Below are 57,671 nucleotides of genomic sequence, written 5' to 3'. Positions count from 1 at the left end.
ACCACGTCATCACTGCCACCACCGAGCACAAAGCCGTGCTCGATACCTGCAAGCACATCGAGAAACTGGGCGGCAAGGTAACCTACCTGCCCGTCGACGAAAAAGGCCTCATCAGCCTCGCCGAACTCGAAGCCGCCATGACGCCCGAGACGATTCTCGTGACCATCATGTACGGCAACAACGAAACGGGCACCATTCAGCCCATCCGCGAAATTGCCAAAATTGCCCACGCCCACGGCGCGCTGTTCATGACCGACGCCACCCAGGCCGTTGGTAAAATTCCGGTTGATGTGATTGCCGACGGCATCGACCTGATGGCTTTCTCGGGCCATAAAATCTACGGTCCCAAAGGTGTGGGTGCGCTCTATGTGCGCCGCAAGAACCCCCGGGTGAAAGTAACGGCCCAGATGGACGGTGGCGGCCACGAGCGCGGCATGCGCTCGGGCACCCTCAACGTGCCCGGCATCGTGGGCCTGGGCAAGGCCTGCGAAGTAGCGCGTCTCGACATGGAAGCCGACACCGCTCGCCTGAGCGCCATGCGTGACCGCCTCGAAAAGGAGCTCACCACGCTGGAAGAAAGCTACATCAACGGCTCGGTGGAGCACCGCCTGCCGCACGTGACGAATATCAGCTTCAAGTACGTGGAAGGCGAAGGCCTGATGATGGGCGTGAAAGACCTGGCCGTATCGTCAGGCTCGGCCTGCACCTCGGCCTCGCTGGAGCCCAGCTACGTGCTCAAGGCCCTGGGCCTGAGCGACGACCTGGCCCACAGCAGCCTGCGCTTCGGCCTGAGCCGCTTCACCACCGACGAGCAAATCGACTACGCCATCGGCCACGTAAAAGAGGCCGTGACCAAGCTCCGCGAAATGTCGCCCTTGTGGGAGATGTTCAAGGAAGGCGTCGATTTGAGCAAAATCGAGTGGGCGGAACATTAATTCAGTGAACAGTTATCAGTTAGCAATGAACAGTTTTGTTCTACTAGGCTCACCCGATAACTGCTCACTATTCACTGAAAACTGTTAACTGAAAATAAAATGGCTTACTCCGATAAGGTAATTGACCACTACAGCAACCCCCGCAACGTGGGCACGCTGGACAAAAGCAAGAAAAACGTAGGTACCGGCCTCGTGGGCGCACCCGAGTGCGGCGACGTAATGCGCCTGCAAATCGAGGTGGACGAAGCCACCAACACCATCACCGACGCCAAATTCAAGACGTTCGGCTGCGGCTCGGCTATTGCGTCGTCGTCGCTGGCCACGGAATGGTTGAAAGGCAAATCCATCGACGAGGCCCTGGCCATCGATAACATGGAGATTGTGGAAGAGCTGGCCCTGCCGCCCGTGAAAATTCACTGCTCGGTGCTGGCCGAGGATGCCATCAAGTCGGCCATCTCGGACTACCGCGTGAAAAACGGCCTGCCCGCGCTGGAGCTGTCGCACCACTAGTCTTTAATGAGGAATGAAGAATGAGGAATGAAGAATTGGCCTTGCGGCTGGTTCTTTCATTCCTCATTCTTCATTCCTCATTTTTCATTAACACATGGACGAATTTGACATTGCCCGGCTGGAGCGCGAGATTCGGCAGTACCTGGGCCTGGAGCCTGCGCAGCTGCGATTCGAGTTTCGGGAGCTGGAAGGCCAGACCCGGCTCGATTTGATAACGGTGAACCCGCGCCACGAGCAGAGCTTCCTGTTTCGCTACGAAACCGGCCGCGACAAGCTGGAGTGCCTAGAAAAGATGCTGGCCTATGTGAAGCGCTTCCGCGACACCGAAAGCTCCTACACGGTGCAGTGGCGCACCCGCGACGATAAAGAGTTGCACACCTCCTACTTCCGGGCGCATAACGTATATGAGGCGCTGGACAAGCTTTATTTCGGCCGCGATTTGAACACAATTACCGTGTTCAGCGTGGTGCTGAATCCGAGTTCGTAAGAGCCGGAATGAATTATTTGATGGGCGGGCGAACAAAGAAATTCGCCGGCTTGTTTATAATGTGTCTAAATTGCGGCTCCATTTGGTTTGCTTTTAAACCTAAACGGCCCCGCTCCTACTGCCATGATTACCGTATCGGATAAAGCCAAAGAAAAAGTATCGCGCCTGATGAGCGATGCGCACCTTGATGACACCTATCGCCTGCGTGCCTCGGTGGCGGGCGGCGGCTGCTCGGGCCTGAGCTACAAGCTGGATTTCGACAACGAAGTGCGGCCGATGGACCAGGAGTTTGAGGACAAGGGCGTGCGCGTGGTGGTCGACATGAAAAGCTTCCTCTACCTGGCCGGCACGGAGCTGGATTTCTCCGACGGCCTCAACGGCAAAGGCTTCCAGTTCAACAACCCCAACGCCTCGCGCGAGTGCGGCTGCGGTGAGAGCTTCTCGGTTTAAATAACTGCCGATGCGCAGCCATTGAGACGTAAGCATCTGGAATAAATCAACAAAAAGCCCCCGTGCATTATGCACGGGGGCTTTTTGTTGATTGCCTCGCGGCAGCTATTCTTTCTCGAACTTCTGCACGGTGCGGCCGGTGGCCGTTTGCAGCTCCAGGAAATAAAGGCCGGTGGGCAGGGCTTCGAGGTCGATGCTGGCGGTACCGGCTTTGGCGGTGCCGCGCAGCAGGGGCTGGCCCAACTGGTTGAGCACGCGGTAGGGCGTGGCCGCTACGGCGATGAAGCCGATGCGGCTGTGGGCCGGGTTGGGGTAAATTTCAACCTTAGCAACTTCGCCCGAACCGGCTACCGTGACTACCGGCGAGAAGGCGGTGGTACCGTCTAGGTCCACCTGAAGCAGGCGGTAGTAGAGCTTGGCAGCTGGGGCAGCTTTGTCGAGGGTGGCGTAGGCCGTGGGGCTCATGCTGTTGCCCTGAGCAGCTACAGTAGCTACCGTGGCGAACTCACGGCCGTCGAGGCTGCGCTGCACCTCGAAGCGGGCGCTGTTCTTTTCACTGGCCGTGGCCCATTTTACTGCAACCGTTTTATCGGCCTGGCGCTGGGCGTTGAAAGCCGTGAGCTCAACGGGCAGCGGGTTGGTGGCTTCCAGCACGTTGGTGTTGGACAGGTCATTTTGCGCACCGAGGACGAAGTCGGAGAAATCGGAGAAAGAAGCCGAGGTAAGAGTACCAACTACTGAGGGACCACCGGCCCCGGAATCGGTACCCGTGTTAGTAGAGCGGCCCAGATTGGTCCACTGGTTGGCAAATGGCCCGGCAGCGTCGCGCTTGGCAATCACGAAATCGGCGCTGCTGGGCACGTTCACGTAGTCCTCGGCCCCAAAGCTGAGGGTGATGGTGCCGGTGAAGTTGCCCGCCGTGGTGTTCGAGGATTTGACGGTGTAGAAGCGTTTCGACGAGACGCGGGCCAGTGGCGCGGTGCCGCCAGGGCCATTGCCGGCTGCCAACGTGCGGCTGGAGTTGCCCTCAAATTGCTCGGCCGTGTAGGTCGAAGCAGCGGCCTGGGCCGTGCTGGTGAGCGTGATGGGGCGATAGAATGCGCCTTTACCAACCGGGAACACCGTGGTAGCCGCACCCGCCCCCGTTACGCGGGCTAGCGGGCCGTTCACGAAGCTGCTGGCGCTGCCACCGGCCGCGTTGTTGGCCAGAGTGAGCACCTTAGCGCTGTTGTTGATAATGCCGTTGGTGAGCGTGAGGGTGCCGTCAACGGTGAGGGGCGTACCCAGCGTGAGGGTGCCACTGCTGGCACGGTTCAGAGTGAAGTTGTTTACCTCGGCCAGGCCCGCGGCGAAAATCAGGGTGCCCAGTGCCCCGGTGCCACCTACTACTAGGTTGGTAGTGGCCGAGCCCGCGATGTCGCCCGAGCCGGCATTAACCACGGTGCCATTGAGGGTGAGGGTGGCCGGCGTGACGCCATCGCCCACCACCAGGTCGCCGTTGGCCAGGGTGAGTACCCCGTTTACGGTGAGGTCAGACGGTACGGTGAGGTAGTCGTTAACTGCCTGCAGGCGCAGGTCTTTCACAGTGGTTGCGCCGGGAGTCAGGCGCAGGGTGCCAATGGAATAGTTGGTGCTAGCCGTTTCCAGACTGATGGTAGAGGTTGGCGAGGCAGTGATAGTACCCCGGCCGGTGCTGCCGGTGGTTCCGGTCGAGATTACAGCCTTCCCACCCGAGTAAAAGCGCAGGGTGTTTGAGTTCAGGACGAGCGTGGTACCCGTTTCCAGATAATAGCCGCCACTGGCGGAATTGCCTAGCTCAAGGGTGGTGGTGCCGCCTACATCAGAGAGAATGGCACCGCCACCGGGGGTGTAGGCAAACAACTCAAACAGGAGGATAGGGCTGCCGTTGCCGGTAATGGTCTGGGGCGTGGCAGCGAGCAGGTTTAGCGTGATGCGGGCACTTGATGCGCTATTGAAAGTCGCACCATTCACCAGCGTGAGGTTACCAGTGAGGTCGATGGACGAGAAGGGGGAGGAGGTATTGCTGCCCAGCACCGTATTATCGAGTGTGAGGTTACCGGGCACCACGGTGCTGGTAACTGGTGAGCTAATGTTGCCACCGTTTTTGGTCAGCGTCTTGGTGCCGTTCGTCAGCTTCAGGTTCTGATAGGCGAAAACGCTTGACGCAGGTACCGTGAAGGAACCGGTTTGGGCGAAGTCGATGGTGCTGCTGGCATCCTGCACACCTTGGGTAATAGACGTATAAGCGGCCGTGGCCGTGTTCTGAATGATGAGCGTGCTGCTGGCTAGTTGGTCGAGCTTACCGGTGAAGGTGAAGGTGGCCGGAATCACCAGCGAAGCATTGGCATTGAGTACCACTTTCGAGCCCGTGCCCGACACCGTCCAGTTGGCGCCGATGGTGCGGTTAGTGCCCGACACGTTGTAGGTGATGCCGGCCGCCGTGAAGTCGCCGGGCGAGCCACCCGAGCCGTCGCTGTTGGCGCCGAAGGTGCTGGCCAGGTTCAGGTCGCCGGTGGCTTTGGCGTAGAATACGCTGGGCGGGGCAGTGGTAGTGAAGCTGGCCGTACCGGGAGTAGTGGTCAGGTAGTTTTCCAGGCCGGGCGTGGCGTTATCGTTGTAGGCGTAGGTTTCGAGGGTGTAGCTGGTGGTGGCCGACAGGCCCGTAACCGTGAAGGTGTTGGGGCCGGTGCCAGTGGGGCCAGCATACACCACGTAGTTGCCGGTGCCGGTAGTGGCCCCGTTGCCGAAGGTGGTGCTGGCGGCATAGGTGTTGCCATCGAGCGGCGCCACGGCCGCAGTCGAAGTGGCGTGAATCACGACCAGCTGCTGGGTACCATTGCCGCCGTTCACCGTCACATCAGCCTGCGAGAATACGACGTTGGCCGTGCTCAGGGTGGGCTGCGTGGTGGGCTCGGTAGCCAGCGTGGGAGCCGAGCCACAGGTTACGGTCACGTCATCGAGGTAGAAGAGTGTCGTGGTATTTTCATTGCCCCGAGCGAAGCGCAGCAAAACGCTGGGCCGGGTCTGGTAGGCCGTCAGGTCGACAGTTTTCTTGGTCGCGGTAGAGAAGCTGGTGGTCATATCGGCCACACCAAAAGTGACTAGGGTCGTGTAATTCGTTCCGCCATCAATCGAAACCTGGACTTGCAGTGTGCGTGTTGTTGAACTGCTGCTGCGGGCCAGGTAGAAATCCACACTGGTCGGGTAGCTCAGCGCAGAGGCACTGGTCAGTGTTTGACTCGGTGCATTAAACTCAGCCGAACCGGCCGAACTGCCTCGGGTAATGCTAACGTTGCGGGCGATGCCGTTAGCAGCATAGGTCCACTTAGCAAAAGGAAAAGTATCGAAGTTGTCAGCCAGGCAGGGAGCCGTGGTTACGGCGAACGCGCCGGATGGCGTGCCGTTCACGGCCGGGTTGCTGGCATTCACCCGAATGACATAGGCCGAGCCAATGGCCGTGCCGCCCGGAATGGTTACCGTGAGCGAACCAGCAGCACTGGCTGTGGTAGTGAGCACTGTGCCGGGAAAAGTACCGGTGGCCGATGAGAGCTCGGCCGTAAAGACGTTGCCCGTGCCGAAGGTACCGGCGGTGGTGTAGGTCACCGTGACGCTACTGCCCTGCGTGACCGGGTTGGGCGTTACCGTGCCGGTGGTGATGGTGGGAAGGGCCGTTACCGAACCGCTTACTGTGACGGTGGTAGCGCTGGCCGTGCCGCCGCCCGTGATGCTCACGGTTTCGTTGGCGTAGCTGGCGGCTGCCAGGCCAGCCTTGAGGCGCACGTAGACCGGGGTGCTGGCTAGCGTGCCGCCGGCCGCGTTGGTAATGGCCGCCATCGCGCCGAAGGTGGAGTTATCGGTCGATACTTCGTAATCGGTGCCGGTGGCATCGATGCTGATGGCGCTGCCGGCCGTGAGGTTGCTGCCGGTCAGGCTGAAGGATTGCGAAGCCGACGGCCCGGCCCCTGCGTAATAATTGAAGCCGGTGAGCGCCGTGGGCGTGGCGGTGAGCAACGGCGTAGTGGGCGCGGCATCCGTGGTGAACGACTCGACGGCGCCATAGCCGGTGCCAGCTGAGTTGGACGCGTAGGCACGGTAGTAGTAGGTAGTGCTGGCCGTGAGGCTGGTCAGGCCGGTGCTGTAGGTGCCGGTGGCAGCTCCCGTGGTGCCCACCTGGGCAGGAGTTACGCCTGTGCCCAACAGTACCAGGGTAGCGGCAGTGCTGGCGGTGGTGCTGTACACAAAGCCATACGAGGTACTGGCCGTAGGCGTGCCCAGGCTGGTGATGTTGCCGGCAATGGTAGCAGCGGCCGAAGTGATGCCCGTGGCCGGAGCCGTAGTAGTGACTGTAGGCGCCACCGTGACCGTGCCCGTCACGGCAATGCTGCGCGTGGTGGCCCCGGTGCTGGCGTTGTCGATATTGCCGTTGTAGGTGCCGGCCGTGGTGGCCGCAGCCAGCCGCACCGAAACCGTGGTGCTCGCCACCGTGCCGCTGCTGGGCGTGAGGCTGAGCGAAGCCGCGCCTGCCGTTGCAAAGCCATCGGTTGAGAATTCGTAGCCAGCCAGCGGCCCCACGGTCAGGTTGGCCGTGAGGTTGCTGCCGCTTAGGGTGTAGGTTTTGATGGCCGAAGCCGTGCTCTGCACGGTGCTAAAGCTGCCGGCCGGCGTGAGGGTGCCGGTCGATATGGAGGCGGTGGCGGTGCAGGTGACCGCCGAGCTACCTGAATAGCGGGGAGTAGGCGTAGCAGCCGTTCCAAAGTCAGTACTGTTACTGCCAGTATCATTGCAGCCGCTACCACCCCGAATATTGGCAGTAGTGTTGGTATGTGCGACAGCAGCGGCACCTTCATAACAGTTGGCGTTACCAAAGCCCACAAAGTCGATGATATTAGCCGTTGGGCAAGAGGCCGTAAGCGCTGTTGTATTACTCACCAATGCAATTTTGCCTCCACCGACACCAATATTTATACTAGTGCTAGTGGCATCAAACCCCGGCAGTGCAGCCCCTACAGTGCCTGCCCCCCCACACTTAATAAGGAAGTACCCCCCAGCTGGTATTGATGTGTTAGGTAGTACAACAACCGTCCAGCTGGTACCTGTAGCAGAGGCTTGCTGAACCGATAATCCGTTTACCGATTGAGCTGAACTCGAAATATTGTGAAGTTCAATAAAATCGTTTTGGTAGGTAGCACTGCTATTGTTGCCACCACCATAAACTTGGCTGATGACAAGTGTGGTACTTATTGCTTGCCCCCACCCAAGCAGGGGTAACATTAACATCATCAGCAGCGCCAGGCTGCGGCTGATACCAGCGGAAAAATGGGGTAATGGTTTTTGCATAAAAAGCAAGTTGTTAGAGGGATTACCAAATTACCATGCGGTGGACACATTGAGTGTAAAGGTATTTGGGGAGACCTGAATTCAGGGCATGATGCCATTATCAAATCTTTATATCCCGCCCTTAACCTATCCAGCAGCGCCAAATCGGCTTTTTTTATTTTCACAACTCTTCTTTGGGCATCCATTCCGGATTGGGCGATGCCGCCAGCCCTGAGCAAGCAACTGACGGTAAGCCAGCTGTGCAAACCTTCTGAGGAGGCTATATTTTACGCTCTCCCACGCCGTCAAACACAAAAAAAGCCCATGCAAATGCAAAGGCTTTTTGAGGCATTGGGTACCGGCTGACTGGTTGCGAACAGGGCGGCGCAACGGTCGGCCGATTGGTAATGGTGCCTGCCATTCCGGGACGGGGGCATTTGCTGGGCGCTGCTGCCGGCGGAAGCAAATCCGCCGGGTGGGTGGCCACGCGCAGCCCGCCGGGCCGCTTAGGAATGACAGGACTTATGGGATAGCGCGGCACCGGCAGCCGCGGGCGCAGGCCGCGGGGCACGCAGCTCAGGTCGTGGGGAGCCGAAGGAAGGGCAGTCGTGCTGGCCCAGCACGGCGGCCGGCACGGCCAGCTTCAGCAGCAGCCCACTCAAAAAACGGAGTTTGACGACGGAGCTCATATTTCGGCGAAATAAGCCAACCCGGAATCCTGGGGGCTAGTTGAGTATTGATGCTGTGAAACTACTGGCCTGGGGCGGCTGGCCGGCACCGATATCGGCCAAATCCGGCACTGTATCGACCGAACGGGCTTTTGGAGGCCGCGCTATTGGGCCACGGCGTGGGCAAAGGCGGCATTCACGGACAGGCGGCGCACCCGGGCGGCTTGGGGAATAGCTACCGGCGCAGTCGCCACGGCCCGAATCACGTCTTCGGTGAGGGCGCACTGGCGGTGGTGCGAGTAGTGCCAGCGCGCCAGGCGGGCGCGCTCCACCCGCTCGCGGGTGGCAGCGGGCTCAGCAAAGGTGCGGCGGATGGCGCGGGCGCAGGCGGCCACGTCGCCGGACAAGTGGAGCAAGCCAGTCTGGCCGTGCTCCACCAGCTCGGCGGTGCCACCGGCGGCCGCGCCCACCACGGGCACGCCCGCGGCGAGGGCTTCCAGGGTCACCATGCCGTAGGTTTCGTTTTCCGAAGCCATCATAAATACATCAATGGCGTGGTAGAACACGGCCGGATTGGCGCGGAAGCCCCGGAAATGCACTTGGTTTTGCAGCCCCAGCCGGGCCACCTGCCGCTGCAGCTGCCGCAGGTAGTCGTCGCCCTCGTTGCGGGTGGGCTCGCCCATGATGACGAGGTGGGCGTCGTAGCCGTACTGCTGGCGCAGGTGGTGCAAGGCATTGATGACGAAATCCTGCCCCTTGCCGGCATCCAGCCGGCCCAGAATGCCCAGCAGGCGCACGTCCTGGGGCAGGCCCAGCTCCTGGCGGGCCTCGAAGGGCGTGTGGGTGGGCGGCGCAAACTGCTCCAGCGGCAGGCCCAGCGGCACGAGGTGCAGCTTGGCCATGTCGAAGCGGGTGAGGTGGGCCACTTCGCGGGCCAGGCCGGGCAGCGGCGTCAGCCAGGCATCGACCAGGCCGAAGCGCAGGGTGTGCACGGGGCTGCGCTTGGGGCGGCCCAGCTGCATGTGCTGCTGGTAAATAATGCGCAGACGGCCGCCCAGCAGGGTTTTCACGAGGGTGGCTACGGGCAAGTCTTTGTTCTGCGTCACCACCAGCACGTCGATGTTGAGGCGTTCGAGCTGCTCTTTCAGGGCCCAGGCCATGAGGGGCATGGCCAGGCCCCGGCGCACGGCCAGCGTTTCGAGGGGCACAAACCAGTCTTCGGCCCACATGGCCAGCGGCGTGGCGGGCGGCGCGAAAAACGTGACGCGCCACCCGCGCTCCTGCATCCAGCCCGCGAATTTGAGGCTGTTCAGCTCCAGCCCGCCCAGGCTACTTGAGAGGCAGAGCACCGCCAGCTGCGGGGCCGCCTCCCGCGCACGGGAGGCCGGGCCGGAAGCAGTGCTCCCGGAAAAGGTGAATGGGTACATAGCTCAGAAAGACAGGGAGTGTGTAGGGCATCGGGGGTGGTAGAAGGCGGACGAGAGTGAGGTCGTGGAATGAAACTGTCATCCTGAGCGCAGCGAAGGGCCTTGTTAGCGCTGAACAACTGGCAATGAACCTAGACGGTGCAACCGTGATAAGGCCCTTCGCTGCGCTCAGCATGACGCTCCATCTCAAGCAACTTTTCAGCTCCAGCGGCTGAGGAACTGCAGGAAGGTGTCTTTGTATTGGTCGCCCACGGGGATGGTGACGGCCCCAATCTGGACGGTGAGGCGGCGCACGGCCTCAATCTTATCGAGCGCCACGATGAACGAGCGGTGGATGCGCATGAAGCGCCGGGTGGGCAGCTTCTCCTCCATTGCCTTAAGGCTCATGAGGCTCAGCAGGGCGCGGGGGGTGCTTTTGAGGTGCACTTTTACGTAGTCTTTCAGCCCTTCCACATAGAGGATGTCGCTGAGGGCCACGCGCACCAGCTGGTATTCGGCCTTCAGGAAGAGGTATTCTTCTTCCTCAGGGCCGGTGGAAACCGGCGCGGTGGCGTGCTGCGAGGTGAGCTCGGCGTAGGCGCGGGCCTTGCCGGCGGCGCGCAGAAACTCCTCGTAGTTAAAGGGCTTCACTAGGTAATCCAGCGCATCGACGCGGTAGCCATCCAAGGCATACTGGCTGAAGGCGGTGGTGAAGATGACGCGCGGGCCGGTGGGGCCCAGCACCCGGGCCAGCTCCAGGCCATTCAGCTCCTGCATCTGGATATCCAGAAAGGCCAAATCGACGGTGCCGGGATGCTCGTGTAGGTACTTAAGGGCCTCCACGGCGCTGCCGAACTTGCCCACCAGTTCCAGAAACGGCGTTTTCTGCACGAAGGACGCCACCAGGCCCAGGGCCAGGGGCTCGTCGTCAACGGCAATGGTTTTGAGAGGCGGCAGGGCGGTAGTCATGGGAACGGGTAATGGAAAGCGGTAAGCGGCGGGACGGTGGCGGTTGTCATCCTGAGCTTGCGAAGGACCTTATCACGTCAGGAGTGGAATTGTAATTAATGCCAACCGTTCAGCGGGGATAAGGTCCTTCGCTTCGCTCAGGATGACAGACTTTTCTCATTTCCCACTTGCAAGGTCAAATGCACCCGGAATTCGTTGGCGGGCGTGTGGTCATCCACCAGCAGGCTGAACCGGCCGGGGTACAGGAGGTCGAGGCGGCGGCGGGTGTTGGCCAGGCCGATGCCGTTGCTGCCGGCCAGGTCGGTGCTGGGCAGCGCGAGCAGGGTGTTGCGCACTTCCAGCTCCAGCACGTTGGGCGAGGGCTGGCTCAGGCCGATGTAAATTTTGCTGCTTTGAGTGGCCGCCACACCGTGCTTGAAGGCGTTTTCGAGGAAGGGCAGCAGCAGCATGGGGGCCACGGGCACGTCGCGCACGGGCTCGGGGCGGTCGAAGGTAACGGTCACGCGCTCATCGAGGCGCAGCTGCATGAGGGTGATGTAGTCCTGCACGAAGGCGATTTCCTGGCTTAGTAAGGTGAGGCCGCCGGCGGTATCATACAGCACGTAGCGCATCATGCGCGAGAGCCGGTGAATGGCCACGCGGGCCTGCTCACCATCCAGCAGCGTGAGGGCGTAGATGTTATTAAGCGTATTGAAGAAGAAGTGCGGGTTAATTTGGGCCTTGAGCACCGACAGCTCGGAGCTGACGCGCTGCTGCTCCAGGGTCTGCCGAATCTGGGCATCCTTCTGCCACTTCTGCACCACCGTGATGCTGGTGCTGATGCCCAGCACAAACATGGTGGTGAGCAGGCCCATGGTGTCGATGCGGAAGCTGCCCCGGGGGGTGAGCCGGGGCCGGCCGGCCGCCGCCACAAAGGCCTTGTCCATGAGTTCGGGCAGGTTGAGCGAGAGCTCCAGAAACTTGCTGAAGCTGAGCACCACCGCCGTGGTGGCTATCAGGGCCAGAATAAACCATTCGGTGCGGCCGTGCAGCAGCAGGCGCGGCACCGTGACCTTGGACGTGAAGTAGAATGTGGCAATCCAGACGGCAAACATCAGCCCCTGCTTCAGCCAGAATTGCGGCGGCATGGTGAGCCGCCCGGTGAGCGGCTGAAACAACAAAAACGTGAGCCCGAACAGCCCCCACACCAGCACATGAATGAGCGGCGTGAGGTAGCGACGGGGCGTGAGGACGGCCATAGACGAGGGAGAAATCGAAACAAACATAGCCGGTCCCCTATCCCAAAGCCGAGCCAAACCGACCACACCCCGCAATTGTATCGACGGCGGGCGGCGTTTTACCGTTGGGGAAGGCGGGATTTGATGGGAAGAAGCCGACAGAACATGACTCCCCTCCTTACCAAGGAGGTGATGTTCGAGCCAACGGCTCGGACGGGGGTGGTTGTGGGCGTTGAACGGCTCCCGAGTGGTACGGTACCACCCGGGACCGATGCAACACCACCCTAGACCGGTTCCACACCGCCCCGGACCGATGCCGCACCACCCGGAACCGGTTCCACACCACTCAGGACCGGGACCGCACCACCCGGGACCGTCCAACGCCACAACCACCCCAGCTGACGCTTTGCGTCAGCGTCCCCTCCTTGGTAAGGAGGGGAGTTTTTCGTGCGACACTTCCGCCCTCAGTCCCGACCTTTGCCCACATGATTCGCCCGCTACTGCTGCTGCTTGTGCTGTTGTCCCCTGCCCCGGCGCCAGCCGCTCCGTCCCTACCCGACTACGCCACCTACCCCACCTACCTCGGCCCCGACCTCGGCCTGACCTGGCGCGGGGCCCAGGCCACCCTGCGCGTGTGGGCCCCCACTGCCGAGGCCCTGCACCTGAAACTATACAAAGACGGCAGCGGCGGCACCGCCACCGCCGACTACGCCATGACCAAGGCCGAAGGCGGCACCTGGACCTACACCCTGCCCGCCGGCACGACAGGATTCTACGCCGTGCAGGCCACCATTGCGGGCAAAAAGATGGCCGAAGTGGCCGACCCCTACGCCCACGCCGTGGGCGTGAACGGCCTGCGCGGGGCCGTGTTCAACCCCATCATCGCCGAGCCGCCGGGCTGGAAAGACGACCTCCGCCCCGCCCTCAAGCAGACCACCGACATCGTAATCGGCGAAGTCCACCTGCGTGACCTTACCATGCACCCGCAGTCGGGCGTGCGGCACAAGGGCAAGTTTCTGGGCGCGGCCCAAACCGGTACGCGCGGCCCGGATGGCGTGAGCACCGGCCTCGACCACCTGGTAGAATTTGGCCTGACCCACGTCCACTTGCTGCCCACCAACGACTTCGCCAGCATCGACGAAGCCGCCCCCGCCAGCGCCAACCGCTACAACTGGGGCTACGACCCGCAGAACTACACCGTGCCCGAAGGCACCTACTCCACCGACGCCACCAACCCCGCCGCCCGCATCCGCGAGTTCAAGCAGCTGGTGGAAAACCTGCATGGCGCTGGCCTGCGCGTTGTGTTGGATGTCGTGTACAACCACACCGCCAACGCCCGCCGTAGTAATTTCGAGCAGCTGGTGCCCGGCTACTACTACCGCCACAATCCCGACGGCACCCTGAGCAACGCCACCGCCTGCGGCAACGAAGTAGCTTCGGAGCGGACCATGGTCCGCAAGCTTATCGTGGAATCCGTGGCGTACTGGGCCCAGCACTACCACGCCGACGGCTTCCGCTTCGACCTCATGGGCGTGCTCGATATCGAAACCATGCGCGCCGTGCGCGTGGCGCTGGACCAGCAGGACCACAGCATTTTTATCTACGGCGAGGGCTGGACCGCCGGCCCCTCGCCACTGCCCGATGCCAAGCGCGCCCTCAAAGGCAACATCATGAAGCTGGACCGCATTGCCGCCTTTGGCGATGAGCTGCGCGACGGCGTGAAGGGCCACTACGCCCACCAGACCGAGCCCGGCTTCGCCAGCGGCCAGACCGGCCTGGAGGAGAGCGTGAAATTCGGCATCGTGGCCGCCACCCAGCACCCCCAGCTCGATTATACCAAGGTCAATTACTCGAAAGCGCCGTGGGCCGGCGCGCCGTCCCAAACCATCAACTACGTGGCCTGCCACGACGACCGGGTGCTCTGGGACAAGCTCCGCGCCTCGAACCCCAACACTTCTGAGGACACGTTGATTAAGATGGATTTGCTGAGCAACACCATCGTCTTCACCTCGCAGGGCGTGCCGTTTTTGCCGGTCGGCGATGAATTTCTACGTACCAAAGGTGGCTCCTCGAACTCCTACAACCAGCCCGACAGCGTGAACCAGATTGACTGGGGCCGCAAGGCCAAGTACGTGGGCGTGTACGAGTTCTACCGCAAGCTGCTGGCCCTGCGCCGCAACCATCCCGCCTTCCGTCTGCCCACCACCGAGCTTATCCAAAAGCACCTCGAATTCCTGCCGAACATGGCCCCCGGCATCATTGCCTACCAGCTGAAAGACCACGCCGGCGGCGATGCCTGGAACACCATTACCGTCATTTTCAACGGCAACCGCTCGGCCTGGAGTGTGCCCCTGCCCCGCGACACCTACAAAGTAGTCCTGCGCGGCAACCAAATCCAGGAAGAAGGCCTCGACGTGCTGGAAGTAACCAGCGGCGTGCAGGTCCCCGGCAATTCCGCGCTGATTTTGGTGCGGTAGAGACGCATAATTACGTCTCATCGTTGAACGGTAATCGTGCAGACGATGCGGACGACGAGACGCAATTATGCGTCTCTACCCTTGCTGATTTGGAAAAAATCTATTTCCATTCTGAAAAAATTTATCCCCGTTGAGCCTCGTGCCCGGCGGGGATTTTTTTTATTATCACACTTAAAATCAATAGTATACCAAATTATCCCGAAAGTATTTCCGAAACGGCATTGGTATTGGCATAAGGTGGAGGTAACCAACTAACGGCCGCAGCGGCCACTACCCCACACCCCCAATACCAACGCCATGAACGCACTTCCCTCTTTCGATTCCGCCCCCGGCCTCCCCAAGTGGCAGCAGCCGGAAAAAATCGCCGGCCGCGTGGTCCTGCTCGGACTGGTGGGCACGGCGATGTACTTCTGGGGCAGCATCCTTCCCTTCCTCGTCGACATGGTGTTCGACACCGTGAAGCTGGGCATCGGGCTCGGCACGCTGTTCGTGCTGTTTCTGCTGGCCACCAATAAGCGCATTCACGCCGGGCTGTGGTATGCCGGACAGCGCATTCTGCGCTCGATGGCGGGCATTTTCGTCAACACCGACCCCATCGGCATCATGGAGGACTACATCTCGAACACCGAGAAAGAAGCCCGCAAAATGGACGCCGAAGTTACTAATATTGAAGGCGCGCACGAGCTGGTGAAGCGCAAACTGGCCGCCAACTCCGCCCAAATTAAGGAGTACCTGGCGCTGGCCGACTCGGCCACCCGCCAAGGCGAAAAGGACGCCGCCGAATCGTACGCCATGCGCGCCGCCCAGGTGCAGGACTACAACCAGCGCCTGCAGCCCATGGCCACCACCACAGCCAACGTGACGGTGGTAATGCGCCAGATTCTGAAAGCTGCTCTGCGCCAGATTGATGGCAGCAAGTTCAAAGTCAACCTCTTGAAAGACGAATATGCCCTAGTGAAACGCACCAGCTCGGGCATGCGCGCGGCGATGAACATCCTGCGCGGCGACCCGGACAAGAAGTATTTCTTCGACCTGGCCACCGACCGCGTGGCCGAGGACATGGCCCAGCAGCTGGGCCAAATCAAGCAGGCCATGCGCTATTCGCAGGAGTTCGTCAAGGAAATGGACATCCAGAACGGCGTGATGAGCGAGAAAGGCCAGCGCCTGCTCGACCAGTACCAGAAAGGCGAATTCAACGCCGTGCTCAACGAAAAACCGCAAGCTCCCCAGTCCCTTACCGCCACTAAAAAAGCCTCCGATGATGCCTATTCTAGCCTGCTTGACTAGCTTTTTGCTGGCCTGCGGCCTGGTGGGCCTGCTGGGAGAATCTACTGTAGAAGACCGTCATGCTGAGCGCAGTCGAAGCATCTCTACCGCAGTAGTAATCCAACCGGCCCAACGAAGCGGTAGAGATGCTTCGACTACGCTAGGCTTCGCTCAGCATGACGGCCTGAAAGTAGCCGCCAGCATTCAGGTCAGCCGATAATCAGCCCCACCAAAACCGAAAAAATCCAGCGCCCAAAATGGGCGCATTACCCCTCTTTTGCCCATACTAAAATGACTACCCGCGGTAAATTCATCATTGGCCTCCTCCTCGTAGGCCTCCTGTACTTCGGTATTAACAAGCTGGTTTCCAGCGGTGCCGTATTTAAGAAAGCCGATACGCAGTCGGTGCTTTTGAACTCGATTGAGCTACCCACGGCCACCGGCGGCAGCCGGGCCAACATCGTGGTGCCGCTGGCCCCCATGCCCGGCACCGCCCCGGCCGACAAAGGCACGCCCCTCACCTGGGAGGTAATGGCCTGGAACAGCCAGATGGCCGGCATGCTGGCCAACGGCGGCCCCCGCTCCACCATGGGCTCGGCCGCTGCGGCCAATGGCCTGGATATGCAGATTGTGCGTCAGGATGACGTGAGCAAGATGCAGGCTGACCTCGTGAAAAACGCCATGGATTTGCAAAACAACCCCGCCACCCCGGGCCTGATTGTAAGCATCATGGGCGACGGCCTGCCCGGTTTCTCGGCCGTGCAAACGGAACTGAAAAAAGCCGGCACCCAACTGCAAATCATCCCCTACTCGGTGGGTAAATCCTTCGGCGAAGACAAGCTGATGGGCCCGAAAGAGTGGCTCGACAACCCCAAAACTGCCCTGGGCAAAACCGTGGCCTGCTACCTGCGCGACGGCGACCAGAACATTGCCCTGAAATGGTGCGCCGACAACGGCCTGAAAGTGAACCCCGACGAAACCACCTACGACCCCGAAGCTGTGAACTTCATGGCCGCCTCCGACTTCCTCGTTGCCGCCGAGAAATACATTCTCGGCAAGCCCGAAAGCCGCACCAAAGTGGTGAACGGCAAGAACACCGGCGTGAAAGTGGACGTGGTAGCCGACGCCGTAGCCACCTGGACGCCCGGCGACGTGAACATTGCCAAGCAGCGCGGCGGCCTTGTCAATATCGTGAGCACCAAAGATTACTCCAACCAGATGCCCAACATCATGGTAACCACCAAGCGCTGGTATGATGCCCACCCCAAAGAAGTGCTGGGCCTGATGACGGCCTTCGCCGTAGCCGGCGACCAGGTGAAATCGCACCCCGAAGCCCTGGCCCGCGCCGCCGACATCGAAGCCACCGTGTACGGCGACCAGGACAAGCCCGGTGCCTACTGGCTGAAGTACTACAAAGGCGTGAGCGAGGCCGACCGCAACGGCAACGTGGTGGAGCTGGGCGGCAGCAAAGCCTTCAATTTCAGCGATAACCTAAACCTGTTCGGCCTCGATGAAGGCGGCACCAACATCTACGCCGCCGTGTACAAAACCTTCGGCGACGTGCAGAGCAAGCTCTACCCCAAAGAATTGCCCAGCTACGTGCCATTGAATGAAATGCTGGACCTGACGCCCTTGAAAAACCTGCAAGCCCAGTACAAAGGCAAAGCCGTAGCCCCGGCCGAAACCCAGCAGTTTGCCGCCGGCGATGAAATCCGCCAAAGCGTGAGCAAGCGCGCCTGGAACATTGAATTCAACAGCGGCCAGAGCAGCTTCACCCCCGCCGCCGAGCGCGACCTCAGCCAGCTTTTCAACGACCTGGTAGTAGCCGGCCGCCTGAAAGTGGCCGTGCACGGCCACACCGACAACTCCGGCGACCCCGGCCGCAACCAGCAGCTGAGCGAAGACCGCGCCATGGCCGTGCAGCACTGGCTCGAAACCAAAAGCCACAGCGCCTTCCCCGACGGCCGCGTGCAAGTGTATGCCCACGGCGCCACCGAGCCGGTAGCCAGCAACGCCACGCCAGAGGGCAAAGCCAAAAACCGCCGCGTGGAAGTAGTGCTGGGCAATTAAAAATGTAGCGTGGACTCTGCGAGTCCGCGTCACGAGCGCAGCGAGTATCGTCGCCTGAATTCCACAACCCTTTCCCCAAGCACGGGCGCAGTCGACGATACTCGCTGCGCTCGTGACGCGGACTCGCAGAGTCCACGCTACATGCCATGAAATCCCTTTTCGCCCCCAACGCCCAGCCGCGCCGCCTTGTGTTCACCACCATGGTGGTGGCCCAAGTGGCCCTGTTGCTACTACTGTGGCTATTTTATCCCATGCAGCTCTTCCCCAGCCTGGGCGAAGTCGTCCGCTCCCTCGGCGACCTCATCACCACGCAGGGCCTCATCCAGGAGCTATGGGCCAGCATGACCACAGCCATCGAAGCCCTGGCCGTGGCCACGGTGCTGGCGCTACTCATCTCCTACCTCACGGCGCTGCCCTTCTTCCGCCCCATCGCCTACGCGGCCTCCAAAATGCGCTACCTCACGCTCACCGGCCTCACCTTCTTTATGGCCCTGATGATGAGCTCCGGCCACCAGGTGAAGCTCTCGGTGCTCATTTTCGGGGCCACGGTGTACTTGGTCACGGGCATGACGAGCGTGATTCTGACCACCACGCAGGAAGAAATGGACCACGCCCGCACCCTGGGCATGAGCGAGTGGCGCAGCTTCTACGAGGTGGTGGTACTGGGCAAATTGGATGAAATGCTCGAAGTCGTGCGCCAGAACTTCGCCATCATCTGGACCATGATTACGCTGGTGGAAACGCTTTATCAGTCCGAAGGCGGCATCGGCCTGCTACTCTATAAGCAGAATCGGTACCTGCACCTCGATGGGGTACTGGCTATTCAGCTGGTGATTCTGGCGACTGGCGCGGCGCAGGACTATGTGTTTGTGCTGTTGCGTCGGGTGTTTTTCCCTTACTCAGCGCTGCACGTAGCGCGGACTTTGTAGTCCGCGAGTCCAACGGTTCCCGTCGCGGACTACAAAGTCCGCGCTACGTGAGGCCGTCCATCACATAGGTAAAGGGCCATTTCTGCCAATCGGCCACTAGCCCTGCTTTCACCGGATTCTGCACGATGTAGCTGACAATTCTATCTAACTCTCCTTTCCGCACGATGTGGTCATAGCTTTCGGATTGCCAGAAACTCCCCGTGCGCCCCAGCAATTTATTGGCTTGCAGCGCGGAGAAGCCCTTTATCCGCTGCAAAGTCCGCAACAGGGGCGGCGATTCTTCTGACAGCCGCACCAAGAGGTGCACATGGTTCGGCATCAGGCAATAAGCCAGCAGCTGATAATGAGTGCCGTCGAAGTGGTGCAGCGACTGCCTGACAATGGCCGCAATTTCCGGCTGCCGCAACCAGGTAGGACCGTGGTCGGAGCTAGCCAACAAATCATCAAAGCGTCCGAAATACCTTTTCCGCTCGGCATAAAGTTGAGCCGGGTTCAAGTCCGAGCTGCGCTGCATCAGTTGGGCTTCGTCCTGCAAACGGCCCAGCAATTCCTGCGGCAACGAATCGGCAAGGCGGAAAGTGATGAAAATATCCTCTCCCGGCGGCAGCCAGTGCGGCAAGTGCCGCTCATAGAAAACCAAGTCCTCCACTCATGTAGCGCGGACTTTGTAGTCCGCGAGTCCAAGCTACTGCCCATTCTTTCAACATCCTTCACTCGCGGACTACAAAGTCCGCGCTACATCCCATGACTGCCCACACCTACGCCTACCGCGACCCCATCCTGACGCTCAACAACGTCTCCATCACCCTCAATGGCGAGCAAATCCTGCGCGACATCAACGCCCAGGTCCTCGACGTGACGCGCCCCAACATGCAGCAGGGCCAGGTCGTGGGCTTCTACGGCCGCTCGGGCATCGGCAAATCGGTGCTGTGCCGCATCATGGCGGGCCTCATCGCCCCCGGCACCGGCACCGTGGAAGTGGGTCTCGCCCAGCAGCCCGTCACGCCCGGCATGGTGGGCTTCGTGCAGCAGCGCTACCCCCTCTTCGACCACCGCACCCTGCACGACAACCTGCTGGTGGCCGCCCAGCGCAAGCATGCCCCCGCCGACGCCCGCCAGCACGTCGACGCCTACCTCGAACGCTTCGGCCTGGCCCCGCACCGGCGCAAGTACCCGGCCCTGCTCTCGGGCGGGCAGCGCCAGCGGGCGGCCATCGCCCAGCAGTTGCTCTGCTCCGACCACCTCATCCTGCTCGATGAGCCCTTCTCCGGCCTCGACGTGGCCATGATTGACGAAGTGAAGCGCATCATCGTCGAAGTCACCACCATGGACGAGCTGAACACCGTCATCATCGTCTCGCACGACATCGTGACCACCACCGCCCTGGCCGACCGCCTCTGGCTGCTCGGCTACGAGCACGACGCGGCCGGGGCCCTCGTGCCGGGCGCCACCATCAGCCCCCAGCACCAATACAACCTGGCCGAAATGGGCCTCGCCTGGCACGAAAACGTCGAAGCCGAACCCGAATTCGCCCAGTTCGTCGAGCACATCAAGAATGAGATTCGGGGGAGTTAGTAGGCGCTCCGGATGAATTTATAAAGTCCCTTCAAACAGTGCTTTCACAAAATGATTTTCATTTTGCTTCTTTTGCTCTAACCGCTTTCTTATTCACGATTTTCTTCTTCTTTGTAAGAGCCGTTATTTGCTTTTCGGAGAGCTTTTTATTCTCAACCTCATGCTTCAGAACCTCATAATATGAGTCGTCAGTCATTAGCTTTTTAAACAACCTGCCTGTTGCAGAATCGTCACCATCCTCACCCTTTTTGTCATTTTTTTCGGCTTTGGAAATTTTACCATATACAAATTCAATACAAAACCTGATAACATTTCTAACCATTTCGCTATCATCGTTTTCCAACTTCAACATTTCCGTCATTCTGAAGGAGGAAAAGCTTTTGTGCAGGTACTCGCACAGGTTAACTTCTGCTCCATACTTTGCCAACAATACTTTTTCAAGCAAAATCCTTGTAAGCGAAAACACTGGAGTGATAAAATCAGCTAATGGCCCAGAAACGTATTTTTCACCGTCCTCATCTTCTCGAGCAATTGTATCTAAAGTAAACTGCCATACGAAGTAGGCGCTGAGCATCTTCTTATAATTGGTATCTGAATTAAAAATAAACTCATACAAACCAGACGAAGATTCTGATTTTGTAATAAAAAACATATCTCTGTTCATTATACAATAAACAGGTTTTTGTAGCCAAAATGCAACATAGCAGAAAGCAAGGTTTTCATTCGACAATATAGAAACACCTGCATTTTCGACGACATCTTCATCAACCACGAATTCGTCTCGTCTTTTTTCGTACCAAAAATTTGTTTCAAATGATTGGTCTTGTATTCTTTGCTGCTCTTCGTGATTAGAAACAAAATCACGCTCATGCATTCGATTTTGCAGGTTGTTATACCTTGTAATTTCTAAGTTAAAATCTTCGTCACTTGACCTGATTAGTCTAAATGTGACTCGAGCGTCAGCATCCATAATCTTACGCTGTTGCTCTGTAGCAGTTTCGTAAGCTCTGTATATTGAATACACAGTCTGTGCGCCGTTTATAATTTGCAGTCCTTGCAACTGAATATTTGTGGCATGGTTACCAATAGCTGGAACTATTTTTGTAATAGCTGTCACGCCGTTATTAAAATACCAAAACGCACTTGGCCTGTCAAGAAGAGTTTTAACTATCCGTTCATTGTAGTTTGACTTATGCAAAGGGTTTCTGACATTTTTAAAGAACAAGCCAAATTTATACTTTGAAAACAGTGAATGAATTGCATAGGGACGCAAAACAAAAATAAAAGATTTATCCCTGCCTTCAAATTCTAAAAAATCCCTGTTATTTGCAGAACCAGAAGCACTGCGTTCAATCTGCAAATCAATCAAATTATCCTCTGGGTCATACTTATACTCAAGTGGGTTTGAGGTTTTAACCTCTTTGAATTTAAAGTCAATATAATCTTTCTTTATTCTCTCAATATCTATAATTTCCAAAGATACATTAGGCCCTTGACTTTTATTAAAACTATTAACATTACCAATAACATCTTGGTTATAGCCAGCCAAAGTAAAGAATATGAATTTAGCTTTGCCATTGCTTTCTAAATGGCGAATCAATTCATCGTATTTTTGATTAAATCTTTCATTGCCCCCTTTCGGTTTATCGGCACTTAAAATTGATGAAAAGTCAGATAAAACAGCATTAAATTCTTCTTTATCCAAAATTGGATAGTCTCTGGCATTTTCTTTACAGCTAACCCATTTAGATTGAACTATATAAAAAACAGTTTGGCCTTGAGAATCTTTGTTTGAAAAAATTATATCGCACGAACCGTCATCTGGCCCCTCAGTTATGTACTGTTTAAACGATGTAGTCTGTCCATAAAAATCAAGAAACCAAACTAAAAGGGCATATCCTTTATTCTGGTCAGCACTCTTGTGTTTATTTAATTCTTTATCATCCTGATTATTCGCTATAATCGAAACCAGTTCCTCATTGAGTATAGAGTAGAATTTTTGAGACTTCATGGTTTGCTATTTTTGAAATTTGTTTTTTTTCGGCTAGTGACAAGAGCAATTTGTTACCATTTCGGTACCCTTCGAACTGGCAAGAAAGATGGCGCAATATAAAAGAGATTCATTCAATGCTGTGAAGCGTAACATATAACAAACAACTCACTCTGCCAACCGCCCCACACCCCATGCCCACCGGTACCCTGCTCATCATCGACGACGAAGCGCGCTTGCGCCAGCTGCTGGCCCAGGTGCTGGAGCTGGAAGGCTACACCGTGCTGCAAGCCCCCGACGCCAACCGCGGCCTGGAGCTGCTCCAGCAACACGCCGCCGACATCCTGCTCGTGCTCTCCGACGTGAAGCTGCCCGATGCCAACGGCGTCGACCTGCTGCCCCGCTTCAAAGCCGCCGCCCCCGATGCCGAAGTGGTGCTGCTCACCGCCTTCGGCACCATCCCCGACGGCGTGAAGGCCATGAAGCTCGGCGCGTTCGACTACCTCACCAAGGGCGATTTTGAGCAGCAGCTGGTGGTCGTCGTCGACCGCGCCGCCGAAAAAGCCCGCCTCCGCCAGCGCGTCACGGAACTGGAGCGCCGCGTGGGCCAGCAGTACCGCTTCGAGTCCATGATTGGCGACTCGCCCGAGCTGCGGCGCGTGCAGCAGCTGGCCCGCCAGGTAGCGCCCACCGACAGCACCGTGCTGCTCGAAGGCCCCACCGGCAGCGGCAAGGAGCTTTTTGCCCAGGCCATCCACCAGGCCAGCGGGCGGCAGGGCAAGGCCTTCGTAGCCGTCAATTGCAGCGCCTTCCCCAAAGATTTGCTCGAATCCGAGCTGTTTGGCTACAAGAAAGGCGCCTTCACCGGCGCGCTGGCCGACAAAAAGGGCTTGCTGGAAGAAGCCAACGGCGGCACCCTGTTTCTGGACGAAATCGGCGAGCTGGAGCTCAACGTGCAGGCCAAGTTCCTGCGCGTGCTCGAAAGCCAAAGCTTCACCAAGCTCGGCGACACCAAGCCCACCAAGGTCAACATCCGCCTGGTGGCCGCCACCAACCGCAACCTCAAGCAGGAAGCCGCCGAAGGCCGCTTCCGCCCCGATTTATACTACCGCCTCTCGGTCTTCACCATCCTCGTCCCCAGCCTCAAAGACCGGCCCACCGACGTGCCGCCGCTAGCCAACTACTTCCTCCAGCACTTCGCCGCCCGCCTCAGCAAGCGCCTCCCCGGCCTCTCGCCAGAAGCGTTGGCTATGCTGCAACGCTACCCCTGGCCCGGCAATGTGCGTGAGCTGAAAAACGTACTCGAACGGGCGGCCATCCTTGCTCCGAATGGGGAGTTATTGTCGGCTGATTATTTACCCGATGAATTCCACGCGCTGGGCCGGCCCGTGAAACCCGGCGCTGACGCGGCCGACGAAAGCCTGCGGGCTTTGGAGGCACGGCACATTGGGAAGTTGATGGGCGAGCTGGATGGGAATAAGCCGGATGTGGCCAAACGGTTGGGCATCGGGCTGACGACGCTGTACCGCAAGCTGGAAGAGTACGGCCTGGCGTAGAGACGCAACATTTTGCGTCTCGTCGTTGAACGACCGGAACCGAGTCGTTCAAATCATTCGGACGTCATCGTTCAACGACAAGACGCAAAATGTTGCGTCTCTACATCGTTCGGGCTTTGTTCAACAACGAGACGCAAAATGTTGCGTCTCTACATCGTTCGGGCTTTGTTCAACAACGAGACGCAATTATGCGTCTCTACTTGTCAAATCCAATAGCAGCTGGCAGAGGGCGGTTTCCTCGTAGGGCTTGGTGAGGCAGGCATTCATGCCGGCGGCCAGGTAGGCGGCGCGGTCGGCGGCAAAGGCGTTGGCGGTGAGGGCGATGATGGGCAAATTCGCAAGGGCCGGGTCGGGGTGGCGGCGGATGGCCTGGGTGACTTCGACCCCGCTCAGGCCCGGCATGCGGATGTCGAGCAGGGCCACATCGAAGGGCTGGGTTTGCAGCTGGGCCAGGGCCTCAACGCCATTGGCCACGGCGTGCACCTGCACGCCCCAGTATTCGAGCACCACGATGGCAATGCGCTGGTTCACCAGGTTGTCTTCGGCCAGCAGCACGCGCAGGCCGCGCAGGGCTTCGTAGGAGGCATCGGGGGGCGCGGGGGCCAGCAGCACGGCCAGCTCCGGGGCGCGGGGCAGCGCCAATTGGAACGAGAACGTGGTGCCCGCGCCGGGCGCGCTGCTCAGGCGCAGGGTGCCGCCCATCTGCTCCACCAGCTGCTGGCTGATGGCCAGGCCCAGCCCCGTGCCGCCAAAGCGCAGGCTGGTTTCGGCACTGGCCTGGCTGAAGGCGTCGAAGATGTGACCCTGTTCGGCGGGGTCGATGCCGATGCCGGTATCCTCCACCCAGAAGCGCAGCACGAGCTCCTGCGGGGTGTCGCGCCGTACCTCGGCCCCCAGCCGGATGTGGCCCTGCTCGGTGAATTTGATGGCGTTCGAGAGCAGGTTGAGCAGCACCTGGTGCAGGCGGTAGGCATCGCCCACCACGCGGGGCAGGGCGGGCGGCTCAATCTGGAGCACCAACCCTTTTTGCGCGGCCAGGGTGGCCACCATCTGGCCGGCCCCCTGCATGGTCACGGCCACGTCGAAAGGGCCGTGGTTGAGCTCCAGGTGGCGGGTAGTGATTTTGGCCATGTCCAGCACATCGTTCACCAGGGCCAGCAGGTGCTGGCCGGCTTCCTGCATGGTGCCCAGGTAGTCGAGCTGCGGCGCAGTCAGGCTGGTTTTGCGCAGCAGGGCCGCCATGCCCAGAATGCCGTTGAGGGGCGTGCGGATTTCGTGGCTCATGCGGGCCAGGAAGGCTTCTTTGGCGCGGGCATTCTCCTCGGCTTCCTGCTTGGCCTGTTGCAGGGCGCGCTGGGCCAGCACGCCGGGCGTCACGTCGTAGCCGGAGGCCACCACGTAGGGCGGGTAGCCTTCCTGCGTCACCTTATAGGTGTAGTAGTTGAGGTAGCGCCGCTCGCCGGCCCGGGTTCGGATGCTTATCACGCGGGGCTGCGGCAGGCTGGCTTCGTCGCCATCCAGATAGGCCTGCAGGGTGGCGCGGTGCTCGGCCGGCAGCACCTCGCGCAGGTCGTGGCCCACCAGCTGCGCCGCCGGCACGCCCATCAGCCGCTCAATGGCCGGGTTCACGCTGAGAATTTTACCGTCGAGGTCGTGGGTACAAATCAGGGCCTGCGAGTAGTACACCAGGTCGTGGTACTGTTTTTCGCGGCGTTCCAGCTCGTGGCCCGCCTGCCGCACGGCCGTTACGTCGGTGCTGATGGTGAGAATATCGACCCGGCCATCGGCCCGGAGCATGGGCCGCTTGTGCACCTGGAAATACAGGATTTCGCCCGAAGTCTGGGTGAAGGGCAGGTCCACGGTCAGGGCCTGCTGCGTGGCCTGCACCCGCTGGTTGAGGCCGCGCACCTGGTCCCGCTCCTTCAGCACCACCGGGTCATCCACATCGGGCTGCTGATGCCGGGCCTGCAGCACCGCCTGGTTGTAGGCTTTGTTCGAAAACGAAACCCCGCCCTCGGCGTTCACCAGGTAAATCACGTTGGGCAGCGTATCCACAATCTGCCGGATGAAGTCCTGCTGTTCCTGCAGCATGGTTTGCACCTCTTGTTGCAGCTTTTCGGCCTGGTAGCGGGCCGTGATGTCGATGCCCGAGCCCACCACCAGGCGCAGGGCTCCATCGGCCCCGAACACGGGCCGCAGGTGGCGCAGCATCAGCTGGGGGCGCTGGGTGCGGCCGGTGCGCATCTCCTCCCAAATTACGTCTTTGCCGGTCCGCACGGCCAGGTCGAAATACTGGTTGCGCTGCTGCACCACGCCGGTGGGATGCTGCTGCTGGCGCAGCGCAAAATACTCGTCGTTGGTGAGGCCGATGATTTGCCGGCGCACTTCCGGGTCCGATATCGACGACGGGTTGACAAACAGAAAGCGGTGCTCGGCATCGAACACGGCCACATCCACGGGCAGCAGGTTCAGAATGGACTCGTAGAATTCCTGCTGCCGGGCTATTTCCTGCTCGGCCTGCTTGCTGGCCGTGATGTCGGTGCCCGAGGCGATGACCAGCGGCGTGCCGTCGTGCCCCTGCACGGGCCGGTAGCTCCGCAGTAAATGCTGCGGGCCGGGGTAGGTTTCCTCCCAGGTCACCTCGGCCCAGGTGTGCAGGGCTTTGGCAAACGCGGCCGTGCGCTGCTCGATGATGGCGGCCGGGCGGCCCCGCTGCGCGCTGGCGGCCTCGCTGGTCTGGCCCAGCATCCAGGCGCGGACGGCGGGGTCGGGTTCCACCACCGGGTTCACAAACAGGTAGCGGTGCAGGGTATCGAACACGGCCACGGCCGTGGGCACCTGGTCCAGAATGCTTTCGTAGAAGGTGCGCTGCTCGGCCAGCTGCTGCTCGGCCAGCTGCCGCGCCGTGATGTTGGTGAGGTACAGCGTGACGTAAGTTTCCCCGGGTACGGCCACGGCTGTGCACAGGTAGTGCTGGCCATCCACCGACAGTTCCTGCTGCTGGTGCTCAGGCACGCACAAGGCCGCCTGCACCAGCGCGTGCAGGCGTTGCGGCAAGTGGCCTTGCGCGTTGGCGGCCAGGGCTTGCAACAGGGGCTGGGCGGCCGGGTTGGCATAAATCACTTCGCCGGCGGCGGTCAGGCGCAGGATGGGGTTCGGATTTTGCTGCGGAATGAAGGAGAGCGTCCGAATCTCGGCGTCGCGCTGGTGGTGCTCGGTCACGTCGCGGTAGCAAATCAGGCGGCCGGCGCCCACGGTATCGAGCACCAGGTAGTCGAGCTCAACCACCCGTCCATCGGCCAGCAGGAATACCTCATGCAGAGCAGTTTGCCCCGCCGCGTTCAGGGCCCAGGCCCGTGCCGTAAAGGCGGCCGGGTCGGCAAATCGGTTATCGATGTAAACCGCCGAATGCGGAATTGGCGGCTCACCATCCAGCGGCCCGGCTACCGGCGGCAGGCCAAACAGGTCCCAAAACTGCTGATTAACAAACTGAATCTGGCCCGCGTGGTCAACCAGCACCAGGCCCGCCTGCAGGTGCTGCACCAGGGCCGTGAGTTGCGTGTGATAGCGCTGGGCACCAACCGCGGCAGCGGCCAATTGCCCTTCGAGGGTAGCGGCCTGGGCCTGGGCCACGGCGAGGGCCGCTTCGGCCTGCTCGCGGCGGGCACGCTCGGCGGCCACTAGCGCGGCACAGTCGGCATCGGATTGGGGTGCAGCAGGCATAGCCGGCGGGGAAAGGTAGCGGAAGGCCCGGGCTGGCAGCGGTAAGCGGCCCGGGGGTGGCAGCCCAAGATACGGCCGCCCGCTTGGCAAACAAGTGCACCCGCCCTATTCCGGCCCGGCCGGGGCCGCGTTAATTCGTTTTTTAGTCGTTTGCCAGCCTGAGCACAGCGAAGGACCTTATCACGCCAGCTTATTTTTGGCTGAATTTATAAGTTACCCGGCCGTGACAAGGTCTTTCGCTGCGCTCAGGATGACAGCCTCTTTGAATTACTAAACAGCTTCATTTGCGCTGCAATGTCCCTCAAACTCAAAATCCGCCTCAGCGTTTTCCTACTGCTGGTGCTCCTGCTGGGGCTGGGCGGCTACGCCTTCCTCACCATCCGCTACCTCGAAAACGGAGCGCACGGCATCGAGCAGGCCGATTTCAACACCGCGCGCTTTGCCGTGCTGACGTTTTTGGCGGCCGGCACGGCCGTGGGCGTCACCATGATGGTGCGGCTGCCGCGCATTGTGGTGCGCCCGCTGCACCGCCTCACCGCCGACATGGAGCGGGTGGCCGGCCCCGGCCCTGCCACCCGCGTGGCCGTGGGCAAGCGCGACGAAGTGGGCACCGTGGCCGCCGCCGTGAACCTCGTGCTGAGCCAGGCCCAGGACGAGCGCCGCGCCACCCTGGCCGAGCTGTTTACCGAGCGCAACCGCATGGAAAGCCTCGTGCGCAGCCTCGATGAGGGCCTGCTGCTGCTCGATGAGCACGGCACCATCGTGCTGGCCAACCCCGTGGCCTGCGACCTGCTGGGCCTGCCCCAACCCCAGCTGCTGGGCCAGCCCGCCGCCGCCGTGGCCGCCACCAACGAGCTGATGCGCGACCTGCTGGTGCCCCTGGCCGAAGCCAACCTGGCCGGCGACGCCGTGCCCGACCCTGTGTTCACCTTCCCGCACAAGGGCGATGCGCCGCACTACCAGCTCAGCATCAGCCCCATTGAGATGGCGGCCGGGCCGGGGGGCGAAACCGTGGCGGGCGGCCATATTTTCTGCCTGCGCAACGTGTCCGATTTCAAAAAGCTGGATGAGGTGAAGTCGACTTTCCTGGCCACCATCTCGCACGAGCTGAAGACGCCGCTCGCCAGTATTAAGCTCAGTCTGATGCTGTTGCAGAACGCCCGCACCACCGACGCCGAGCGCCAGACCCTGGCCACTGGCATCGGCGAGGAAACCCAGCGCCTGCTCAACATGGTGGGCCAGCTCATCGAAGTCTCGCGCCTCGACGCGGGCGCGGGCATCAAGCTCAACGTGCAGCCCATGCACCTGGCCGATGTTATCCGCTACGCCACCCAGACGGTGCACCCGCAGCTGCACGACAAGCAGATTCAGCTCGACTTGCAGCTACCCGAAGCCCTGCCTGAAGTGCACGGCGACGTGGAAAAAACCACCTGGGTGCTCATCAACCTGCTGTCCAATGCCATTCGGTATTCGCCCGCGGAAGCCCCGCTCATCATCCGGGCCATGCAGTGGGGCGAAATGGTGCGCGTGAGCGTGGAAGACCGCGGCCCTGGCATTCCGGCCGAGTTCCACAAACGTATTTTTCAGCGCTTTGCGGGCGTGCCGGGCCAGGGCGGTCACGGCAGCTCGGGACTGGGGCTCAGCATCTCACGCGAATTTATCGGAGCGCAGGGCGGGCAGCTGTGGGTGGAAAGCCAGCCGGCAGCGGGCAGCCGGTTTTTGTTTACGCTGCCAGTGGCGTAGGGGCACAAGGGCGGTGACTGTCATCCTGAGCGCAGCGAAGGACCTTATCACACTTGCTTCGATTCAGGGTTACGGCAACCCGTTCTGCGGTGATAAGGTCCTTCGCTGCGCTCAGGATGACAGACGAGGATAATTCCGGTTGTTTGCCGCCACCGTGCGTAAACCCAACCGTACCGGCGGCTTCATGCTGCCTTTTTTACTGAAATTCCATGTCAACCCCCGCCCCGAAATTCACCGTTGAGCGCCTCACCTTTGCCACCCTCACGGAACTGCCTAATACCTGGCAAAACGCTGACTACAAAGCCTTTCTGATAAAGATGAACTACGACAACCCGGACGCCATCAGCGAAGCCGAGCTGAAGGAAATGTGCCTGATGTCTTTCACCGATTTGGAGCCGCGCGAGGCGGCCGAAGTGGTGCTGGGCTACTTGTACCCCGAAGAGCTGACGGCCGGGCAGGTTGAAAACCTTGCCCACCAGATGCTTACCGAAAAGCTCTGGGAAGAAAACCCCGAGCTGCCGCTGCACAAGGGCTTCTACCAGGCCACCCAATTGCTGCACGATGCCTACAACGGCACCTTCCCGGCCACCAAAGCTGTGGAGTTTCAGGTGAAAGTGACCGCCGAAAACCCCGCCGATTTGGCCGTGTTCGCTGATGAGCCGGCCGCGCCACTGGTGCGCCTGCTCGCGCCCGGCCTGCCCGATAATGCACTGATTAACCGACTGTTCTCGTCGCAGGTGGAAGGCGACAAATTTGAGGAGGCCAAATCCATGCTCTGGCAGCTGACCACGAAGGAAAAAACCGAAAACGCCATCACCTTCGACGTGGTGAGCTCGGCCTACTGGCTGGAAGATTTCAAATACGCCGACACCTACGAGGCCCCCACCCACGCCGACGCCGCGGTGCCCGCCGAAGAATAAGCGTCGCACTTTTCGGGCCGGACCAGCATACGCGGAAGCAACTTTCGCGTATGCTGGCCTACTTTGGCACCTTAGCTCGCGGCGGCCCCGCCACGCACCCGGCATTCTATGAGATTCTTTACCCTGCGACGAGTATTGGCACTGGTGCTGCTGCTGGCCGTGCTGGGTGCGGGAGTAGCCGTTTGGATGCTGGGCAGTGAGTACGGCCGCCGCCTGGTGGCTCAAAAAGTGCGCAAGGGCCTGACGCAGAATTCGGAGCTGGTGCTGGCCCCATTTCGGGTCGAAATGTCGCCCTGGCGCGACTTTCCGCACCTCACGGCCTCCATCCAGCACCTGGCCCTCACCGATACTTCGTTTCAGAAATCGGTACCGGTGCTCAGCATTGGGCGGGTCGATTTGCGGGTGGAGCTGCTGAGTTTGCTGCGCGGCCGGGTTGAAGTGGCCCGGATTGAGATAGATGATGTGGATTTTCAGGAGCGGGTCGATTCGCTGGGCCGCGCCTGGGGCCTGCGCGGCAAACGCCGCAAGGGCACCGGCAACGTCCCCAAAATCAACCTGAAGCTGGACGAGCTGGTGGTGAACAACTTCCGGTTTAGCTCGCACAACGGCTACTCGCGCGGGGCTTTTGGGGTGCAGGTGCGGCAGGCGCGGCTGCAGGGGCGGCTGCGGGGCGGCGTGCTGCGCGTGGCCGGCACCCTGGATGGCGAATTGAGCTACCTGCGCACCCGCGCCGGCACCTTGTTCGAGCGCGAGCCGGTGACGGCTTGGGTGAACTACAAATACACCTTCGAAAACCGCCAGGGCCTGATTTACCGTACCCGCGCCACCCTCAACGGCGACACCATTCGGGTGAGTGGCACCCATACAGTGGCCGCCGACCAGCCCGCCGGCACCATGATGGCGCTGCGCTTCGTGGGCAATCAGCCCCTCGTGGACGTGCTGCACGCCGCCCTCCCGCCCCGCCTGGAGCCCTACCTGGCCGGCACCACCAGCCCCAGCAAAGCCCACATTCACTACACCATCACGGGCCTGAGCGGGCCGAAGGTGACGCCGCGCAACGTGCTCACCTTCGGGCTGCGCGGGGCCAGCCTGCAATGGCCCGAGCCCGCCCGCCACATCCGCCGGTGGGATTTGGTGGGCACGTATGACAATGGCCCCCAGCATAATATCCGCTCCACGGTGCTCACGCTGCGCCGCTGCCGGGTATATTCGGCCGCCGGCCAGCTCGACGTGGCCCTCACGCTGCGCAATTTCCGCCGCCCCTTCCTCAACGGCCATTTCCGGGGCCGCACCGAACTCACTGAACTCGGCGCGCTCATTGCCTCCAACCGCTGGCAGGCCCGGGGCGGCACCGCCGACCTCGACGTGCACCTGCGCGGCCTGCTTCCGCCCCGCGCCGACCGCCCCGCGCCCAAAATGACCCAGCGGCCGATGTCGTTGCGCGGTACAGTCACGCTGCACCAAGCCTCGCTGGTGCTGCCGGCCCGCGGGGCCGACATCTCGGGCCTGGACGTGCAGGTGGGCCTGCGCGACAGCCTCTGGCACCTGGCCAATGCCTCCGGCGTGCTTAATAAAATGCGATTTAAAGCCTCGGCTACTACGGTTGATTTGCTGGGCTACCTCAATGGGCAGCTGGCCACAGCCAGCATCAGCGGCCAGTTTGCGGTAGATGAGCTGCGGGTGCCCCAGCTGCGGACTCTCATGCAGCCCGTGCCCCGCACCGGCGGCGAGGGCTTCGCGCCCACCAGCCTGCCCAAACCCAACCGCACTCGCACGCCCCGCGACAAGGCCCAGCTGGCCGCCACCCTGGGCAGCGCCCTCATTCCGCCGGGCCTGCTGCTCGATGTGAGCCTGCGCTGCCAACGCCTGCTGCTGGCCACCGATACGCTCAGCAACCTGGCCGTGACTATTCGCCACGACGGGCAGCGGGTGCAGCTTGAGCACCTGGCCGGCCGCGTGTGGGGCGGCGACGTGCGCGGCGAAGTGCAGTGGCCCACCGACCCCGAAAACCGTGTGGCTCCCGTGCAATACCGTGTTGGCGTGCACTTTGCGGTTATCAACTACCAGCAGTTTCTGGCGCGTCTCAACCGCCCCGCCCCCGAGGCGGTGAAGGTCGTTCGCAGCCGGCGGCGCAAGGCCAGCGGCGCCAGCCCAGCGCTGCACGACCTGCTGCTGTCGGCCAATGGCCAGCTCACCCTCAACATCGACCGTGTAGACCTGCCCGAGGACGAAACCATGCGCCGCGTGAGCTTGCAGCTCGAAAAAAGCGGCCCCACCCTGCGCATGCCCTACCTGCGCTTTCTCACGCCGGAAGGCGGGCGCGGCGAAGCCTCGGGCACGGCCCAGGTAGAGGGCCTGCACCTCACCGCAGCCGATGCCGACCTGACCCTGCGCTACGGCAACCTCGACGTGCAGCGCCTGCTGGGCCTCATCGCCAGCCTCACCGCCCACCCCGATTCGGTGCCCACCGCCCGCACCCTGGCCCGCGCCGAACGCCGCGCCGAGCGCCGCGCCCAACGGCGGCTATTGCCCGGCAATCAGTCCCTGTTTTCCAACGGGGTACTGAGTGCCGTGCTGCGCGTGGAGGCTGATAATGTGCATTATGGCACGCTACGCGGCGGCCGGTTCCGGCTGGTGTCGCACCTGCTCGATGGCGAGGCCCGGCTCGATAACTGCTCGTTCGATGGCTTGCAGGGGCACCTCAGCCTGAGCGGCTACATGCGCAGCACCGCCAACCGCGCCCATCACCCTACGCAGCTGCAAGTGCGCCTCGAAGACATTGAGCTGCCGGCCCTGTTTGCCACCGCCACGGGCATGGGCCTGAGCGTGTTGGGTGGCGATAACATAAAGGGCAGCCTGCGCGGCGTGGCCGATATCCGCACCGACCTCGGCCCCACCTTCCTGCCCGGCCTGGCCCAAACCGCCGGCTACCTCAAAACCGATGTGCGCGACCTGGAGCTCATCAACGTGGAAGCCCTGATGGAGGCCTTGAAATTCATGAAATCTGAGCGCACCGGCCACCTATATTTCGAGCCCGTGCGGGCCGAATTTGTGCTGGCGCAGGGCCAGATTATCATTCCCGGCCTGCACCTGAACAGCAATTTGAGCAACCTCGAAGTGAGCGGGCATTACGGGCTGGATGGGGCCACCAATCTGTTCATCGGCCTCAAGCCCCTGCAAGCCTTGTTCGGCAACAACGACAAGCGCGTGGAGCGCATCCAGAACGGCGAAACGGTGAGCAAATCCACCTCCGGGAAGCTCACCTACGTAAACCTGCGCCGCACGGCCCCCGGTGAGAAATACAAGGTCCGTCTGTTTCAGCGCGACGAGCACCGCGATGCCATGACGCGCCTGCAGGAACAGTACCGCGGCTTCCTCCGCACCCAGCGCCTCGACACCACGGTGCGGATGCTGCGCTAACATCAGTTCGTTGTGCGCTGGTATGACGTTATTTGTCCTGCGCTCAACTCCCGTGCTTCTTCCCGCTATGCCTCGCCTGCTCCTCGCCGTTCTTTTGCTTGCTGCCTCGCCTGCCGCCCAGGCCCAAACCTCGCCCCGCGCCCAGGATTCGGCCTTTGTCAAGGCGAACTACACCAAGCTCGACCGCCAGGTTACCATGCGCGACGGCGTGAAGCTCTACACGACCATCTACGTGCCAAAAGATGCCTCCACGGCCTCGCCCTACCCGTTTCTGATGACGCGCACGCCCTACTCGGCCGGGCCGTATGGGGAAAGCAAATACCGGTTGCGCGGCCCCGGCCCCAGCCGGGAGCTGTCGCAGGAGAAGTACATTTTTGTGTATCAGGATGTGCGCGGGCGGTACATGAGCGAGGGCCAGTTTGAGGAAATGACGCCGGCCCTGCCGGCGGGCGCGAAGTCCGGCGGTACTAAATCCGCAGCCCACGATGAAAGCACCGACACCTACGACACCATTGAGTGGCTATTGAAAAACGTGCCCAACAACAACGGCCGCGTGGGCATGATGGGCATCAGCTACCCCGGTTTCTACGCCTCGGCGGCGCTGCCCAACGCCCACCCGGCCCTGAAAGCCGTGTCGCCCCAGGCGCCGGTTACGGACGAGTTTATCGGCGATGACGCCCGGCACAAGGGCGCATTTTTCCTGCTTGATAATTTTGAATTCACCAACTATTTCGACGTGCCGCGCCCCCAGCCAGTGGCGAATTATGAGCCGCTGTTCAAGTTTGAGACGAAGGATGCCTACAAATTTTTCCTCGACCTCGGCCCCATCAAAAACGCCAACGGGCCGAAGTATTTCAACAACCGCGCCCGCATCTGGAACGAATACCAGCAGCACGAAACCTACGATGCCTACTGGCAAAGCCGCAACATTCGCACCGCCCTCACGGGCGTGAAACCGGCCGTGCTGGTGGTAGGCGGCTGGTTTGATGCCGAAGACCTGTACGGCGCGCTGAACACCTACAAGGCCATCGAAAAGCAGAACCCCGGCGCCACCAACCGCCTCGTGATGGGCCCCTGGACCCACGGCGCCTGGGCGCGCCCGGAGTGGAGCAAATTCGGCCCGCTCAGCTTCGGCACGAACACCGCGCAAACCTACCGCGAGACGCTGGAAACACCGTTTTTCAACTTCTACCTGAAAGATAAAGGCACCTTCAACCCAGCCGAAGCCACCGTATTCAACACTGGCACCAATGAGTGGAAAACCTACCCGGCTTGGCCGCCTTCTACTACGGAGCGGACGCTATTCTTTAAGTCAGAAGGTGAATTATTTTTTATCCCGTCCGAAAAACAATTAGGAGCACCTCTCTCCGGCCATGCGGGTAGCCTTCTCGTTAATCAAAATAAAATAAAACCGCCTAAACTCTTCACGCAGTACCTCAGCGACCCGGCCAACCCGGTGCCCTACACCGACGGCATCCACGGCGAGCGCAACAACGAATACATGATTGAGGACCAGCGCTTCGCCGCCAAGCGCCCCGACGTGCTCACCTTCCACACCGAAGCCCTGCCCGACGACCTCACCCTGGCCGGCCCGCTCAATGCCGACCTGTGGGTGAGCACCTCTGGCACCGATGCCGACTTCATCGTGAAAGTCATCGACGAGCAGCCTGACGGCACCCAGCGCCTCGTGCGCGCCGAGGTGATGCGCGGCCGCTTCCGCAACAGCTTCTCCAAACCCGAAGCCTTTGTGCCCAACCAGCCCACCGAAGTAAAATATGAGCTACCCGACGTGCTCCACACCTTCGCCAAAGGCCATCGGCTGATGGTGCAAGTCCAAAGCACCTGGTTCCCGCTCGTGGACCGCAACCCGCAGACTTTCGTGCCCATTGCCACGGCCGCGGCGAAGGATTTTCAGAAGGCCACCATCCGGCTGTACCACGATGCCGGGCATCCGTCGGCGGTGCGGGTGGCAGTGCTGCCATAGCTGTAGCGTGGACGCTGCGAGTCCGCGTTTTGGTCGAATCAGTCCGGCGCGGACTCGCAGCGTCCACGCTACAGCTACGCCACCAGCCCGCGCATGAAGGCATCCGTGTAATCCGGGGCGAAGTGCAGCACGTTGGGCAGGTGCGCGAACTCGGCTTCGAGGTGGGTGGTGGTGAGCACCACAGCTTTCATGCCGGCATTTTGGGCGGCCTCGGCCCCTTTGGGCACGTCCTCGAACACGAGGCAATCGGTGGGCGGCACGCCCAGTAGTTCGGCGCAGCGCAGGAATACTTCGGGGTTGGGCTTGCTCACGGTCACGTCGTCGGCGCTCACGATGGCCTGGAAGTAGTGCCGGATGTGGAGGTTATCGAGCACGAAATCAATGTTGAACGGGATGGCGGCCGAGCCGATGGCCATGGGAATGCCCCGCTGGTGGGCCCGTTCCAGCAGCTCCATCAGGCCCGGCAGCAGGGCCAGGTGCGGCAGAAATTCGCGCTGGTAGCGCCGCTCCTTTTCGAGCGAAACGCGGTCCATTTCCTCGCCCGTGAAGCGGTCGGGGCCGAAGAGGCGCACCAGCACTTCGCGGTTTTTGCCGTACATCTGGGGCTTCACTTCGTCCCAGCTAAAGCTGCCGCCCAGGTCCTCGTTGAAGAGCTGCTGCCAGGCGCGGGTGTGGTACTCCATGTCGTGCACCATGGTGCCGTTGAGGTCGAAAATAAAGGCTTTCATGGGTGCAAAGATGCGGCATCAGCCGACCCAACGGCAGCGCATCCCTACAAATACACCCGAAACGACGTGCCCTCCCCCACTTCGCTCTCTACCTCAATGCGGCCGCCGTTGCCCTGCACGATGCGGTTGATGAGGTAAAGCCCCACGCCGGTGCCTTCGGTGTGGGTGTGGAAGCGGCGGAAGAGCTGAAACAGCTCGTCCTGGTGGCGGTGCGTGTTAAAGCCCAGGCCATTGTCCTCCACCAGCAGCACGGGGCGGCCGGCATCCTTCCACACCGAAACGTGGACGCGGCAGGGCCGGGTGGGGTCGGCGTACTTGAGCGAATTGCCGAGCAGGTTGACCAGAATGGTGCGCAGGTTGGCCCGCGAATACACCACCGTGGGGGCCGCCGCAAAATCGACGGTGACGCGGGCGCGGGCGGCCTGCACCTGGGGTTGCAGGGACTGCAGCACTTCCTGGGTCAGGTCGGGCAGCGAAACGGGCTCGGTGGGCAGGCCCGTGTTTTGCTGCGTCTGGCCCACCAGTGCCAGGTCGTCGACGGTGGTGCTGAGCTGGTGCAGGGCCTGGTGCAGCATGGGCAGCAGCAACTCGCCCTCGGCGGGGTCGGCGAAGGTGACGGACCGCTCCAGCTCCCCAAACAGGCCCACCAGGTTATTGATGGGTTGGCGCAGGTCGTGGCTGGCGGCGTACACAAACATATCAAGGTCGGCGTTGGTGCGGGTGAGCTGCCGGTTGGTGGTATCCAGCGCGGTGTTGGCGATGGTGAGGCCGTCGTTGGCCTCGGCCACCAGCTGGCGGCTGAGCACCTTGTCGGTGGAATCGACCACGAAGGCGAGGATGCCGTGCGGCTGGCCGGCTTCATTGGTAAGGGGCTGGTACACGAAATCGATGAACCGCTGGGCGGACTGGCCCGTGCGGGCATCGTAAATCATCACCGACGATTCGACCCCCACGTAGGGCCGCCCGGTGGCAAATACCTCGTTCAGCAATTCGATAAAGCCCTGCGGCACCATTTCGGGCAGGGCTTCGGCCACCGTGGCACCCAGGCGGGCCCGCCCCCCCACCAGGGCCTGGTAGTTGGTGTTGAAGAAGCTGAAGCGGTGCTCCGGCCCTTCCAGGGTGGCCACCGAGGCTGGCACTTCGCTCAGCACCTGCGTCAGGCGGTGCTGCTGCTGGCGCAGGTGCTCGCGCTGCCGCTCGGTTTCCACCAGCGCCTGGTTCAGGGCGTGGGTGCGGTCGGCCACGCGGGCTTCCAGCTCCTGGTTGAGCTCGCGCAGGGCCTGCTGGGTGCGGTGCAGCTCGTCGTTGTTGGCCAGGATTTCTTCGTTGGCGGCGTGTAGCTCCTCGTTGGTAGTGGCCAGCTCTTCGTTGAGCTGGTTGGCTTGCTGCTCTTTTTCCTCGATGAGGCGGCGGGCCCGCACCTGCTCCGTCACCTCCACGGCCACATCGAGCACGCCGCGCAAGGTGCCTTGCGCATCGAAGAGGGGTTGGTACACGAAGTTGTAGTAGGTGGTTTGCAGCTGGCCATCGCGCAGCATGGCGGCCGGCGCTTCGGTACCGCTCACGGGCACCAGGGTGCGGCTCACCTGCGCCATCAGCTCATCAAATCCCTGCCCGCGCAGCTCGGGCACGGCTTCGAGCAGGGGCTGCCCCAGCACCTCGGCCAGGGGCCGGCCCCAGAGGGCGGCAATGCGCTCGTTGGCCACGGTGATGCGCAGCTCCGGGCCCTCAAACAGGCCGATGGCCACGGGGGCCTGCGCCAGCAGCTCCTGGAGGCGGGTGCGCTCGAGCTCAGCCAGGGCCAGGGCGGCCTGCTCGCGGGCCTGGCTTTCGCGCAGGGCCTGCTCCACGGGGGTGCGCTCCTCGTCGGACGTGTCGGAGAAGCTCACCAGCAGGCCGGGGCCCACGCGGCGAACGGCCAGGCGATAGTAGGCATCGAAGCCGTCGAGCTGGTAGTTGAAGTTGCGATGGGCGGGCAGGCCCGAGGCCAGCGTATCCCGGAAAAACTCGAAAATGCCGCCGGGCCCCGCCGTGCCGGGCACCAGCTGCATGTGGGTGACGGTGGGCCGGGCGGGCAGGTGCAGCATGCGCTGCGCGGCCTCGCTGAGGAGCTCGAAGGTGAAATCGGTCACCGTGCCATCGGCCGCGAGCACCGGTTTCAGCAGCACCAGCGCCGTGATGGACGTAGCAAATATGCCCGCCAGCAGGTCATCGGCCGGAAACTGGGCAAGAACTTCGGCGGGCAGTGCCGGCGGAACAGCAACGGAATCAGGCATTAATTACATACGGGAAGGACATGGCACCATTGCAGCGCTTCTTCCACGATGCAAACATCGGGACTGGCTATCTATTTGGAAACCAAATCCGCCACTCCGGCACCACTATAAATGCTGCCGCGCCGCCTTTCCACCACCAAAACCTGTCTAAAATCCGTTTTGGTAAGTTGCTGCAGGGCGCGAAGCAGGCGAAGTTCAACCCGAGCGGCGCAACGGCCACTTCGGGCAGCAAAACCATCACCGGCACGTTCAGCGACGTTAACTCCTAGTCGGTCATAACCGTTATGAAAGAGCCCCCGCTGCAGAGTTGCAGCGGGGGCTCTTTCATAGAGTCAACCTTCCGGCTTACTTCAGCTCGTCGCCAATCACGGCCACTGCCTCGGCCAGGGCGGGGTCTTTGCGCAGGGGCTTAAGGAAGCGGGCCAGGCGCTTGGCGGCCGTGGAGTCGGAGGCCGGGCGGGCATCGGCGGGCAGGGCGGCCACGTCGAGCACGGCCAGGGCGTTCTGGGCGGCAGTTTGCTGCTTGTTGATGGCGCGGGCCTCTACCTGCTGGGTGCGGTAGGTGGCCAGGTTCAATGACAGCACGGTTTGCTTCTGGCGCTCGGTGGCGCGCTGGGCCGCCTCGGTGATGAGCTTGAAGCCCGGGCTGGCAGCCACGCGGGCGGCGCTGGCGGCCTTGAGCGGGGCCAGGGCGGGCAGCGTGTTGGCGGGCTGGAAGGTGGCGGGCGCAATCTCATCCCAGGGCAGCGGGTATTCCGATTCCTGCTCGCCTTTGGCGTAGGAGGCCAGGGCATCGGGCACCGTAATGTCGGGCGTTACGCCTTTGAACTGGGTCGAGCCCCCGCTCACGCGGTAGAATTTCTGGATGGTGAGCTTGAGCGAGCCCAGCGGCTTGAGGGCGTTGGCCTGCGCGTTCACGGCGTTGTCCAGGTCGAATACCTGCTGCACGGTGCCCTTGCCGTAGGTGGTGCTGCCCATGATGATGGCGCGGTGGTAGTCCTGCATGGCGGCGGCCAGAATCTCCGAGGCCGAGGCGCTGTACTTATTCACGAGCACCACCAGCGGGCCGCTGTATTGTACGGTGGGGTCGGTATCGGCCACGGGCTGGGCCGGGCCGCGGCTGGTTTTCACCTGCACCATGGGGCCGGTGGGCACAAACAGGCCGCCCATGTCCACGGCGTCACGCAACGAGCCGCCGCCGTTGTAGCGCAGGTCGAGCACCACGCCGGCCACGTTTTCCTTGCTCAGTTTGGCCAGCTCGGCCTTCACGTCGGCCGCGCTGCTGCGCCCGCCCTTGCCGCTGAAATCAGCGTAGAAACCGGGCAGGTTGAGGTAGCCATACGTGCGCCCGCCCTGCTTGATGAGGGCCGACTGCGCATACGTGTCCTCAATCACCACCACGTCGCGGATGATGGGAATCGTCTGCGTCGAGCCGTCGGGCTTGCGCACCGTGAGGCGCACTTCCGTGCCCTTGGGCCCGCGAATGAGCTTCACGGCCTTGTCCTGGCGCATGCCTTCCACGCTCACGGGCTCGGCCGCGCCCTGGCCCACGCGCAGGATGATGTCGCCCACTTTCAATTCGCCCTGCCGCGACGAGGCCGAGCCTGGCACGATGTCGACCACCTTCAGCTTGCCCTCGTCTTCCTGCAGTTGGGCACCCGTGCCCTCCAGCCGGCCCGACATCTGAATGTCGAAGTTTTCGCGGGCAATGGGGGCCAGGTAGTCCGTGTGCGGGTCGTAGCTGTTGGCAATGGCCTCGGCAAAGGCGGCCAGGCGGTCATTGGAATCAATCTGTAGCTGGTCGGTAAAAATCTCGTCGTAGTACTTCAGCACGCGCTTGCGGGCTTCGGCCTCCATCTCGGCGGGAGTGCGGGTTTTTTCAGTCGTATTGGCCGGCGAAGCCCCGACTTTGGTGGCGGCCAGGGGCTTGTCCTTTTTCTTGGCCTCGTCGTCCATCATTTCCGAGAGGCGGGCCAACGTCTGGTACTTCAGCATCTTGCGCCACTGCTCGCGCTGCTCGGCGGCGTTGGCGGCATAAGTGGCCTTAGCAGGGTCGGTTTCCCAGCTTTCCTGCACCGAGAAATCAAAGGGTTTCGCCAGAATCTGGCGGTAAAGGGACTGAATCTCGGGCATGCGCTTGGCCAGCAGCTGGCTCGTCACGTCCAGAAACTCGTGGGTACCGCCACGCATCTGGTCGTCAATCTGGGTTTTGAACTGGCTGAGCTGGGCCACTTCCGGGGCCAGCAGCAGCTGCTTGTTCACATCAATGCGCTTGAGGTACAGGTCGTACACGCGCTGCGAAAACTGGTCGTCAATCTTCTCAGGCTGGTAGTGGAGCTGATTCAGCCCCTGCATCATCACGCCAAGCACCACTTGGTCGCGCGGCGGCGTGCCCTGGTACACGGAGTAGGAAGCCAGCCCCAGCAGGGCCAGCACGGAGGTGGAATATAATCCCAGTTTAAAGCGGGGGAATTGCATGCGGAGAGGTCTAGTGAAGAAAGGAAATTGGCAGCGGCCGGGGCCGGCCCTTACGTCGTGACGGACTGAAAGGGTAAAGATGATGCTTCCTTAACCAGAATCGCACCACTAATTGCTCCCAAAGTCGAAAAAGAACCGCCAAAGGTTGCGGAGCGGCCGCCTCAGAAGCTCAGCGTGAGCTGCCGGCCGGCCGTGGCCTGCTCATTGTCCAGGTTGGAAAGCGTGACGCCCAGCAGCCGCACGCCCTTTTCCAGCGGAAACAGCCCCTCCACCAACTCCCGGCAAATACGGGCCAGCACCTCCGGCCCCGGCACCAGCCCCACGCCGCTGCGGCTGCGCGTAATCTGCTGGAAGTCGCCGAATTTCACCTTCAGCGTCACCGTGCGCCCCCGGATGCCGCTGCGCTGGCAGTACTCCCACACGTCTTCCAGCAGCGGCTGCAGGGCTTCGATGAGGTCCGAAAACTCCCGCAAATCCTGCGCGAAAGTGGTTTCCGAGCCCATGGACTTGCGCAGACGGTCGGCCACCACGGGCCGCTCGTCCTCGCCGCGCGCAATGGCGTAGTAATAGCGCCCCACCTTGCCAAAGTGCTGGTGCAGAAACTCCACCGACTGCGCCCGCAAATCGGCCCCGGTGAAGATGCCCAGCTCGTTCATGCGCGCCGCCGTCACCGGCCCCACGCCGTGAAATTGGCCCACGGCCAGCCCTTCCACAAAGGCCAGCCCCTGCGCGGGCCGCACCACAAACTGCCCGTTGGGCTTGCGGTAGTCCGAAGCCAGCTTGGCCAGAAACTTATTGTACGAAATGCCCGCCGAGGCCGTGAGCCCGGTTTCGGCCAGAATCCGGGCCCGGATTTCCCGCGCAATCTGGGTGGCCGAGTCCAGTTGCTTGAGGTTATGCGTCACGTCGAGGTAGGCCTCGTCGAGCGATACCGGCTCAATAAGCGGCGTGTATTTGGCGAAGATGGTCCGAATCTGGCGCGACACTTCCTTGTACACCGCAAAGCGCGGCGGCACAAACACCAGCTCCGGGCATTTGCGCAGCGCCGTGGCACTTGGCATGGCCGAGCGCACCCCAAATTGCCGGGCCTCGTAGCTGGCCGCCGCCACCACGCCGCGCTCGCGGGCGCCGCCCACCGCCACGGGCCGGCCACGCAGCTCGGGGTGGTCGCGCTGCTCCACCGAAGCATAAAATGCATCCATGTCCAAATGGATGATTTTGCGAATGGAGCTGCTGGTCACTATTATTATTTTTTATTAAGACAAAGATAAAAGGCAAGCGACGACGGGTTGAATCGGGTTTTTCAGCACTCAAAGCGGGTTTTAGACCCTGAAAATTCAATTCCTCAAACCGCCTTATATCAGTTTATTTAAAATAAAGAATAAAATAATCTAAAGAAATGAATTCCTATTGACAATTATTTTGCGTAACTTTGAATTATCAAACCTTGTGGGGTGGCGGAATTGGCAGACGCGCTAGCCTATCTCGCTAGTAAAATTAGAGGTTCGAGTCCTCTCTCTACAGCAACAGTCCCGGTCGCAGCAGCGGCCGGGATTTTTTGCGTTCGGGGGTTTCGGATGGAGCCGAGGAAAGGTGTGGGGGGCGTAGAAACGGGCCGCCCGATGGGACAAGCATAGCCCTTGATTACCGGATAAATTGTTGGCAGCGGCGCGGACCGAAAGGGATTTTACCAAAATTATTGTGGAGGCTAGTAAGGGTACTTGGCTGGTTCGGTGTAATACCCCAAACGTTTGCAGCGCGCGACTGCAATCGTTTGGTGGCGGCGCTGCCAACGGGCTAGCCAACCGCTCTTTTTACCTCCTGAACCTTATTCCCTAACGAGAATTCCCCTTATGCAAAAACTCGACTCTTTGCTATGCAGTCGGAAAAAGTCCGGCCGTCGTTTCAGCTTACTTTCAGCATTGTTGCTGAGTGCCGCTGGGGCCGGTGCCCAGACGCTCAGCGGCACTTACTACGTGGGCAGCAGCACCTCGCCCAACCCGGCCCGCACCTACCCCGACCTGCCCGCTGCCATGACGGCCCTGGGCATGGGCGGCGTGGCCGCCAACAGCAGCGTGACCTTTACCCTGCTCGATGCCGCTTACCCGCTGGGTACTACGTCGCTGGTGGTGCCCGCTGTCGCGCTCAGCACGGGCCAGGGCGTGAGCTTGGTGCCCGCCGCCGGGGTGAGCCCAGTGATTTCGGGCAGCAACACCACGGCGCTGATTGACCTGAACGGCACGGATTATTTCACCATCAGCGGGTACGACGGCAGCACCAGCGCCCGCACCCTCACGCTGCGCAACACGGCGGCCGGGCCGGCCGTGCTGCTGCGCAACGACGCCACCTACAACACGCTGCGCAACCTGGTCATCGAAAGCGCCAACACCAGCACCAGCAGCGGCACGGTGCTTTTCAGCACCTCCACCGGCACCACCGGCAACGACTTCAACACCCTGGCCAGCTGCGATGTGCGGCCGGCGAACAACAGCACCACCGTGCTGCCGGCCAACGGCATCTACTCGGTGGGCTCGACGGGAGCCACCAACAGCGACAACACTGTGCGGGGTTGCACCATCTACAACTTCACGGCCGCGGGCCTGAACGTGAACACCAACAGCGGCGACAACTGGACGGTAGGCGGCGCAACGGCCGCCGAGGGCAACACCGTGTACGAAACCGTGAGCCGAAGTGTAGACCTGCGCTTTCTGCGCCTGGGCAGCGGCAGCACCCACACCGTGAGCAACAACCAGCTGTACTACGCCAGCGGCACGCTAAGCGCGGCGTTCTATGGCGTGGTGCTGGTGGGCGGCACCGGCCACACGGTGAGCAACAACGCCATCGGTGGCTCGCAGGCGGGCGCCGGGGGCACGGCCTTCACCATCGGGGCCGTGGCGGGCTTCGTGTATCCGATTTACCTGGATTTGAGTGCCACGGCCGGGGCCGCCGCCACCAGCGTGCAGGGTAACGTGATACGCAACTTCGCCTCGGCTTCGACGGGCACCATGTACGGGGTGCACGCCCGCAACGGCACGGCCAACATTGTGACGCTGCAGGCCAATACCATTGGGGGCACCGGCGCGGGCCAGGGCATCACACACGCTGGCACGTTCTACGGCTTCGACCTGGGCAATGCGGTGGGAGCCACGGTGCAGAACAACACCGTAGCTGGCATCACCACAACCGTTACCAACGCGACCGGCCTGAGCGGCACGCTGGCGGGCGTGAACATGAGCAGCAGCTCGGCCAGCACCATCAGCGGCAACACGTTCAGCAATTTCAACGGGACGACGACCAATACTGTGACCAGCAACACAGTGAACACTGCCAACGCCACGCCCGTGGCAGGCGTGTACGTGAGCGGCAGCGGCGCGGCCACCATCAGCGGCAACACGATGAGCACCCTTGCCAGTGGCTCGACGTATGCCACCGGCGGCACGGGCGTCAACATTGCGCTGGCGGGCGTGTGGCTGAACGGCGGCGGCGCGGTAGCGGTGGCCAACAACACCATCAGCGGCCTGACGGCGGCCACCGGCGGCGCGGCGGTGTTCGGCATATATTCCAGCGGCAGCGGGAGCGGTGCCATCAGCGGCAACCAGATTAGCGGCTTGAGCAGCAGCCTGACGGCGGCCGCGCAGCTGGCGGGTATCAACTCGACGGGCAGCGGCGTAGTGGTTATCAGCACCAACACGCTGAGTAGCCTGAGCCAGAGCGGCGCATCGGGCAACCTCTACGGCATTCAGAACACGGCCGCAACTGGCTCGGACGTGACCGGCAACACCATCACCAACGTCACCTACGCGGGCACTTCCACGGGCCAGACGGTGTACGGCATTTCGGCCAACGGCTCGAACAGCATTAGCAACAACACGATAACCACGGTACAGGCCACGGGCCCGGCCAATGCCAACGTGCGGGGCATGTACGTGGGCGGCACCGGCGCGGTGGCCATCGTAAGCGGCAACGCCGTGAGCACCGTGCTGAACGGTACCAGCGGCGCCAGCACCAACACGGCCGGCATTTATGTGGGCGCAACTTCGGGTGTGATGGGCGCAGTGACCATCAGCGGCAACCGCATCAGCAACGTGGGCACCACGGCCACGGCCGCGCCCACGGGCGGGGCGGTTTACACCATTACGGGCCTGCAGTGCGGGGCGTCGGCGGCGGGCTCGGTGGTGGAGCGTAATCGGGTGTGGAACGTGTACGGCAGCAGCGCCGGCACCAGCGCAAATGCCGACCAGGTGCGCGGGCTGGCCGTGATTGGCACCTATTCCGGCACGTTTGCCAACAACCAGATTAGCCTGGCGGCGGGCGCGGCCACGCAGCTTTCCTTCGGGATTCAGGATTTGTCGACCACCGGTAGCAACGGCTACTATTACAACTCGGTGTACCTGGCTCCGGCCGGCACGGCAGCCGCCAGCAGCTACGGTTTCTGGCGCAGCGCCACCACTACGCCGGCCACTGTGCAGCTGCGCAACAACCTGCTGCATAACGGCCGCACGGCCGCCAGCGGTGCCACGGCCTACGCCATCGGCACGGCCAGCACCACGGGCTGGAGCGCCACAACGTCGGATTATAACCTGCTGATTTCGCCCAGCGCCACTGCCGTGGGCAACTGGGGCGGCACGGCTTTGAGCTTTGCCAACTGGAAGGCGGCCCAACCCGCCGGCTCGGGCGGCGACGCCAGCAGCCTGAGTGCCACCAGCGCCGATGTGGCCGCCGCCAGCCTGTTCACGGACCTCGCCACCGGAAACCTCGACATCAACCCCGCCAACCCCGAAGCTTGGTACGCCAACGGCACCGGCGTGCAGGTGGCCGGCCAGACGGCCGATTTTGGCAGCGGCACCGCCGCCCGGGCTACCACTGTGGCGGCAGGCGGCACCGACATTGGCTCCGATGATTTCACGCCGACCGCCACCCCGCCGGCCCTTACGGCTTCGGCGGCCCCGGCGCTGGGCGGCACGCAGGTGTTTTCGCTGGGCGGCCGCGTGCTGGCCAGTCTCACGTATGGCAGCACCGGCACGGTGCCCACCAGCGTGGTGGCCCGCTACTACTCGGGCACCAACCCGCCCGCACCCTACGTGGCCAGCGCCCGGTTTGCCAATGCCTACTTCACCTTCACCGACGTGAATGCCGACGGCAATGGCTACACCTACCAGCCCACGCTCAGCTACGACCCCGCCCTGCTGGGCACCATTGCCAGCGAGGCGGCGCAGCGCATCAGCCAGCGCACGGCCAGCAACAGCGGCTACGCCACCTTCGCCACCGCCACGGTCGACCAGGCGGCCCGTACCGTCACCACCGCCGCCCAGCTCACCCGCCTCGGCCTGCTGACCACCAGCGACCAGGCCGCCCCGCTGCCCGTGACACTGACCAGCTTTACCGCCTTCCGCCGCGACGCCAACGCCGAGCTGGACTGGGTGACGGCCACCGAGAAAAACAGCGCCGGGTACGAAGTGCAGGTTTCGGGCGATGGCCGGGAATTCCGCAAGCTGGCTTTCGTAAAATCAGGCTTGTCCAACAGCTCGGCTCCGCAGTTTTACCAGTACCTCGACACCGAAGCTGGCAAAGCCGGCCTGCGTTACTACCGCCTGCGCCAACTCGACCTCGACGGCACGGAATCTTTCTCGCCGGTGCAGGTGGTGAGCTTTGGCGAAGCTGCCCCCACGGCCACCCTGGCCGCCTACCCCAGCCCCTTCGCTACGGCCCTGACGGTGACCGTGAACGGGCCCGCCCTGAAAGGCTTCGCACACCTCACCATCACCGATGCGATGGGCCGCGTGGTATACTCGGAGGCAGTGAAGCTGGCCGCCGGCACCACCCGCCTCGAACTGACTCAGCTGGGCGTGCTGCCCGCTGGCGTGTACCTGCTGCACGTTGCGCTGCCCGGCCAGGCGCAGCATTTGAAAATCGTGAAACAATAGCGGAAAGAGCCGTCTGGCCTGGTCTGACCACGTCGGGCAGCTCCCAACGTTTAGCAACTGATAACTAAAAACCCACCCTTTCGCATGAAAAAACCACTAATCCTTCTGGCCCTGAGCGCGCTGGCCCTGGGCTCGGCGCAGGCCCAGACCACGGTGCCGGTGCGCTCGCTGTACGCCGACTTCGGCCCCAACGACGTCACCAACGGCAACATCACCCCCAGCCCCGATGCCAACGGCAACTACTGGAACAACATCCTGAACAACACCGGCGTGGCCGACACCTTCCGGCTGGTGGACAAGGCCAATACGGCCACTGGCATCAAGCTGAAGGTTGGGCCCAACTTCCTCACCAACGGCATCGCCACCGGCGGCTTGCTGGCCCCGAGCGCGGCCCTACTGGGCCAATACGCCATTGCCACGGCTACGCAGGACTACTTTTTCGTGCAGGGCACCGGCTCGACGGCCACGGGCACACTGCGCATCAGCGGCCTCGACCCCACCAAGCGCTATGTGTTTCACGTGTTCGGTAGCCGCAACGCCACGGCCGAAACGCGGGTGTCGCAGTACCGCTTCACCGGGGCCACCACCAGCACCATTACCCAAACCACCACCGGCCCCAACGTGGGCGCCAATGCTTACGCCGGCAACAACAACACCATCACCGACTCGGACACCCTCTCGGCCGATGGCAGCGGGGTTATCACGATGGAGTTGAGCAAAGCCACGGGCTCGTACGCCTACCTCAACCTGATGCGTATCGACATCGTGCCCGGCCGCGGCACCGCACCGGTGGTGAACTACGCCTTTCAAAACCCCGGTTTCGAGCTGGGCAACCTGAACTTCTGGACCACGGTGGCGCGCGGTACCGGCGCAGCCGCCAGCGTGAACACCGCCACCAAACATGCGGGCACCTACGCGGCCCAGCTCACCGGCGGCAGCCTGGGGCTGGAGCAGCAAATCAGCTACCGCGCCACCACGGGCGTGAATGCCTACAAGCTGAGCGGCTACTTCTACAATCCGTCGGCCGCTGCACTCAGTGGCAGCCAGTCGGCGCACCTGGAGCTGCTGTATTATAGCAGCACCCAGGCCCTACTGGGCCGATTCAAATCCGATTCGCTGCTGGCCGCCTCGCCCACCAACACCTGGACTAAGCTGGAAGCTGTGGGCACCATTCCCACGGGCACGGCCTTTGTGAAAGCAGCCGCCGTGTGGCGCAACGCGGCCGGTACGGCCACCGGCACGGTATATTTCGATGACCTGCTGCTGCAAGCCTACTACCCGCAGAACCCGAACAAAATTGCCTTCATCGGCTCGTCGGTGATTACCGGCGTGGGCGCGACCAACAACCGCGGCTACTCCACGCTCTACTCCGAGCTGCTCACGCGCCGCGCCACCGCCGGCACCGGCGGCCCCTGGGTGACCACCAACCTGGGCGTGCCCGGCAACAACACCAACGATGTACTCGGCCGCTTCGAGAACGACGTGCTACCCACCGGCAGCAAGTACGTAATGGTGGGGCTGGTGCTTGGCAACGAAGGCATTATCACCGGCGGCCAGGCCATCTTCGACCAGTTCCGCACCAACATGCAGCGCATCATCAGCCTGGCCCGCGCCGATGGCCTGACGCCGGTGGTGAACCTGGGCTACGGCCGCAACGACTACTCGGCCACGCAATACACCTTCGTGCGCCAGATGAACCTGCTCATCCACGGCTGGAACGTGCCCAGCGTCAACCTGCTCGGCGGTGTAGACGACGGCAACGGCCGCTACGCCACCGGCTACTGGTGGGATGCCCTGCACCCCAACGACCTCGGCCACCCCGAAATGATGTACACGCTGGTGCCCTCGCTGTTTGATGCGCTCAACGCCAACAAGCCCCTGCCCCGCCGCAAGGTGAGCAACGGCATCACCCTCACCAAGACCAACGGCGTAGCCACCAACATCATTCGGATGGTGCCCGAAGAGCTGGTTCATCCCTTCACCCAGGCCATCCGCTTTAAGACTTCAGGCGCGGGGCGGCTCGTGGAAATCCGCGACAGCGCGGGCCTCGCGGCCGGCACGCTCAATGTGAGCAGCAATGGCGTGGTGACGTACCAGTCGGCCAAAGGCCGGAGCATTGTGGGCTCGGTGCCGGTGACCAATAACCGCTGGCACAAGCTGGTGCTCACGCACTACTACGCCCGCGGCGCCACCATGCTCTACGTCGACAGCGTGAGCGAAGGTACCGTGCAGGAACGCCTGCGCCCCACCCGCTTCGACCTCGGCGGAGCCGCCGCCCCCACCCGCGTGCAGTTCCGCGACTGGATGTTCTTCCGCGCCGGCATGAACCAGGACGAAATCCTGGCCCTGGCTGCCGACTCGCTCCTCAAAGGCAGCCTGGAAATCTACGCGCCCCTCGACGGCCGCCGCGTGGCCACTACCGACTCGCTCGCCAACCTGGCCCAGAGCACCAACACGCTGGCCCGCATCAGCGGTCCGCTGGCGGTGCGCGAAAGTGCCTTCGCCGCTCAGTTCAGCCTCTACCCTAACCCTACCGCCGGCCTCATTACCATCGCGGGCCCCGTGGCGCTGGAAGGCACCCCGGCCGTGGTGTACGATGCGCTGGGTAAGGCCGTGCTCACCACCCGCCTCACCAGTGGCCGCCTCAACCTGAGCGCACTTGCGCCGGGCGTGTACTCGCTGGTGCTCAATACCCGCGAGGGGCTGGTGCACAAGCGGGTGGTGCGAGAGCGGGAATAATTAGCCCGTTTTCTGACAAAAAAGAGCGGCTGCCTGACTGGCAGCCGCTCTTTTTTGTCTTCGTAATAGTCAGGTAATGGTTGAATTTTCTGATTCCGTGCGGAATCAGGTTCCGCCTGGCCGGCCTGATTGGCTGGAGAAGCCCGGGGGGTTGCATCTTGCAGAAGATTAGCGTACTGCCGGCTCCCGGCACCGCCGGCCAGTTCCTGCTGGCTCCTCCCGATTGTGTGGTAATCAAGCGTCAGCCGGCCAAAGGGCCCCAGAACTATCGCGCACATGTTTTGCTTTATTGCCTGATTGTTAATTTTAGCTGTGTTTTACCCTGAGCCTGCGTGGAAATAGCGCGCGAATTTTCGGAGCTGGACTGCCTGCGCCGCCTCAACCAAGGCGACGAACGGGCCTTTGATGCCCTGTTCCGGCACTATAGCGCGCTGGTTTACCGGTTTTCCTACGGCTACCTCAAGTCGCGCACCGACGCCGAGGAAATCGTGCAGGAGTGCTTTCTAAAAATCTGGGAAAAGCGCGAGCAACTGCGCGACGACGTGCCCCTGAAAGCCTACCTTTTCACCACGGCCCACAACGCCATCCTCAACCAGCTGCGGCGGCAGCAGCAGCGCAACCGCTTCCAGACCTACAGTGCCGGCTTGGCCCCCGGGCAGGTGGGCAACGAGGTAGAATTCTCGGAGCTTGAATCCCTCTACCAGGCCGCTTTGGAACAATTGCCGCCCAAGCGACGCGAGATTTTCATCCTGAGCCGCCAGCAGGGCCTCTCCTACCCCGAGATTGCCCAGCAGCTCAACCTGTCGGTAAAAACCGTGGAAGCCCAGATGACGCAAGCCCTGAAATTCCTGCGCGGCTACTTCCAGGCCCACGGCGAAAGCATCGTAGCCCTGATGCTGTGGCTAGCCATTGCCAGTTCTTAATTTTTTTTTCAGAAGCCAGTAAGGGTGATAGGCGCTAGCGGTGTATTACTGCAAACGATTGGGGAACTATGCCCCGATTGGTTGTAAGTCCACACTCACCCCGCGCTCTACCACTCAGAGATACTGGCTGTTACCTTCCAGCTATTTCGCACCCCGCCTTTTTCAATAGCCCATGGCTTTTTCCGTTACCGAAGACCTTTTCCAAAATTACCTCGCCGGCCGCACCACGGCAGCCGAAGCCGAGGCCGTAGCCGCCTGGCTGGCCGAACCCGCCAACCAACTCCTGGCCGAGCCTTGGATGCGCCGCCACTGGGACGCCCTGGCCGCCGCGCCCGCCAGCATTCCCGCGGCCGCCGAAGAGCCCAACTACGATACCCTGCTGAACTCCCTGCACCTGAAACTGGGCTTTGGCGAGCCGCTGCCGGAAATAGTGGCCGCGCCGCGCTGGCGGCGCTGGGCCGCGGCGGCTGCCCTGGCCGGTACCGTGGCCGGCGGCGGTTGGTTACTGTATTCACAACGCGTGCCCGCCCCGCAGGAAGTGGCCACGGCCTACGGCCAGGTCGACACCATTAAGTTGCCCGACGGCTCCGAAGCTACTCTGAACGGCCACTCCACGCTGCGCTATGCCAATTCGTGGGCGGCTAATAAGCCCCGCGAGGTATGGCTCGATGGCGAGGGCTACTTCTCGGTGAAGCATCAGCCCAACAACCAGCGCTTCGTAGTGCACACCCGCGCCGGCTTCGCGGTGGAGGTGCTGGGCACCAAGTTCACCGTGTACCGCCGCCGCGACCAGGCGCGGGTGGTGCTGCTCTCGGGCAAGGTGCGGGTTGATTTCGACGACCAGCAGCGGCCCGACGTGATTCTGAAGCCCGGTGAGCTGCTCGAAACCCGCGATGCCCAGCCCCTGGCCGCCGTGCACAAGGCCGTGCGCACCGCCCCCTACGCTGCCTGGAAAGATGCTAAGCTGGTGCTGGAAGAAACCAGCATTGCCGAGCTGGCAACCCGCCTGCAGGACACCTACGGCGTGGAAGTGGTGGTGAACAGCCCCGAGCTCAGCGAGCGCCGCATGACCGGCACTGTGCCCGTGGGCGACCTCGAAGTGCTGCTCCAGGCCCTGCAGGAAACCTTTCACCTGAAGGCCACCCGCGAGGCGGGCCGCATTGTGCTCTCCGATAATACTGCCGCCAAATAGCACTGGCTTACAGCCGATTCCTTCACCTGCTTTGTAATCCCACCTTTTTCACAAAATTCCCATAACCCCATGAATCGACCCATTACGCATCTGCGTCGGCAATACGCTTTGCCGGCTTGCCTGACGGCGGGAATGCTGGTGTTTCAAGCCTCCGCCATGCCGGCGGCCGCCCAGCTGCTGGCCTTTCATCAGGAGCAGCCCGCTACTGCCTCCCCCGCCCTGCCGGCCCCGGTGGTGGGCGAAAGCGTAGCCCTCAAAGCCCTGCTCCACCAGTGGGAAAAAGACCACCACGTCACCATTTTCTACGAAAGCTCACTGGTGGGCAGCAAGCGCGTGGTGCCCCAAGCCGGCGTGACCACCCTGGACAACAAGCTGGCAGCCGTGCTGCCCCAGGCCGACCTCCGCTTCAAGAAAATTCGCGACGATTACTACTTGATTATCAGCAAACCCGAGACGGTGGCTAACGCCGGCAACAGCACTGCAGCCGCCAGCGCTGCTGCCGCCGACGTGCCCGTATCGGGCCGCGTGACTTCGGCCACCGGCGAAGGCCTGCCCGGCGTGACGGTGCTGGTGAAAGGCACCACCATCGGCACCACTACCGGGGCCGATGGCTCGTTTTCGCTGAGCGCGCCGGAAGGCAGCACCCTGGTGTTCAGCTCAGTGGGCTTTGCACGGCAGGAAGTGGCCGTGACCGGCGCTACCAGCACCCTGGCCATTGCTCTGAAGGACGACAAGCAGGCCCTGAACGAGGTAGTGGTGGTGGGCTACGGCACCCAGAGCCGCCAGCAGCTGAGCACCTCGGTGGCCTCGGTGAACGCGGCGTCCATTGAGCGCCAGCCGGTGGCCGGCTTCGACCAGGCGCTGCAGGGCCAGGCCCCCGGCGTGCAGGTGACGGCCCCGAGCGGCGCGCCCGGCGCGGGCATCAACGTGCGTATTCGCGGCAACTCGACCCTGAACCTGAATGCCTCGCCGCTGTACGTGATTGACGGCATTCCGGTGCTGCCCACCTACGACCAGGAGCTGGCCGTGGGCAACCAGCGCCCCAACCCCCTGAACGCACTGAACCCGAACGACATCGAGAGCATCGACATTCTGAAGGACGGTGCGGCGGCAGCCATCTACGGCCTGCGCGCCTCCAACGGCGTGGTGGTGATTACGACCAAGCGCGGCAAGGTGGGCAAGGCCACGGTGGGCTTCAGCACCTATTTCGGCCGCCAGATAATTCGCAAGAAGCTGGACGTGCTGAACGGCAAGCAGTTTGCCGGATTCTACAATGATGTGCTGGCGGGTTCGGGTCAGGGGCCATATTTTAACCCCGACACGGTGCGCACCAACACCGACTGGCAAGGCGAAATCTACCGCCCGGCTAACATTCAGAACTACCAGCTGAACGTGAGCGGCGGCACCGAGAAAACCCGCTACTACCTGGCCGGCGGCTACTTTAAGCAGGATGGCATCAGCCTGAACTCGGGCTTCGACCGCTACACCTTCAAGCTCAACCTTGACCAGCAGCTGAGCAGCCGTTTCCGGGCCGGCACCAGCCTGAACCTGAGCCGCACCGGCAACAACAACAGCTCGCGCAGTGAGAAGGGCGCCACTAATTCGGGCACGGTGCTCGGGGCGCTGGCCCAGAGCCCGCTCATTCCGGTGCGCAACGCCGACGGCAGCTACGGCACCAGCGTCCTCACCACCAACGTGGACAACCCGGTGGGCAACCTGCTGGAAAGCAGCAACAAGGCCAACATCTACCAGGCCATCGGCAACGTGTATGCCGAGCTGGACGTGCTGAAGAACCTGACCCTGCGCTCCACGGCGGGCATCGACTTCCGCAGCCAGATTGAAAACCAATTCTGGACCCGCAACTACCCCGGCAACAAGGACTCGCCCGAAACCCAGAAGGGCCAGGGTGCCACCAGCACCAACCAGCAGGTTATCTGGCTGCAGGAAAATACCCTGACCTACAACCCCACCCTGGGCGGCAAGCACACTCTGACGCTGCTGGCCGGCGAGTCGATGCAGGAGTCGGACCGGTTTACGTCGAGCGCCCGCGCCACGGGCTACGCCTCCAACGCCGTGCCCTACCTCGATGCCGCTTCGGTATTCAGCGCGCCCCACAGCTACGAAGACCAGTGGGGCCTGCTCAGCTTCTTTGGCCGCGCCAACTATGCTTATGACAACCGCTACCTGCTGGGTCTGAGCATGCGCGCCGACGGCTCCAGCCGCTTCCGGGATGGCAAGAAGTTCGGCTACTTCCCGGCGGCTTCGGCGGCCTGGCGCGTGTCAAACGAAAGCTTTTTCCCGCAGAACAAGGTGGTGTCGGACCTCAAGCTGCGCGGCAGCTTCGGGGCCAACGGCAACCAGGAGTTCTACACCTACCAGCGCTTTTCGCGCTACAACATCAACTACAATTACCCCGGCCTGGGCACCGTGGTATCGGGCGGTATTGCCCAGAGCGACATCGGCAACAACGACGTGCGCTGGGAAACCACCTACCAGTACAACGCCGGCCTGGACCTGGGCATGTTCAATAACCGCCTGACCTTCACAGCCGACGTGTACCGCAAGCACACCAAGGACCTGCTGCTGCTGGTGGATATTCCGCTGAGCACCGGGGCCGACAACCTGAGCATTCTGCAGAACGTGGGCAGCATCCAGAACCAGGGCATCGAGCTGGGCCTGAACACGACCAACGTGCAGGCCGCCGACAATGGCTTTGGCTGGACCACCAACCTGAACCTGACCATGAACCGCAACAAGGTGCTCGACCTGGGCAAATCGGTGGACGAAAAAGGCAACGTGATTGACCGCCGCCTGCCCAGCGGCAACGGCTTCACGCTGGTGGGCCAGCCCCTGGGCGTGTTCTACGCCTACCAGGTGGACGGCATTTTCCAGACGCAGGACGAAATCAACAAGCTGAACGCCCGCGCCCAGCAGCTGAGCGGCAGCTCTAGCGCCAAGTACCAGGCCAATGCCGCCCCCGGCGATATCCGCTTCAAGGACAACAACGGCGATGGCGTGGTGAACGACAAGGACCGCGCGGTTATCGGCAACCCCAACCCCAAGGCCATTGCCGGCGTCACGAACACCTTCACCTTCAAAGGCCTGGAGCTGAGCGTATTCTTCCAGGGCAGCTTCGGTAACGACATCTACAACGAGAACCGGGAGACGCTGGAGTACATGGGCGCGGCCCGCAACCAGAGCACCCGCGTGCTGAACCACTGGACGCCGACCAACACCAACACCGACGTGCCCCGCGCCGTGCTGGCCGACCCCAACCTGAACGCCCGCTACTCGGACCGCTTCCTGGAAGACGGCTCCTACGTGCGCCTCAAGAACCTGACGCTGGCCTACAACCTGCCGGTGGGCCTCATCAAGCACGCCGCCCTGAGCAGCCTGCGCCTGTACGTGACCGGCCAGAACCTCATTACCTGGACCCACTACTCGGGCTACGACCCCGAGGTGAGCTCCGACCCCTACTCCACCACCGGCCTGGGCCGCGACCTGGGCGTGTACCCGCAGTCGCGCACCTACACCGTGGGCCTCAACGCCTCGTTCTAAGCCGCTTGCTCAGCCTTAAAATTCCCATGAAAAAAGTCCTGATACCCGTCTTTGCCCTGGCCGCGCTGGCCAGCTGCAACGTGCTTGACAAGGAGCCGCTGACCACCATCGCGCCCTCAAACTTCTTCAAAACCTCGGAAGATGCCGAGGCCGCCATCACCGCCACCTACGACGGCCTGCAGAAGAAGGGCTGCTACGCCGAAGTGCTGAACCTGATTGGCAACATGCCCTCGGACGACTGCACCAGCACCAACACCGACGTGCGCGCCCTCGATTTCATCACCTGGACCTCGACCACCGGGCAGATGTACGACGCCTACCGCGACCCCTACGCGGCCATCAACCGGGCCAATGCCGTGCTGAAGTACGTGCCCGCCATCAGCAGCATCAGCAGCACCCGCCGCGACCAGATTCTGGGCGAGGCCCGCTTCATTCGGGCGCTGTGCTACTTCAACCTGGTGCGCCTCTTCGGGCCCGTGCCCCTGCGCCTGGAACCCACCGAAACCGGCGACCCGGCCGTGCTGAACCTGCCCCGCACCCCGGTCGACCAGGTGTATGCCCGCATTGTGGAAGACCTGACCACGGCCGCCGGCCTCATGGCCGACTCCAACCCCACCCGCGCCACCAAAGGCTCGGCCAATGCCCTGCTGGCCCGCGTGCAGCTCACCCAGCGCAACTGGTCCGCCGCTAAAGAAGCCGCCAACAAGGTGCTGACCGGCGGCGGCAACTACTCCCTGCAGAATTTCAATTCGCTGTTTCCGGCCGATAATAAGTTATCGGAGTCGGTGTTTGAAGTGCAGTTTGCGGGCACGGCCGATGCCAACAGCTACTTCACCATGCCCGACATCGTGCTGCCCACGCCGCCGGCCACGTATTCGTTTCCGAAGTTCAACATCCCCACCTTGTTTGTGAATGGCAGCATGGCGCTGCCCACCGACCTGACCTCGGTGGTCGACACCGTGAACGACCTGCGCTGGAGCTATCAGGGCCGCGTGAACGCCGGCCGCAACCACGCCAGCTACGTGGACGGCCGCGGCGGCAACGCCAACGACCGGGGTCCTTTCGTGTATAAGTGGCGCAGCGACGGCAACAATTTCAACTCGTCGGACAACTACTACGTGTTGCGCTTTGGCGAAGTGTACCTCAATGCCGCTGAGGCCAGCAACGAGCTGGGCGACCCGGCCGCTACCGTGCTCGACTTCCTGAACCCCATCCGGCAGCGCGCCGGCCTGCCACTCCTCAACGCCAGTTCGCCCGAAGCCACCAACAAGGCCACCCTGCGCACCGAAATTGAGAAGCAGCGCCGCCTGGAGTTGGCCTTTGAAGGCGAGCGGTGGTTCGACCTCATTCGCTACGCCCGCCACGAGCAGGCCGATGCCAGCGTGCACCACACGGTGACGGCCCTCGACATCATCGCGCAGAAGCGCGGAGCCCGCGATGGCAACTACCTGGTATTCCCCCTGCCGCTCAATGAGCTGAACACCAACACGCAGCTGCAGCAAAACCCTGGTTACTAGTAGTGCCAGCGTCGTCGTTTCGGGGCAGGGAAAATGGTGGGAATAGTTAGTACCTGCCCTGGAACGACCTTTTTTTCGAATGGTGCAAGGCCGTCAAGCCGAGCTTGTCGCAGCATCTCTACCGCAGGAGTAATCCAATCGCTGCAACGAAGCAGTAGAGATGCTGCGACAAGCTCAGCATGACGTTCGGCTTTCCTAGCCTACCCCATTTTCCCAACCCTTCCCGACCTAATAAACTCCCCATTCAATGGCCGCCCCCGTTTTTGCGCCAGTTGCTGCATCTTCCCCCGCCGTGCCGGCTGGCACGGCCGCGCCGCGCTACGCGCCGGCCCTGTCGGCGCTCACGGTGCTGTTCTTTTCGTTCGGCTTCATCACCTGTCTCAACGACATTCTGATTCCCTACCTCAAGGCCATCTTCCAACTCAGCTACGCCCAGGCCAACCTGATTAACCTGTGCTTTTTCGGGGCCTATTTTGTGATGGGCATCCCGGCGGGCAAGGTAGTAAGCCGCCTCGGCTACAAGGGCGGCATGCTGATGGGATTTGTGGTGGCGGCCCTGGGCTGCTTCCTGTTTTACCCGGCCGCCGACAGTCACTCCTACGGCCTGTTCCTGGGGGCGCTGTTTGTGCTGGCCACGGGCGTGGTGCTGCTGCAAGTGGCCGGCAACCCCTATGTGGCCGTGCTCGGCCCGCCAGAGTCAGCCC

34 protein-coding genes and 1 tRNA gene (2 of these 35 only partly in view) are annotated in these 57,671 nt (G+C 61.9%); 23 read left to right on the top strand and 12 right to left on the bottom strand.

The genetic code is table 11. From position 1 onward, the window contains the following. From ACYVM5_RS15465 to ACYVM5_RS15450, 4 genes are all read left to right on the top strand, one after another. A protein-coding gene (locus ACYVM5_RS15465; protein ID WP_317191669.1) for an IscS subfamily cysteine desulfurase crosses the window boundary here: on the top strand, positions 1-935 show its 3' portion. Its footprint begins 280 nt before the window's first position; the window shows 935 of its 1,215 coding nt (coding positions 281-1,215); its start codon lies beyond the left edge, outside the window; its stop codon occupies positions 933-935. 99 nt (positions 936-1,034) lie between these two features. Continuing rightward, positions 1,035-1,445: a Fe-S cluster assembly scaffold IscU gene (gene iscU / locus ACYVM5_RS15460; protein ID WP_168673962.1), complete on the top strand. Its 411-nt coding sequence runs from the start codon at positions 1,035-1,037 to the stop codon at positions 1,443-1,445. A 94-nt stretch (positions 1,446-1,539) separates the two neighbouring features. Then, entirely contained in the window at positions 1,540-1,932 is a 393-nt protein-coding gene (locus ACYVM5_RS15455; RefSeq protein ID WP_460619012.1) for a hypothetical protein, read from the top strand. Between the two features lie 123 nt (positions 1,933-2,055). Next, positions 2,056-2,382: a HesB/IscA family protein gene (locus tag ACYVM5_RS15450; protein ID WP_305030347.1), complete on the top strand. Its 327-nt coding sequence runs from the start codon at positions 2,056-2,058 to the stop codon at positions 2,380-2,382. Positions 2,383-2,487: 105 nt separating this feature from the next. Here ACYVM5_RS15450 and ACYVM5_RS15445 read toward each other — a convergent pair whose 3' ends face one another. From ACYVM5_RS15445 to ACYVM5_RS15425, 5 genes are all read right to left on the bottom strand, one after another. Continuing rightward, a complete protein-coding gene (locus ACYVM5_RS15445; RefSeq protein ID WP_460620190.1) occupies positions 2,488-7,674 on the bottom strand; it encodes a T9SS type A sorting domain-containing protein in 5,187 nt (1,728 codons plus the stop codon). A gap of 551 nt (positions 7,675-8,225) precedes the next feature. Next, on the bottom strand, positions 8,226-8,408 hold the full coding sequence (locus ACYVM5_RS15440) for a hypothetical protein (RefSeq protein WP_460619011.1): 183 nt from the start codon (positions 8,406-8,408) through the stop codon (positions 8,226-8,228). A gap of 143 nt (positions 8,409-8,551) precedes the next feature. Further along, on the bottom strand, positions 8,552-9,814 hold the full coding sequence (locus ACYVM5_RS15435; RefSeq protein ID WP_460619010.1) for a glycosyltransferase family 4 protein: 1,263 nt from the start codon (positions 9,812-9,814) through the stop codon (positions 8,552-8,554). A 198-nt stretch (positions 9,815-10,012) separates the two neighbouring features. Continuing rightward, positions 10,013-10,762: a LytR/AlgR family response regulator transcription factor gene (locus ACYVM5_RS15430; protein ID WP_460619009.1), complete on the bottom strand. Its 750-nt coding sequence runs from the start codon at positions 10,760-10,762 to the stop codon at positions 10,013-10,015. Between the two features lie 137 nt (positions 10,763-10,899). After that, entirely contained in the window at positions 10,900-12,000 is a 1,101-nt protein-coding gene (locus ACYVM5_RS15425) for a sensor histidine kinase (RefSeq protein ID WP_460619008.1), read from the bottom strand. A gap of 464 nt (positions 12,001-12,464) precedes the next feature. Here ACYVM5_RS15425 and pulA point away from each other — a divergent pair, with 464 nt between their 5' ends. The 4 genes from pulA to ACYVM5_RS15405 all read left to right on the top strand — a co-directional run bounded on the left by pulA (position 12,465) and on the right by ACYVM5_RS15405 (position 18,721). Continuing rightward, positions 12,465-14,456 (top strand): type I pullulanase, encoded by a 1,992-nt coding sequence (pulA, locus tag ACYVM5_RS15420; RefSeq protein ID WP_460619007.1) that lies wholly within the window; start codon positions 12,465-12,467, stop codon positions 14,454-14,456. A gap of 297 nt (positions 14,457-14,753) precedes the next feature. Next, complete coding sequence (locus ACYVM5_RS15415; RefSeq protein WP_460619006.1) at positions 14,754-15,743, top strand: PspA/IM30 family protein; 990 nt, start codon at positions 14,754-14,756, stop codon at positions 15,741-15,743. Between the two features lie 270 nt (positions 15,744-16,013). Further along, positions 16,014-17,792 carry an OmpA family protein gene (locus ACYVM5_RS15410; RefSeq protein WP_460619005.1) on the top strand — a complete coding sequence of 593 codons (1,779 nt, stop codon included), beginning with the start codon at positions 16,014-16,016 and terminating at the stop codon, positions 17,790-17,792. 146 nt (positions 17,793-17,938) lie between these two features. Further along, positions 17,939-18,721 (top strand): ABC transporter permease, encoded by a 783-nt coding sequence (locus ACYVM5_RS15405; protein WP_460619004.1) that lies wholly within the window; start codon positions 17,939-17,941, stop codon positions 18,719-18,721. 43 nt (positions 18,722-18,764) lie between these two features. Here the strand turns inward: ACYVM5_RS15405 and ACYVM5_RS15400 are convergent, their stop codons facing one another. Next, the gene (locus ACYVM5_RS15400) at positions 18,765-19,340 is read right to left on the bottom strand and encodes an REP-associated tyrosine transposase (protein ID WP_460619003.1); all 576 of its coding nucleotides are present in this window, start codon (positions 19,338-19,340) and stop codon (positions 18,765-18,767) included. 125 nt (positions 19,341-19,465) lie between these two features. Here ACYVM5_RS15400 and ACYVM5_RS15395 point away from each other — a divergent pair, with 125 nt between their 5' ends. After that, on the top strand, positions 19,466-20,296 hold the full coding sequence (locus tag ACYVM5_RS15395; protein ID WP_460619002.1) for a P-loop NTPase family protein: 831 nt from the start codon (positions 19,466-19,468) through the stop codon (positions 20,294-20,296). A gap of 58 nt (positions 20,297-20,354) precedes the next feature. Here ACYVM5_RS15395 and ACYVM5_RS15390 read toward each other — a convergent pair whose 3' ends face one another. Continuing rightward, complete coding sequence (locus ACYVM5_RS15390; protein WP_460619001.1) at positions 20,355-22,307, bottom strand: AIPR family protein; 1,953 nt, start codon at positions 22,305-22,307, stop codon at positions 20,355-20,357. Between the two features lie 173 nt (positions 22,308-22,480). Here ACYVM5_RS15390 and ACYVM5_RS15385 point away from each other — a divergent pair, with 173 nt between their 5' ends. Then, positions 22,481-23,842, top strand: a complete 1,362-nt coding sequence (locus ACYVM5_RS15385) for a sigma-54-dependent transcriptional regulator (RefSeq protein ID WP_460619000.1) — start codon at positions 22,481-22,483, stop codon at positions 23,840-23,842. Between the two features lie 186 nt (positions 23,843-24,028). Here ACYVM5_RS15385 and ACYVM5_RS15380 read toward each other — a convergent pair whose 3' ends face one another. After that, positions 24,029-27,565: a PAS domain S-box protein gene (locus ACYVM5_RS15380; protein ID WP_460618999.1), complete on the bottom strand. Its 3,537-nt coding sequence runs from the start codon at positions 27,563-27,565 to the stop codon at positions 24,029-24,031. 294 nt (positions 27,566-27,859) lie between these two features. Between ACYVM5_RS15380 and ACYVM5_RS15375 the strand changes: the two genes are divergently transcribed. The 4 genes from ACYVM5_RS15375 to ACYVM5_RS15360 all read left to right on the top strand — a co-directional run bounded on the left by ACYVM5_RS15375 (position 27,860) and on the right by ACYVM5_RS15360 (position 35,632). Beyond that, positions 27,860-29,308, top strand: coding sequence for a HAMP domain-containing sensor histidine kinase (locus tag ACYVM5_RS15375; RefSeq protein WP_460618998.1), 1,449 nt, complete (start codon positions 27,860-27,862; stop codon positions 29,306-29,308). Between the two features lie 209 nt (positions 29,309-29,517). Then, complete coding sequence (locus ACYVM5_RS15370) at positions 29,518-30,228, top strand: hypothetical protein (protein WP_460618997.1); 711 nt, start codon at positions 29,518-29,520, stop codon at positions 30,226-30,228. 108 nt (positions 30,229-30,336) lie between these two features. Further along, a complete protein-coding gene (locus ACYVM5_RS15365; RefSeq protein WP_460618996.1) occupies positions 30,337-33,648 on the top strand; it encodes an AsmA family protein in 3,312 nt (1,103 codons plus the stop codon). Between the two features lie 67 nt (positions 33,649-33,715). After that, complete coding sequence (locus ACYVM5_RS15360; RefSeq protein ID WP_460618995.1) at positions 33,716-35,632, top strand: CocE/NonD family hydrolase; 1,917 nt, start codon at positions 33,716-33,718, stop codon at positions 35,630-35,632. Between the two features lie 74 nt (positions 35,633-35,706). On the opposite strand, the gene ACYVM5_RS15355 is transcribed toward ACYVM5_RS15360, so the two are convergent. Both ACYVM5_RS15355 and ACYVM5_RS15350 read right to left on the bottom strand, forming a co-directional pair. Next, on the bottom strand, positions 35,707-36,360 hold the full coding sequence (locus tag ACYVM5_RS15355; RefSeq protein ID WP_460618994.1) for an HAD family hydrolase: 654 nt from the start codon (positions 36,358-36,360) through the stop codon (positions 35,707-35,709). A gap of 44 nt (positions 36,361-36,404) precedes the next feature. Further along, positions 36,405-38,636, bottom strand: coding sequence for a PAS domain-containing protein (locus tag ACYVM5_RS15350; RefSeq protein ID WP_460618993.1), 2,232 nt, complete (start codon positions 38,634-38,636; stop codon positions 36,405-36,407). Positions 38,637-38,656: 20 nt separating this feature from the next. Between ACYVM5_RS15350 and ACYVM5_RS15345 the strand changes: the two genes are divergently transcribed. Then, complete coding sequence (locus ACYVM5_RS15345; protein ID WP_460618992.1) at positions 38,657-38,905, top strand: hypothetical protein; 249 nt, start codon at positions 38,657-38,659, stop codon at positions 38,903-38,905. 76 nt (positions 38,906-38,981) lie between these two features. On the opposite strand, the gene ACYVM5_RS15340 is transcribed toward ACYVM5_RS15345, so the two are convergent. Next, positions 38,982-41,114, bottom strand: a complete 2,133-nt coding sequence (locus tag ACYVM5_RS15340) for a carboxy terminal-processing peptidase (protein WP_460618991.1) — start codon at positions 41,112-41,114, stop codon at positions 38,982-38,984. A gap of 161 nt (positions 41,115-41,275) precedes the next feature. Next, complete coding sequence (gene dinB / locus ACYVM5_RS15335; protein ID WP_460618990.1) at positions 41,276-42,316, bottom strand: DNA polymerase IV; 1,041 nt, start codon at positions 42,314-42,316, stop codon at positions 41,276-41,278. A gap of 246 nt (positions 42,317-42,562) precedes the next feature. Between dinB and ACYVM5_RS15330 the strand changes: the two genes are divergently transcribed. From ACYVM5_RS15330 to ACYVM5_RS15295, 8 genes are all read left to right on the top strand, one after another. Continuing rightward, positions 42,563-42,638 (top strand) — tRNA-Asp (locus tag ACYVM5_RS15330). A gap of 398 nt (positions 42,639-43,036) precedes the next feature. Then, complete coding sequence (locus ACYVM5_RS15325; protein WP_460618989.1) at positions 43,037-47,038, top strand: T9SS type A sorting domain-containing protein; 4,002 nt, start codon at positions 43,037-43,039, stop codon at positions 47,036-47,038. Positions 47,039-47,122: 84 nt separating this feature from the next. Further along, positions 47,123-49,777, top strand: coding sequence for a GDSL-type esterase/lipase family protein (locus ACYVM5_RS15320; protein WP_460618988.1), 2,655 nt, complete (start codon positions 47,123-47,125; stop codon positions 49,775-49,777). 332 nt (positions 49,778-50,109) lie between these two features. Then, positions 50,110-50,700, top strand: coding sequence for an RNA polymerase sigma-70 factor (locus ACYVM5_RS15315; protein WP_460618987.1), 591 nt, complete (start codon positions 50,110-50,112; stop codon positions 50,698-50,700). Between the two features lie 172 nt (positions 50,701-50,872). Continuing rightward, a complete protein-coding gene (locus ACYVM5_RS15310) occupies positions 50,873-51,892 on the top strand; it encodes a FecR family protein (RefSeq protein WP_460618986.1) in 1,020 nt (339 codons plus the stop codon). Between the two features lie 69 nt (positions 51,893-51,961). After that, positions 51,962-55,450: a SusC/RagA family TonB-linked outer membrane protein gene (locus tag ACYVM5_RS15305; protein ID WP_460618985.1), complete on the top strand. Its 3,489-nt coding sequence runs from the start codon at positions 51,962-51,964 to the stop codon at positions 55,448-55,450. 26 nt (positions 55,451-55,476) lie between these two features. Further along, the gene (locus ACYVM5_RS15300; protein WP_460618984.1) at positions 55,477-56,967 is read left to right on the top strand and encodes a RagB/SusD family nutrient uptake outer membrane protein; all 1,491 of its coding nucleotides are present in this window, start codon (positions 55,477-55,479) and stop codon (positions 56,965-56,967) included. A gap of 247 nt (positions 56,968-57,214) precedes the next feature. Further along, positions 57,215-57,671: the 5' portion of a sugar MFS transporter gene (locus ACYVM5_RS15295; RefSeq protein ID WP_460618983.1), read on the top strand. It continues 815 nt past the right edge of the window; the window shows 457 of its 1,272 coding nt (coding positions 1-457); its start codon is at positions 57,215-57,217; its stop codon lies off the right edge, out of view.

The organism is Hymenobacter ruber (assembly GCF_054783255.1).
Note: the sequence above shows the minus strand (reverse complement) of the source record. Positions and strands in the feature narration are given on the sequence as shown.

Bases quoted from the DNA above. Each gene is read 5' to 3' on its own strand.
- iscU (WP_168673962.1), top strand. From the start codon at position 1,035: ATGGCTTACTCCGATAAGGTAATTGACCACTACAGCAACCCCCGCAAC.
- ACYVM5_RS15455 (WP_460619012.1), top strand. From the start codon at position 1,540: ATGGACGAATTTGACATTGCCCGGCTGGAGCGCGAGATTCGGCAGTAC.
- ACYVM5_RS15450 (WP_305030347.1), top strand. From the start codon at position 2,056: ATGATTACCGTATCGGATAAAGCCAAAGAAAAAGTATCGCGCCTGATG.
- ACYVM5_RS15445 (WP_460620190.1), bottom strand. From the start codon at position 7,674: ATGTTACCCCTGCTTGGGTGGGGGCAAGCAATAAGTACCACACTTGTC.
- ACYVM5_RS15440 (WP_460619011.1), bottom strand. From the start codon at position 8,408: ATGAGCTCCGTCGTCAAACTCCGTTTTTTGAGTGGGCTGCTGCTGAAG.
- ACYVM5_RS15435 (WP_460619010.1), bottom strand. From the start codon at position 9,814: ATGTACCCATTCACCTTTTCCGGGAGCACTGCTTCCGGCCCGGCCTCC.
- ACYVM5_RS15430 (WP_460619009.1), bottom strand. From the start codon at position 10,762: ATGACTACCGCCCTGCCGCCTCTCAAAACCATTGCCGTTGACGACGAG.
- ACYVM5_RS15425 (WP_460619008.1), bottom strand. From the start codon at position 12,000: ATGGCCGTCCTCACGCCCCGTCGCTACCTCACGCCGCTCATTCATGTG.
- pulA (WP_460619007.1), top strand. From the start codon at position 12,465: ATGATTCGCCCGCTACTGCTGCTGCTTGTGCTGTTGTCCCCTGCCCCG.
- ACYVM5_RS15415 (WP_460619006.1), top strand. From the start codon at position 14,754: ATGAACGCACTTCCCTCTTTCGATTCCGCCCCCGGCCTCCCCAAGTGG.
- ACYVM5_RS15410 (WP_460619005.1), top strand. From the start codon at position 16,014: ATGACTACCCGCGGTAAATTCATCATTGGCCTCCTCCTCGTAGGCCTC.
- ACYVM5_RS15405 (WP_460619004.1), top strand. From the start codon at position 17,939: ATGAAATCCCTTTTCGCCCCCAACGCCCAGCCGCGCCGCCTTGTGTTC.
- ACYVM5_RS15395 (WP_460619002.1), top strand. From the start codon at position 19,466: ATGACTGCCCACACCTACGCCTACCGCGACCCCATCCTGACGCTCAAC.
- ACYVM5_RS15390 (WP_460619001.1), bottom strand. From the start codon at position 22,307: ATGAAGTCTCAAAAATTCTACTCTATACTCAATGAGGAACTGGTTTCG.
- ACYVM5_RS15385 (WP_460619000.1), top strand. From the start codon at position 22,481: ATGCCCACCGGTACCCTGCTCATCATCGACGACGAAGCGCGCTTGCGC.
- ACYVM5_RS15380 (WP_460618999.1), bottom strand. From the start codon at position 27,565: ATGCCTGCTGCACCCCAATCCGATGCCGACTGTGCCGCGCTAGTGGCC.
- ACYVM5_RS15375 (WP_460618998.1), top strand. From the start codon at position 27,860: ATGTCCCTCAAACTCAAAATCCGCCTCAGCGTTTTCCTACTGCTGGTG.
- ACYVM5_RS15370 (WP_460618997.1), top strand. From the start codon at position 29,518: ATGTCAACCCCCGCCCCGAAATTCACCGTTGAGCGCCTCACCTTTGCC.
- ACYVM5_RS15365 (WP_460618996.1), top strand. From the start codon at position 30,337: ATGAGATTCTTTACCCTGCGACGAGTATTGGCACTGGTGCTGCTGCTG.
- ACYVM5_RS15360 (WP_460618995.1), top strand. From the start codon at position 33,716: ATGCCTCGCCTGCTCCTCGCCGTTCTTTTGCTTGCTGCCTCGCCTGCC.
- ACYVM5_RS15355 (WP_460618994.1), bottom strand. From the start codon at position 36,360: ATGAAAGCCTTTATTTTCGACCTCAACGGCACCATGGTGCACGACATG.
- ACYVM5_RS15350 (WP_460618993.1), bottom strand. From the start codon at position 38,636: ATGCCTGATTCCGTTGCTGTTCCGCCGGCACTGCCCGCCGAAGTTCTT.
- ACYVM5_RS15345 (WP_460618992.1), top strand. From the start codon at position 38,657: ATGGCACCATTGCAGCGCTTCTTCCACGATGCAAACATCGGGACTGGC.
- ACYVM5_RS15340 (WP_460618991.1), bottom strand. From the start codon at position 41,114: ATGCAATTCCCCCGCTTTAAACTGGGATTATATTCCACCTCCGTGCTG.
- dinB (WP_460618990.1), bottom strand. From the start codon at position 42,316: ATGGATGCATTTTATGCTTCGGTGGAGCAGCGCGACCACCCCGAGCTG.
- ACYVM5_RS15320 (WP_460618988.1), top strand. From the start codon at position 47,123: ATGAAAAAACCACTAATCCTTCTGGCCCTGAGCGCGCTGGCCCTGGGC.
- ACYVM5_RS15310 (WP_460618986.1), top strand. From the start codon at position 50,873: ATGGCTTTTTCCGTTACCGAAGACCTTTTCCAAAATTACCTCGCCGGC.
- ACYVM5_RS15305 (WP_460618985.1), top strand. From the start codon at position 51,962: ATGAATCGACCCATTACGCATCTGCGTCGGCAATACGCTTTGCCGGCT.
- ACYVM5_RS15300 (WP_460618984.1), top strand. From the start codon at position 55,477: ATGAAAAAAGTCCTGATACCCGTCTTTGCCCTGGCCGCGCTGGCCAGC.